The sequence below is a fragment of the Micromonospora sp. USAFONa4 genome (genome assembly GCF_057197825.1).
Genome location: NZ_CM170072.1, coordinates 3,016,120 through 3,071,698, shown reverse-complemented (window position 1 = coordinate 3,071,698; position 55,579 = coordinate 3,016,120). Strand labels below are relative to the sequence as shown.

Genomic DNA, 55,579 nt, shown 5'->3' with positions numbered 1-55,579 from the left:
GGAGCAGGGTCGCGGCCACCGCGCGGGCGGTGTCGGTCCACGGGGTCGGGCGCAGGGTCGCCGGGTCGAGCCGGACGATCGCCCGCGCGCCCTCCGCGTGCACCGTGCCGCCGTCCACCGACTGGAACCGGTAGGCGTACCGGGCGCTGCTGGTGCCGAAGTGGTCGAGCCAGAAGTGCACCGCCACGGGGCCGGTCCCGGTGACCGGGGCCCGGTAGGTGATGGTGAACTCGCGTACGGCGTGGAACACGTCCGGCGCGCTGTGCCGCCCGCCCTGGAACGAGACGCCGTGCTCCGCCCAGTATCCCGTCAGGGCCCGTTCGAGCAGCACCGCGTACCGGGCGTTGTGCAGCAGGCCGAACGCGTCGAGGTCGTCGAAGTGCACCGCGACGTGCGCGACGTGACCGAACTCGACTGCGGGCTGGTCGACGATGGCGTGGCTCATGAGATGCCTTCCGGTAGCAGGGTCGGATCGGGGCACAGTGCCCGCAGGCGGTTCAGCAGGCCCTGGCGGGCGTGCCGGTAGGCGGTGTCGGGGTCCAGCAGCCGGGAGCGCATCGCGGCGGTGACCCCAAGGGCGTCGATCTCGTACGCCAGTTGCGCGACGTCCACGTCGGCGGGCAGCTCGCCGGCGGCGACCGCCTCGCGGACGAGTTGTTCGAGGAACGCGGTCCAGCGGCCGAACACCTCGGCGAGCCGGTCCCGGACCGGGCCGGGACGCGCGTTGTACTCGAAGTCGGCGCTGGCGAAGAAGCAGCCGCCGGGGAGCACCCGGGCGGCGAAGAAGTCGATCCGGGCCTGGTGCAGCGCCCAGAGCCGCCGCACGCCCCGGGGGGCGCGCAGGGCCGGCTCGATGACCCGTTCCCGCTGCTGCTCGACCGCCCGGTCGACCGTGGCGAGCTGGAGCGCCTCCTTGGAACCCCAGTGCGCGAAGAGGCCGGACTTGCTGACGCCGAGCGCGTCGGCGAGCTGGGCGAGGGAGAGCCCGTGCAGCCCGACCTCGGTGGCGAGGACCACGGCGGCGTCCAGCGCGGCGGTGCGGGTCCGGTCGCCCCGCGCGACGCGTCCGTCGACTGTCATGGGCAGAGGCTAATGAAAAAGCACGACCGTTCGTATAGTTTCTCGGCGTGACCGTGGTCACGAAACAGCGACGCCGCCCGCCATCCGGGGGACGGACGGCGGGCGGCGTCGGGGCCGACGAGGATCAGGCGACGATCGTGTCCAGGGCGATCTCGACCATCTGGCTGAAGGTCTGCTCACGCTCCTCGGAGGTGGTCTTCTCGCCGGTCTTGATGTGGTCGCTGACGGTCAGCAGGGTCAGCGCGCGGGCCTTGAACCGGGCGGCGATCGTGTAGAGCGCCGCCGACTCCATCTCCACCGCCAGCACGCCGTAGTCGGCGAGGCTGTCGTAGAGGTCCGGGCGGTCGGTGTAGAAGGCGTCCGCCGCCAGGATCGGCCCGACCCGCATCGCGATGCCGCGCCGCTCGGCCACCTCGACCGACGTACGCAGCAGCCCGAAGTCGGCCACCGGGGCGTAGTCGATCAGCCCGTCGAAGCGCATCCGGTTCATGTTCGAGTCGGTGGACGAGCCGATCGCCGCGATCACGTCGCGCAGCCGCAGGTCCTCGGACAGGGCCCCACAGGAGCCGACCCGGATCAGGCTCTTCACGCCGTACTCGTTGACCAGCTCGTGGGCGTAGATCGAGGCGGAGGGCATGCCCATGCCGGAGCCCTGGACGGAGACCTCGACGCCGTTGTGGCGGCCGGTGAAGCCCAGCATGCCCCGGACCGTCGAGTAGCACTGCGCGCCCTCGAGGTAGGTCTCCGCGATCCACTTCGCCCGCAGCGGGTCGCCCGGCATCAGGACCCGCTCGGCGATCTCTCCCGGCTTCGCGCCGATGTGCGTACTCATGGCAAGGATCCTGCCAGGCCGCCCCCGGGCGTACCGGTTCGGCGTCCGAACCCGGGGTCATGTACCCTTCTCGGCGGTGGCGTGTCCGAGCGGCCTAAGGAGCACGCCTCGAAAGCGTGTGAGGGTTTACGCCCTCCGAGGGTTCAAATCCCTCCGCCACCGCTCGTGAATACCGAGGACGCCCGGACGATCCGTGAGGATCGACCGGGCGTTCTCGCATGCCCAGCCCCCCGCGCGCCTGCCTGCGTCGATCATGCAGTTGTGTGCCCCGCGAAAGGGGCGTATGGGTAGCTGTTGCCCACCACGAGTGCATGATCGGCGCCGTGATGGGTGGGGCGGGGGTGGGGGTGGGGGGTCAGCGGCGGGTTAGTTCCTTTTCCAGGCGGGTGATGAGGGTCTTGCGGGCCTTGCCGTCGCGCTCGCGGCGCAGGGCGGACTTCAGTTGGCCCTTGTCGAGGTCGCGGACGAGCTTGGCCGCCTCGGCGACCGGCAGCTCCGCCAACTGTTCGGCCGACGTGGCGTTGCGGCGGGCGCGTTTAGCCGGTCCGGTGTTGGCCACGTACTGCTTGCCGGACTTCGATTCCTCCCGCTTCTTGGCGTCGGTCGCCCGCCTCTCCTTCTCGGAGAGTTCCTTCCAGGCCTGTTCGGGCAGGTAGCGACTGGTCTCGTCGCCGTGCCGCGCCCGGGTGTCGCCCTCCTTGGTCTGCCAGTGCTCGCCGCCCCAACGCTGCAACGACTTCTGCCGCTCGTCCTTCGGGCCGACGAAGCCCCCGCCGCGCCTCTTGTACTCCTGGGTGACCAGCTGCGACTTGCGTGCCGACCACTGTCCCGGCCGGCCGCCCTTGTCGGAGGCCTTGATCTCTTCCTTGACCTGCTCCCTGAGTTCGGGTTTCGTGTACCGCGCCATGTCCGGCGGTTACCCCACCTCGCGGCCCCCATGCGTCGAGCCTGCGCGGGGCTCAGCAGGGGCTGTGGCCCTCGTCGAAGAGGCGCTGGGCCCAGTCGGCGTACCCGGCGATGATCTTCTTCACCGCCCGCCCGTCGTGCAGGAAGAGGTATGCCCGGTCGCCCTGCCGGGCGAGCAGCCCGTCGAGCCGGTACGTCCCCTGTGGAGCGTCCAGCTCCCGCAGGGACGGGTAGCGGGTGCGGACCTCGTCGACAGGCATGCCGGCGGTGACCCCCTGCGGGGTGCGCGTCGCCTCGCCGAGCCAGAGCAGCACCAGCCGGTCGTCGACGAAGATGGGACTGGTCGTGTCGTACCCGGCCAGCGCCGGGCCGCAGGCGTCGACGTCGGAGCGCAGGATGCCCCGCCGGGTCAGCTCGTCCTCGGTGTCGCCGAACTCGACGTCGCGCAGGCCGTTGAGGTCGACCACCTCGACGGCCCCGACGGGCCGGCCGTCCAACTCGCGCAGCGGCGGGTGCACGCCGCTGCCCGAAACCCAGGCAGCCGTCGTCAGCGCGGCTATAAAGCCAAATTGTCGCAATTTCATGGAATCCCCCAGTCCCCAACGGGACCGGGCCGTTCAGGTTGCTGCCCGCCCGCAGATTGCCGGTTTTCCCATTCCTCGGCCAGCTCGTCCCAGTAGTCGGCGCTCAGCCGTCGGCGCCCGTGCGCCAGCCAGCCGGCGGTGTTCCGCTCGACGTGCAGGCCCAGCTCGGCGAACGGGTCGATCCACGCGCCGGGCTCCGCCCCGAGCCGGGCGAGCGCCGCGTTGAGCGGCCACTCCGGGCGCGGCCCGTCGAAGAGACGGTCGAACCCCGGCCCCCAGCTCACCTGGCCGCCGAGCCACACCAGCGCCGACTGGTAGCCGGCGCCGCCGAGGAACTCCGCCTCCAGGTATGCCACCGGACCCGTCCGCGACCAGCGGGCGAGGGCCTCGGTGAGGGACGCCGGGAGCACCAGGTGGAACGGCTCCTCCGGGGACCGCTCCGCCGTCGAGTAGTCGGGCGGCGCCCCGGTCAGCTCCTCGACCAGTTGCGGGGTGACCGGCAGCAGCGCGAAGTCCTGGCGCAACTCGCCGAGGACCGCGTGGTCCAGGTCGGCGGTGTGCTCGCGGAGCAGCTCGGCGTCCGCGACGACCGCGCTGAGCTGGTAACCCATGGGAGCCCTCCGCCGTCCACAGCCTGTGGATGGAACATGTGTACGACGAGTCCCGCCTCCGCCGCCCTCCGCACCGTACCCAATCGTCCCCTTCCGGCACCGCCCCGCGACGCCGCGCTCCCGGCCCTCCTCCGGGCGTGACGCGGCCTCCGGCGAGGGTCGGTCGGGCAGGGCGGCGAGGCGGGGGGTGATCCCTGCCGCCGCAAGGGCGGGTGGAACGACACGGGTGCATCCCGTGTCGGGAGACACCCGTGGTGTTCCACCCGCGCCTCGTGCCGGGGGTGTCTCTGCCGTGGGCGGGCTCGGTTCAGGGGCGCTCGGCGATGGTGGCGACGAACGCGCGCCACGCTGCCGGGGCGAAGGCGAGCGCCGGGCCGGCCGGGTCCTTCGAGTCGCGCACCGCGACGACGCCGGGCAGGTTGTCGGCGACCTCGACGCAGTTGCCGCCGTTGCCGCTGCTGCGGCTGCTCTTGCGCCACCGCGCGCCGTTCAGCTCCATGTCTCCGCCACTTCCGAGATGAGATCGACCGACTGCCAGTGGGACAGCGCCTCGCCGCGCACGTTCTCCCACGCAGCCATCATGGCGGCGATGTCCGCGGGTTCGCTAACCAGTTGCCCCTGGAGTTGGTTGTCGAGGTAGCCGGCGATCCGGTGGTCGTGGCTGCTGGCGATCACGAACGGTCCGTTCAGGCCGGCGTAGGCGCCGACCGACGACGGCACGACGTGCACCCGCACGTGCGGCTCGGCGCAGGCGGTGACGACGGCTTGGAGCTGCTCGCGCATGGTGGCCCGCCCGCCGACCGGCCGGCGCAGCACCGCCTCGTCGATCACGGCTGTGAACTGCGGCGGCTCGTCCTGCCTCAGGATGCCCTGGCGGGCGAGCCGGGCCGCCAGGTGGCGCTCGACGTCGCCCCGGGGGAACAGGCCGCCGTCGGTCAGCACGGCCCGCGCGTACGCCTCGGTCTGGAGCAGGCCCGGCAGGACCACCGATTCGTACGACCGCAGCGACACCGCCTCGCGCTCGATCTCCTGCCACGGACGAAACCAGATCGGGTCACGACGTCTCGAAGTGTCCGGCCAGATGTCCGACACGTCCCGGCGGAGGGCCTCCGCCGCCCCCAGCCGGTGCCGGGCGTGCGGGATGCGGTCCTCGGTCAGCCATCGCCCGACCGTCTTCGGATCGACGCCGACGGTCTCGGCGAGGGATTCGATCGTGTGCCCGGTGTCGCTGAGCGCCACCCGGAGCGCGTCGTTCACGGGCTCCTCCCATCGGATGTCCCAAATATCTGGCGACCATAGCGCTACGGGCTGTATCTGTCTGCGCACACGCGGCAAGTTGGGGTGACGAAGACGGCGCGGCCGGTGGAGGCGAAGGAGCCCGGCGGTCGGCGTCAGTCGCGGGGCCGCCCCGACGGGGAGGGCGGGGCGGCCCCCTCCAGCCCCCACGTCCCTGCCAGCCCGGCCCTTTCAGCCTCGCGTCCCGCCAGGACGAGCCCCGCCGGGCCCGCCAAGGAGGTCCGCCCGTGCCAACCCGCCACGCTCCAGTCTCCGAGCATCGGGGCGAGCCCCGTCCCCCGGCCGACCGCGACGATCCGCCCCCACCGGCCGCCCCCGCCCGAAGCCGGCCGGTGGGGTGGCCCGCCGGTACGACCATCCGCGTTCCCGACGACGCCTACCGCTTCGGCGAGGGCCCCCTGACGCTGCGCGTCACCGAAGTGCTGAGCGTCGGCCCGTTCGAGGGTCGGCTCTGGGCCGAGGTACGCGGCCACCAGGTGAACGCCGACGGCACCCTCCGCCCCCGCGAGCGCTTCGCCTCGATCCGCGTCGACCGCGCCCGGGTGATCGCCACCGACACGCCCCGGGTCCGGGCTGCGGACAGGCTCGGGGCCGCTCACCAGCCCGGGACGGCTGATCGGCTCGGGACGGTGGACCGGCTCGGGACGGAGCAACCCGGGGCGGCGGACCGGGGCGGGCCTGCGGGACCGGCGGCGCGGTGAGCCGCCGCACCCGAGAGCACGTCCCGACCCGGCCCACGTGGCGGTGCCGGGCGTGCGGCATCGCCTGGCCCTGCTCGCCGGCGAAGCTGCGGCTGCTCGGCGAGTACCGCCACGACCGCGCCGCGCTCACCGTCCACCTGGCGACTCTCCAGGTCGAGGCCGCCGCACAGCTCGTCGCACTCGACCCCGGCGTGAGCCCGGCCCAGCTAGCCGACCGCTTCGTCTCCTGGGCCCGCCCACGCGGATGACCGCCGCCGAGCCGCGCCCACCCGTGGTCGTGCCCGGCCGGCGGGCGGGGGCGAGTGGAACACCACGGGTGCATCCCACGCCGGGAGACACCGTGGTGTTCCACTCGCCGGCCGCTTCCGCACCCCGAGACGCCCGCGTGGACGACCGGCCGGCAGCCGTCAGCGCAGCAGGTTGACCAGGGCGGCGAGGCCGACCAGCACGATGATGGCGCGCAACGCCACCGGCGGCAGCCGGCGTCCCCACCGGCCGCCGATCAGGCCGCCCGCCACGGAACCCGCCGCGATCAGCAGCGCCGGCTGCCACGCCACGTTTCCCACGATCACGAACAGGACCGCCGCGACCCCGTTCACGAGGCCGGCGAGCAGGTTCTTCACCCCGTTGACCCAGCGCAGGTCGGCCGAGAGCAGCACGCCAAGCAGCCCCAGCAGCAACACGCCCTGGGCGGCGCCGAAGTAGCCGCCGTACACCCCTGTGCCGAAGACGCCGAGCAGCAGCAACGGCCCCGCCCGCCGTACCGCCTGACCGCCCGCCGACGACGCGCCCGCGTCGGCCGCGACCGGCCGCCGGTGGGCCAACGCCCGCGCCAGTCGCGGCTGCACCACCACGAGCACCAACGCCAGGATGATCAGCGCCGGCACGATGGCCCGGAACGCACCGGGCGGCAGGAGCAGCAGCAGTACGCCGCCCGTGATCCCGCCGAGCACGGCGGCGAGACCCAGGCGGGCCAGCAGCCGGCTGTGCCCGGTCAACTCCTGGCGATAGGCGTACGCCGCGGTGAACGACCCCGGCACCAGCCCGACGGTGTTGGACACGTTCGCCACGACGGGCGGATAGCCGAGGGAGAGCAGGACCGGAAAGGTCACCAGCGTGCCCGAGCCCACCACCGCGTTGATGGCTCCCGCCGCGACCCCGGCGGCCAGCACAGCCAGCCCGTCGACGACGCTCAGTGTTGCGTTCACCTGTGTCCGCGCTCTCCCCGGGCCGGTCGACGCCCGCAGGTCGCCGCCGCCCGGTTGTCTCGCTGTCGGATGCGGCTGTCAGCGTAGGACGCGGGCGGTGCTTCCTGATCGACGTGCGGCAGGGATCACGCCGTGACCAGGAGCTTTGTCGGCGGCGTTCATCTCTGCGGTGGGCGCGGTCGCCAGGGCCCGGCGTGGCGGCGGCGCAGCCAGCGGGGCAGGCGATGCCGGGGCACGAACATGCCGATGTCGTCCGCCGCGTTGTCGGCGTAGCCGCGTAGCTGACAGCCGCCGAGCGGGGTGCGGTCGCGCAGCGCGCCCCGGAGCAGCGCCAGCGACTCGACGTCGACGTCGTGGTGCAGGCGCCCGAAGTGACCCAGCGACTGCAACGCGTTCGCCCTGGTCTGCTCGTCCCGCGACCGGAGCCCGCGCTTGATCCGGGGAAGGACGACGGCGGGCGGGTGGAACTCGTCCAGCACCAGCCAGAGAAGCGCTGTCCCGGCGCCGGGCTCCGTACGCTCCAGGGCCGCGTCGACCTTCTCCGGGCAGGCGCATTCGTCGAACTCCGGGTCGGTCGCCCGCTCGCTCACCCGGCATCGACGCCGGACATCGCGACCAGTTGCGTCCAGAGCAGCCAGCGCGGGATCCTGCCCAACCGGATCACCCCTTCCGGCGTCACCTGTCGAGAGGCGCAACCACCACCGACCGATCGTCGACGAGGCATCGATACCGGTCGGAGGAGCGTAACCAGGGGAGCCGCCGTGGCGCTCGACAGAAACGGTACGAGGGCCGTCCCCCGATGGGGTCGGCCCTCGCGTTCGTGCTGCTCAGCGAGCGGAGGATACGAGATTCGAACTCGTGAGGGTGTTAACCCAACACGCTTTCCAAGCGTGCGCCCTAGGCCTCTAGGCGAATCCTCCGCAGACGAGGATACAGGTCCCCGGCGGGTGGGCCACCCCACCACCCCCTGAAGATCGACGCGGCGTCGGGTAGGGTTGGCGGTACCTCCCGTGCGGCGGTATCTCGTGAACCTCCCCAGGGCCGGAAGGCAGCAAGGATAAGCGGGCTCTGCCGGGTGCACGGGAGGCCTTTTTGTCTCCGGGGCCCGGTAACGTCCCTGCGGGTCAGGTCACGGGGTGGTGGGTGGTCACCCGCGCCCGACCGGCGCAGAATGGCTCGGTCGAGAGGAGGCGGGACGAGTGGCACTGGCGCTCTACCGCAAGTACCGGCCGCGTACCTTCGCCGAGGTCATCGGGCAGGAGCACGTCACCGAGCCGCTGTCGCAGGCGCTGCGCAGCGGGCGGCTCAACCACGCCTATCTCTTCTCCGGCCCACGCGGCTGTGGCAAGACCTCCAGCGCCCGGATCCTGGCCCGCTCGCTGAACTGTGAGCAGGGCCCGACCCCGGAGCCGTGCGGGCAGTGCGACTCCTGCCGCGAGCTGGCCACCGACGGCGGCTCGATCGACGTACTGGAGATCGACGCGGCCAGCCACGGCGGCGTCGACGACGCCCGCGAGCTGCGCGAGAAGGCAATCTTCGCGCCGGCCAAGAGCCGCTTCAAGATCTACGTCATCGACGAGGCCCACATGGTCTCGTCGGCCGGCTTCAACGCCCTGCTCAAGCTGGTCGAGGAGCCGCCGGAGTACGTCAAGTTCATCTTCGCGACCACCGAGCCGGAGAAGGTCCTCGGCACGATCAAGTCGCGGACCCACCACTACCCGTTCCGGCTGATCCCGCCGAAGGTGCTCCGGCCCTACCTGGAGCAGCTCTGCGAAGCGGAGAACGTCGCCGTCGAGCCGGCGGTCTTCCCGCTGGTGGTGCGCGCCGGCGGCGGCAGCGCCCGGGACAGCCTCTCCGTGCTCGACCAGCTCATCGCCGGGGCCGGGCCGGAAGGGGTCACCTACGCCCGGGCCGCCGCCCTGCTCGGCGTGACCGACGCCGCCCTCATCGACGAGATGTGCGACGCGCTGGCGGCCGGCGACGGCGCGACGGCGTACGCGACCGTCGACCGGGTCGCCGAGGCCGGGCACGACGCGCGCCGGTTCGCCTCCGACCTGCTGGAGCGGCTGCGGGACCTGATCGTGCTCCAGCAGGTGCCCGACGCCGCCGCCAAGGGCCTCATCGACGGCCCGGCCGACCAGATCGAGCGGATGGCCGCCCAGGCCCAGCGGCTCGGCCCGGCCACGCTGTCCCGCTGCGCCGACATCGTGCACAACGGCCTGGTGGAGATGCGCGGCACCACCGCGCCCCGGCTGCTGCTGGAGCTGATCTGCGCCCGGATGCTGCTGCCCGGCGCCGACGACAGCACCGGCGGCCTGCTCCAGCGCCTCGAACGCATGGAGCGCCGGCTCACCCTCGCCGGCACCGACGCGCCGCTGGCCGCCGCCGGCCCCGCGCCGGTCGCCGCCCCTCCTCCCGTACGCCCCGAAGCTCCCGTCCCGACCGCGGCTGCCGCCGCGCCCGACCCGTCGCCCGCCGGCCCGCCGGCGGCTGCCGGCGCCCAGTCCGGCGCTGCGGCTGCCCGCGCGGCGGCTCAGGCCGCCACCGGTTCCCGTACGGCGCAGGCAGCCCCGGCCGCCACGGAGCCGGTGGGCGCGCCCGCCAGTGGGCCGCCCGCTGATGCTTCCGCCCGCCGTCAGGTGCCGGCGTCGGCGGTGCTGCCCGACCCGGCCACCCCCGCCCCGCCCCGCCCCGGCGCGGCTGCGGCGGGCCCCCTGGACGCCGTCGCGGTGCGCCGGGTCTGGCCGGACATCGTCGCGAAGGTCAACCGGATCAAGAAGCCGGCCGCCGCGCTGATGCGCGACGCGGTGGTCCGCGACGTGGATGGCGACACCCTGGTGCTGACCGTCAAGTCGCCGGTGCTCGCGCAGATGATGGGCAACCACACGTCGGTACTGGCCGACGTGCTCTACGAGGAGTTCGGTGGCCGCTGGCAGATCCGCTGCGAGGTGGCCGGCGAGCGGGGTGGCACGTCACTCGGTGGCTCGTCCCGTCCCGCCGCTGCGGCCCGCCCGGCATCCCCACCGTCGGCAGCCCTCGCCCACCAGGACCGGACCGGCACCGGCCCGTCCGGTGCTGGCCCGTCCGGTGGCGGCCCGTCTGGTGGCGGTGCGTCCGGTGGTGGCGCGGGCGGCGGCGGCATTTCCGGTGGCCCGACCGGTCCAGGCGGCCCGAGTGGCCCGACCGGTCCAGGCAGTGCGAGTGGCCCGGCCGGTCCAGGCGGCTCGAGCGGCCCAGGCAGTGCGAGTGGCCTGGACCGGCCAGGCGGCCCGAGTGGCCCGACCGGTCCAGGCAGTGCGAGTGGCCCGGCCGGTCCAGGCGGCCCGAATGGCCTGACCGGCGCGAGCGGCCCGGGCGGTCCGAGTGGGCTGGCCGGCGTGGGCGGCCCGAATGGACTCAGTGGTGCGGCCGGCGGGCCTGGTGGCGCGAGCGGCGCGGAGGGCGCTGCGGGCGGCCAGGGCGGAGCGGCCCGGTCCACCTCCGGCGCTGGCGCATCGGGCAGCGGCGGTGCCCCCGCCGCTGCCGACGTCGCCGAGGACTGGCCCGAGCCGGCCCGCCCGGGTGGCGCGGCCGGAGGCGGCGACGACTGGCCGGAACCGGCTCGGCCGGGTGGCGCGTCGGCCGCCACGTCGACCAGCGGCACGACAAGCGCTGCCCCGGCGGCGACCGGCCTGCCCGGTGCAGCGGCGACCACCCGGCCGGCGAGCGCCGCGACGGCGTCGGCGCCCGCCGCGCCCGCCGTACCGAAGCCCGCCGGTCCCTCGGGTGCGCCGCAGCAGGCTCCGCCCGCCAGCCCCCCGGTGAGCAGCGCGATCGCGGCGGCGCGGGCGGCTGCGGCGGGACGCGGTCCGCGTACCGGCCAGCCGGTGCGGAAGACCGCGGACGCCGACTGGGCTGGCGAGCCGCCGTACGACCCGGACTTCGACGGCCCGGTGCGCGGCGGCGGGGGACGCCCCGGCGGTGCCCGGCCGGCGGCCCCGAACTTCGAGGGCTTCGATCCGGGTGACGAGCCGCTGGACGAGGTCATCGACGAGCAGACCGCGCGGGAGTCCAGCGAGGAACAGGCGGTACGACTGCTCCGCGAGGCGTTCGGCGCAGAGAAGATCGACGAGGTCGACGCCCGATAACCCTCCCGACACCGACACGGAGGACAAGCCTCGCCGGCAACGGCGAGGCGACCCGCGGCAGATCTTGGCAGGAATCGGCCCCTCTGGGGGTGCTCCGGTACCAAGATCTCTGGCGATGACGTGGACGCGGCGGGCGCGGTGGGGGTCAGGCGGGGCGGGCGGGTCGGGCCGGGAGGCCGTGGGGGTGTGCCTCGGCCAGCAGGCGTTCCGGGCCGGTGCCGAGTCGGGCGCGGAGCTGGAAGTCGTTGCGGGCCTCCCGCGGGTGCGGCTCGAAGGAGACATGGGCGACCGGCGCGTCGGTGCCGCCGGCGGCGGCCAGCCGGTCCAGCTCGGCGGTGACCCGCGCCCACTCCTCGGCCGGGACGTACTGGCGCATCACCGAGTGCCACACCACGGTCAGCGTGCCGGGGCGCGGGGTGATCCCGGCGAGGAAGTCCGCCGCCCCCGCCGCGACGACCCGGGCGGGCAGTCGCGCGGCCAGCTCCAGCGCACCGGCCAGCCGGGCCGCGCGGGCGGTGTGCTCCGGCCAGAGGTACGCCCGCAGCGCGAGCGCGCCGTCGGAGTCGCCCGGGTCGAGCGGGCTGACGTCGCAGCCGAGCCGCTCCACCACGGTCAGCCCGGGGTACGCCTCGGCCGCCGCCCGCAGCCAGTCGGGCACCCCGCCCCGCCAGGCGCCCGGCAGGCGTACCGGGGAGTCGGCCGGTCCCCAGGCGAACCCGGCGGCCTCGACGCGGAACCGGTCGGCGCGCAGGTTCAGCCCGGCGCTCGCGCCCAGCTCGACGAGGCGCACCGGCAGCCGGCCCACCTCGTGGACGGCGTGCAGCAGGCCGGCCAGCAGCAGGTTGGCCCGGCCGACCTCGTTGGTCTGGGGCGGTCGGCGCAGCCAGCCGCGCAGCGTGTCGTGCTCGGCCTCGACGACCGCCCGGAACGCGGCCCAGCAGGCGGGGGCGTCCGCCGCCCGGTACGCCCCACCCGCGCTGGCGTAGAACCGGGCCAGCCCGGGTGCCCGGCCGGACAGCACCAGGGCGTGCACCCCGCCGAGCAGGCGTAGCGACACGAGGGCGTCGGCGTCGCTGTCCTCGTACCCCTTGATGACGGTGGCGCACGGGCCGCCGGCCCGCACGTCCCCGGCGGCGCGCGTCAGCAGGTGGGCGTAGAGGGCGGCGTCCATGTCGGCGCAGGCCCGGGCCTGTCGTTCCATGGCCGCCGCGGCCTGTTCCCGGGACATCCGCCACCTCCGTCGGGTCGGTTCCGTGATCGTGCGCCCGGACCCGGCGGGAGGGAAGCACCGGGCGGGGCGAGGCTGCTCACAGCCGATAGGCTGAGCGGCGGCCGAGCAGACGAGTGCGAGAAGGAGCCATCCGTGCGCCCAGGTGGACAGCCGAACATGCAGCAGATGCTGAAGCAGGCGCAGAAGATGCAGCAGCAGATCGCCAAGGCGCAGGCCGAGCTCGCCGAGGCGGAGCTGACCGGCACCGCCGGCGGGGGCCTGGTCACCGCGACCGTCGCCGGCACCGGCGAGCTGAAGTCGATCAAGATCGACCCGAAGGCGGTGGACCCGGAGGACGTGGAGACCCTGGAGGACCTCGTCGTCGCGGCCATGCACAACGCCGCCGAAGCGGCGCGGGAACTGACCGAGAAGAAGATGGGCCCGGTCACCGGCGGCATGGGCGGCCTCGGCCTGCCCGGTTTCTGAGCGGCAGATGTACGAGGGCGCCATCCAGGACCTGATCGACGAGTTGGGGCGGCTGCCGGGCGTGGGCCCGAAGAGCGCCCAGCGGATCGCCTTCCACGTCCTGTCCGCCGACCCGGCCGACGTCAACCGGCTGGCCGGGGCGTTGCGCAAGGTCAAGGAGCTGGTGCGGTTCTGCACCAGCTGCTACAACGTGGCCGAGTCCGACCGGTGCCGGATCTGCCGCGATCCGCGCCGCACGGACGAGGTGCTCTGCGTGGTCGAGGAGCCGAAGGACGTGGTCGCGATCGAGCGGACCGGCGAGTTCCGGGGCCGCTACCACGTGCTCGGCGGGGCGATCAATCCGCTGGAGGGGATCGGGCCGGACAATCTGCGCATCCGTGAGCTGATGGCCCGGCTCAGCGACGGCACCGTGCGGGAGCTGATCCTGGCCACCGACCCGAACACCGAGGGCGAGGCGACCGCGACGTACCTGGCGTTGATGGTCAAGCCGATGGGCATCTCGGTGACCCGGTTGGCGAGCGGCCTGCCGGTCGGCGGCGACCTGGAGTACGCCGACGAGATCACGCTCGGCCGCGCCTTCGAGGGCCGGCGCGCCGTCTGACGTTTCCGCGATGGTCGGCACCCGATCGGGGTGCCGACCATCGTCGTACGGGCACTGTCGGATCCACTGTGGGGTCTGACATCGCAGCGATGCGGGCGACGATCGATGTAACAAATCGGCATCGGTCAACCCGGACATAGCGCCCCTTTGTCGGCGGTCCGGAACGGCCGCTGAGGCGGTGCGCATCGGTTAAGACACGATCCGGTACCAACCGGTTCCACGACGGTTTCCCGCCGGTCCGAACGGCGGCTAATGTCACGGCGATCGGTGACCCCTGTCACCACGATTGTCCGTAACCCCAAGGACGAGGTGAAGCACCCATGCGTGCATCCAGGCCGAAGGTCGCCCTCGCGGCCGTCGCGGTCGCGGCCCTCGCGGTAGCAGGCTGCGCCGAGAGCGACCGCGATGACAGTTCCGGCGGTAGCAAGAAGGACACCCTCGTCTTCGGCGTAGCCGGAGATCCGAAGGTGCTCGACCCGAGCTTCGCCAGCGACGGTGAGTCGCTGCGCGTGGCGCGTCAGGTCTTCGAGACGCTGGTCCGTCCGGAGGAGGGTGGCACCAAGGTCACCCCCGGTCTGGCCGAGACCTGGACCCCGGACGCCGCCGGCACCACGTGGACCTTCAAGCTGCGCTCCGGCGTGAAGTTCCACGACGGCACCGAATTCAACGCCGAGGCGGTCTGCAAGAACTTCGACCGCTGGTACAACGCCAAGGGCCTCATGCAGAGCCCGGACGTGACCCCGTACTGGCAGGACGTCATGGGCGGCTTCGCCAAGAACGAGAGCGCGGACCTGCCGCCGAGCCTCTTCAAGTCCTGCACCGCCAAGGACGCCACGACCGTCGACCTGGCCTTCACCCGGGTCTCCAGCAAGATCCCGGCCGCGCTGATGCTGCCGTCGTTCTCGATGCACAGCCCGACCGCGCTGGAGAAGTACGACGCCAGCAACGTGGGCGGCACCGCCGAGGACATCAAGTACCCGGCCTACGCCACGGCGCACCCGACCGGCACCGGCCCGTTCAAGTTCAAGTCCTGGGACGTCGCCAACAAGACGCTCACCATCGAGCGCAACGAGGACTACGCCGGCACCAAGGCGAAGCTGAAGACCCTCATCTACAAGACGATCTCGGACGAGAACGCGCGCAAGCAGGCGCTGCGCTCCGGCGACATCCAGGGGTACGACCTGGTCGGCCCGGCCGACGTCGAGCCGCTGAAGGGTGAGGGCTTCAACGTCCTGACCCGCCCGGCGTTCAACATCCTCTACCTGGGCATCAACCAGAAGGGGAACCCGAAGCTCGCCGACGTGAAGGTCCGCCAGGCCATCGCCCACGCGCTGAACCGGCAGGCTCTCGTCGACTCGAAGCTGCCCCCGGGCGCCAAGGTCGCCGACAACTTCATGCCGGACACCGTCGAGGGTTGGAACGGCGACGTCACCAAGTACAACTACGACCCGGCGAAGGCGAAGGCGCTGCTGGCCGAGGCCGGCGCGACGAACCTGACCCTGCGGTTCCACTACCCGACCGAGGTCACCCGGCCGTACATGCCGAACCCGAAGGACATCTTCGAGCTGCTCTCGGCGGACCTCAAGGCGGTCGGCATCAACGTCCAGGCCATCCCGCTCAAGTGGAGCCCGGACTACCTGAACGCCACCACCTCGGGCAACAAGCACGACCTGCACTTCCTCGGCTGGACCGGTGACTACGGCGACGCGTACAACTTCATCGGCACCATGTTCGACCGGCCGAAGGCCGAGTGGGGCTTCACCAACAAGGCCCTGTTCGACCAGTTCCAGGACGCGGACACCACCGCCGACGCGGCGGCCCGGACCGAGAAGTACAAGGCCCTGAACAAGGCCATCATGGACTTCCTGCCCGGCGTCCCGGTGTCGCACTCGCCGCCGGCGATCGTGTTCGGCAAGGACGTGACCGGGGTCAAGGCGAGCCCGCTCACCGACGAGCGGTTCTCCACCGCCGAGTTCAAGTCCTGATCTGACGCTCCGAGTCGTGGGCGGGCGCTGTTTCGGCAGCGCCCGCCCACGACCCTCCGTACCCCTTTCGAGGCCGCCGTGTTCCGGTTCATCGTCAGACGCCTGCTTCAGCTGATACCCACGCTGTTCGGGCTCTCCCTCCTGCTGTTCATCTGGCTCCGCCGACTGCCCGGCGGTCCCGAGACCGCCATCCTCGGTGAGCGTGGGACGCCCGAGATGCGCGCCCAGATCCGACGCAACATGGGCCTCGACGAGCCGATCCTGGTGCAGTACGGCCGGTTCGTGCGGCGGCTGATCCGCCTCGACCTGGGCACCTCGACCTCCACCAAGCGGACCGTGGTCACCGAGTTCGTCGAGCGGTTCCCCGGCACGGTCGAGCTCTCCGTCACTGCGATGCTGATCGCGGTCGGCGTCGGCATCCCGCTGGGCTACCTGGCGGCCCGCCGCCGCGGCCGGATGCTGGACCACCTCTCGGTCGGCGGCTCCCTGATCGGCATCTGCATCCCCGTCTTCTTCCTCGCGTACGTGCTCAAGGCGATCTTCGCGGAGAACCTCGGCTGGTTCCCGGCGAGCGGCCGGCAGGACCCGACGCTCGGGGCGACGCGGATCACCAACTTCTTCGTCCTCGACGGGATCATGACCCGGGAGTGGGACGCCGCCGCCGACGCGCTCTGGCACCTGGTGCTGCCGGCCGTCGCGCTGGCCAGCATCCCGCTGGCGATCATCGTCCGGATCACCCGCGCCAGCGTGCTGGAAGTGCTCAACGAGGACTTCGTACGCACCGCCGAGGCGAAGGGCCTGACCGAGAGCACGGTCCGGCGCCGGCACGTGCTGCGCAACTCCATGCTGCCGGTGGTCACCTCGATCGGCCTGCTCACCGGCGGCCTGCTCTCCGGCGCGGTGCTGACCGAGACCGTCTTCGCCTTCAGCGGCATCGGAGCCTTCATCTACGAGGCGATCAGCCAACGTGACTATCCCGTGCTGATGGGCTTCATCCTGATCATCGCGGTGGTGTACGTGCTGGTGAACCTCCTGGTCGACCTCTCCTACAGCCTGATCGACCCGAGGGTGAGGGTCCGATGACGATCACCGGCGGCACCAAGAAGGAAAAGATCGACCGGCTCGCCGAGCTGGCGGCCCGGGAGGACGAGCGCGGCGTCAGCCTCTGGAAGGAGGCGTTCCGCCGGCTGCGGCGCAACCCGGCGGCGATCGTCGGCGCGGTGATCCTGAGCCTGTTCCTGCTGGTCGCCATCCTCGGGCCGTTCTTCGTCCCGTACGCCCCCGACGCCCAGCTCTGGAAGAGCGAGATCCGCCTCGGCGACTTCCCCGGCTTCCGGGGCGAGAACTGGTTCGGCGTCGACCACATCGGTCGCGACGAGTTCAGCCGCATGATCGTCGGCGCCCGGCAGACCCTGCTGGTCGGCGTGGTCTCCACCCTGATCGGCCTCGCGGTCGGCTCGCTGATCGGCGGGGTCGCCGGCGCCGCCGCCGGCCTCGGCGGCCGGTGGGGCCGGGCGGTCGACAACGTGCTGATGCGCTTCGTCGACATGCTGCTGGCCATGCCGAGCCTGCTGCTGGCGATCAGCATCGCCGCCCTGCTCGGCGCCGGTCTGACCACCGTCATGATCGCGGTCGGCGTGGTGTCGGTGCCGGTCTTCGCCCGGCTGCTGCGCGGCTCGATGATCTCCCAGGCCAACAGCGACTACGTCCTGGCCGCCGTCTCGCTGGGCGTGAAGAAGCCGAAGATCGCGCTGACCCACGTGGTGCCGAACTCGCTCGCCCCGGTCATCGTGCAGGCCACCCTCACCCTGGCCACCGCGATCATCGAGGCCGCGGCGCTCTCCTTCCTCGGGCTCGGCAACAACGACGCCTCCATCCCCGAGTGGGGTGTGATGCTAGCCGACGCGCAGCAGTACCTCGACTCCGCGCCCCGGCTGGCGATCCTGCCCGCCCTCGCCATCATCGTCACCGCGCTGGGCTTCACCCTGCTCGGCGAGGCGATGCGCGAGGCACTCGACCCGAAGCTGCGGAAGTAGGGCCGGTGAGCGCGAGGAGTGAGCTTGCGAGCCCCGCAGTCGCGAACGAAAAGGCCAGCACGGTGAGCGCGAGGAGTGCGCTGGCGAGCCCCGCAGTCGCGAACGAAAGGCGGGCCCGACATGGCTCTGCTTGATGTCGAAGATCTCTCCGTCACCTTCGCCCGGCGCGGTCAGCGCGCCGTGCACGCCGTCGACGGGGTCTCCTTCTCCGTCGACGCGGGCGAGGTGGTCGGCCTGGTCGGCGAGTCCGGCTGCGGCAAGAGCGTCACCTCGCTGGCGATCATGGGCCTGCTGCCCAAGCAGCCGGGCCTGCGCGTCGGCGGCAAGGCGGTCTTCGACGGCACGGACCTGCTCCAGCTCGACGACCGCTCCCGGCGGGACATCCGGGGCCGCGACGTCGCGATGATCTTCCAGGACCCGCTGTCGTCGCTGAACCCGGTGATCCCGATCGGGTTGCAGGTGACCGAGGTGCTCACCCGGCACCGGGGGATGAAGGGCGCGGCGGCCGAGAAGGAGGCCGCGTCGCTGCTCGACCGGGTCGGCATCCCCGACCCGAAGCGGCGGCTGAAGGAGTACCCGCACCAGCTCTCCGGCGGCATGCGCCAGCGCGCCCTGATCGCGATGGCGGTGGCCTGCCAGCCCCGGCTGCTGATCGCCGACGAGCCGACCACGGCGCTGGACGTCACCATCCAGGCGCAGATCCTGGAGCTGCTCAAGGAACTGGTCCGGGAGTCCGGCACCGCCCTCGTGATGATCACGCACGACCTGGGCGTGGTCGCCGGCATGTGCGACTCCATCAACGTGCTCTACGGCGGCCGGGTGGTGGAGACGGCCCGCCGTCGCCCGCTGTTCCGCGAGCCCCGGCACCCGTACACCGTGGGGCTGCTCGGCTCGGTGCCGCGCCTGGACGCCGGGCGCGGCGAGCGGCTGAACCCGATCCCGGGTTCGGTCCGCGACCTGCTGCCCTGGCCGGACGGCTGCGCCTTCGCGCCGCGCTGCACCCGGCGGGTCGACGAGTGCGTGGGGGAGCCGCCCGCGCTGGTGCTCGCCCACGACGGCCGCAGCTACCGATGCGTCAACCCGGCGCCGGTGCCCGGCACCGTGCCCCGGCCGGCCGCCAGCAGCACCGTGCCTGCGGCGGCGCCGGCCGCCGCCAGCGCCGCCCCGGCGGAGGCGCCGGCCGCCACCGCCCCGGCGGCGGAGGCGACCGCGGGCCCGGTGCCCGCCCCGCGCGAGGAGGAGAAGCCGTGACCGAGAGCGAATTCCTCGTCGAGGTCCGCGACCTGAAGGTGCACTTCCCGATCCGCCGGGGGGTGGTCTTCGACCGGACGGTCGGCCACGTGAAGGCCGTCGACGGCGTCGACCTCAGCATCCCGCGCGGCAAGACGTACGGCCTGGTCGGCGAGTCCGGCTGCGGCAAGTCGACGCTGGGGCGGGCGCTGCTCCAGCTCACCCCGCCCACCGGCGGCGAGGTCCGGTTCGACGGTGTCGAGCTGACGAAGCTGCCGGCGGGCAAGCTGCGGTCGATGCGCCGCCGGATGCAGATGATCTTCCAGGACCCGATGTCGAGCCTGGACCCCCGGCAGAACGTCGAGTCGATCCTCACCGAGGGCCTCCAGGCCCACGGCATCGGCGGCAACCGGGACGAGCGGCGCCGGGTCATCGGCGAGACCCTGGACAAGGTCGGCCTGCCCCGCTGGGCGCTCTCCCGCTATCCGCACGAGTTCTCCGGCGGCCAGCGACAGCGCATCGGCATCGCCCGGGCGCTGGTGCTCGGGCCCGACCTGATCGTCGCCGACGAGCCGGTCTCCGCGCTCGACGTGTCGATCCAGGCCCAGGTGGTGAACCTCCTCGACGACCTCCAGGACACCCTCGGCCTGACCTACCTGGTGATCGCGCACGACCTCGCGGTGGTCCGGCATATCTCCGACACCGTCGGCGTGATGTACCTGGGCGCGCTGGTCGAGGAGGCGCCGAGCGACCGGCTCTACACGGAGCCGATGCACCCGTACACGCGGGCGCTGATGTCGGCGGTGCCGGTGCCGGACCCGGACGTGGAGGACCGCCGCGAGCGCATCCTGCTCGCCGGCGACCTGCCCTCGCCGGCCAACCCGCCGGCGGGCTGCCGGTTCCACACCCGCTGCCCGTGGGCGCAGCCGACCCGCTGCGCCGACGAGCGGCCCGCGCTGCGGGATGTCGGCGGCAGCCGGGTCGCCTGCCACTTCGCCGAGCGGATCGCCAGCGGGGAGCTGCGCCCGCACAAGGTCAGCGTGCAGCTCACCCGCCCGGTCGGCGAGGGCGAGGAGCCGCACACCGTCTCCGCCCCCAACGAGCCCGGCTCGTACGTCTGATCCGCGTCGCGGACGCGGCCCCCGTCGAGGGGCCGCGTCCCGGCGGTCGGCGGGTCAGCCCTCCGGGCGGTGCAGGAGCGCGACCGCGATGCCGTGCACCGCGTCCAGCCCGGCCGGGTCGGCCAGCGCGACCGTGCCGCCGGTGACCCTGTACCACTCGTCGGCGTCCCGGTACTGCACCGTCAGCGTCACCTGGCCGTCGGCGTACGCGGTGCGCAGGGTCAGCTCGCCGGTGACCACCCCGACCTCGTCGGTCATCACCCCGCCCGGGCCGGGCACCACGTCGGCCGTACGTTCCCGCGCGGCGGTCGACGTGCCCTCGGCGTCGGCGGCCATCCCGGCCCCCGGCACGCCGGTGGTCGTGCCGGCCGCGCCGTCCGCCGTCATGCCGGCCGTGGTCGGCCCGGGCGACGCGCTGCCCGTGGCCGCCGCCGCGTCCTCCCCGGTGGCGTCCGGCCTCTGCTCCGGGGCGGGCGTCGCCCCGGCTCCGGTCACGGCTTGCTCGCCCATGTGCAGCCCTCCAGCATGTCGGTCAGGGCGGCCTTCTCGGCACTGGTCACCGTCAGCCGCCAGTGGTGCTTGACCGTCACCCAGTTGTCGGCGTACTGGCACCAGAACGACCGGTTCGCCGGCTTCCACTGGGACGGGTCCTGGTCACCCTTTGCCCGGTTGGAGGACGCGGAAACCGCGATGAGCTGCGGCCGGTCCAGGTCGTTGGCGAACTCGCCACGCTTCGCGTCGTCCCACTCGTCGGCGCCCGAGCGCCACGCGTTCGCCAGCGGCACGGTGTGGTCGATGTCCACGTCGGACGGGTCGGTGAACGCGCGGCCGTCGTAGACGCTCTCCCAGTGGCCGCCGACCACGTTGCAGCCGGAGAGCTTGATGTCCTCCCCGTCGCGTTTCAGCACGCTGTCGCGTACGTCGCAGTTCTTGCCGGTGTCCCGCCAGTGCGGGAAGCGGCTGCGGCTGTAGCCCTTCATCGACCCGGCGGTGGCCACGGTGAGCTGGGTCAGCTTCTGCGCGGCGTTGCCGCCGCTACCACCGCTGCTCGGCGCGACGTCCGGCTCGTCGACGGCGACACAACCGGCCGCGCCGAGCGCCAGCGCCGCGGCGAGCGCGGCCGTCACTGCGGCGCGCGGTCCTGATCTGGTACGCACAGACGACACCTCTCCAGCTTGCGGGCTCCCGGCGATCCCGCACAGTACCCGGGCCCGCTTTCGGCGATTCGTGGCGTCTCTCATATCGTGCGGGGCAGATTGGACGCCATGACCGAAACCACGCCCGCGCTCCGGCTGGGCACCGCGCACGGGCGGGGCACCCTGCTCGCCGCCGTCCTCGCCTCCGGCATGGTCTTCCTCGACACCACCGTGGTCAACGTGGCGCTGCCGCGCCTCGGCGCGGACCTGGACGCGACCGTCGCCGGCCTCCAGTGGACGGTCAACGGGTACCTGCTGATGCTGGCCGCCTTCGTCCTGCTCGGCGGCGCGCTCGGCGACCGCTTCGGGCGGCGGCGGGTCTTCCTGCTCGGGGTGGTCTGGTTCACCCTCGCGTCGCTGCTCTGCGGCCTGGCCCAGGGCACCGAGTGGCTGATCGCGGCCCGGTTCCTCCAGGGCGCCGGGGGCGCGCTGCTCACCCCCGGCTCGCTGTCGGTGCTCCAGGCCAGCTTCCACCCGGACGACCGGGGACGCGCCATCGGCGCCTGGTCGGGGCTCTCCGGCGTCTCCACCGCGCTCGGCCCCTTCCTCGGCGGCTGGCTGGTCGACGCGCTCTCCTGGCGGTGGATCTTCTTCCTCAACCTGCCGCTGGCCGTGCTCGTGGTGCTGGCGGCGCTGCGCTGGGTGCCGGAGAGCCGGGACGAGGCCACGTCCCGCACCGGGGGCCCGGGACGTCACCGCCGCCGGTTCGACGTGGCCGGCGCGCTGCTCGGCGCGCTCGCCCTGGCCGGCGTCACGTACGCGCTGATCGACGCCCCCGTCCGGGGCCTCGACTCGGTGCCGGTGCTCGTCGCCGTGCTGGCGGGCGTGGTCGGCGCGGTGGCCTTCGTGCTTGTCGAGCGGCGCCGGGGGGACGGTGCGATGCTGCCCACCGGCCTCTTCGGCAGCCGGCTCTTCTCGGTGCTGAACGTCTTCACCGTGCTCGTCTACGCGGCGCTCGGCGGCTTCACGTTCTTTCTCGCCGTCTACCTGCAGAACGTGGTCGGCTGGTCGGCGCTGCTCACCGGGGTCGCGCTGCTGCCGATGACGGTGCTGCTGCTGGTCGGCTCGGCGCGGGCGGGCGCGCTGTCGGCGCGGATCGGGCCGCGGCTGCCGCTGACCGTCGGGCCGGTGGTCGCCGCCGCGGGGCTGGTGCTGCTGCGCGGCGTCGGCCCCGACGCGTCGTACTGGCGGGACGTGCTGCCCGGCGTGGTGCTCTTCGGGATCGGGCTGACGCTGGTGGTGGCGCCGCTGACCGCCTCCGTACTGGCCGCTGTCGACGACCGGTTCGCCGGCGTGGCGAGCGGCTTCAACAACGCGGCGTCCCGGGCGGGCGGCCTGCTGGCGGTGGCCGCGCTCCCGCTGCTGGTCGGGCTCTCCGGCTCCGGCTACGCGCAGCCGGCCGCGCTGACCGGCGCGTACCGGGGCGCGATGCTCTGGTGCGCCGGCCTGCTGCTGGCCGGCGCGGCGATGGCCGCCCTCCTCATCCACCGTCCGCCGAAGCGGTAGGAAGGGCAACCTGCCTCAGCGGGCTGGCTGCCCTTCCTAACCCGCAAATCAGGCGCGGGCGCGGTTGACGGCGCTCGTCACGGCCTTCACGGAGGCGGTGACGATGTTGGCGTCGGTGCCGACGCCCCAGACCGTACGACCGTCGACCTCGCACTCCACGTACGCGGCGGCCTGGGCGTCCCCGCCGGAGGAGAGCGCGTGCTCGTGGTAGTCGAGCACCCGTACCGCCACGCCCACCGACTGGAGCGCGTTGACGTACGCGTCGATCGGGCCGTTGCCGACGGCGGTCAGCGAGCGGGGCTCCCCGCCCAGGCCGACGCGGGCCTCGATCTCGACCTTGCCGTCGGCGGTGCCGATGGCGTAGCCGTCCAGGGCGAGCGCCGGGTCGACCTGGTGGTCGATCAGGTAGTGCGTGGCGAAGATCTCCCACATGGTGCCCGGGTCGACCTCGCCGCCGTCGTGGTCGGTGACCTGCTGGACCACGCCGGAGAACTCGATCTGGAGCCGGCGCGGCAGGTCGAGCTGGTGCTCGGACTTCATGATGTACGCGACGCCGCCCTTGCCGGACTGCGAGTTGACCCGGATGACCGCCTCGTAGGTGCGGCCCAGGTCCTTCGGGTCGACCGGCAGGTAGGGCACCGCCCAGGTGTGCTTGTCGATCGGCACGCCGGCCGCCGCCGCGTCCTTGGCGAGCGCGTCGAAGCCCTTCTTGATCGCGTCCTGGTGGGAGCCGGAGAAGGCGGTGTAGACGAGGTCGCCCGCGTACGGGTGGCGCTCGTGCACCGGGAGCTGGTTGCAGTACTCGACGGCGCGCCGCACCTCGTCGATGTTCGAGAAGTCGATCATCGGGTCGACGCCCTGGGAGAAGAGGTTCAGCCCCAGCGTCACCAGGTCCACGTTGCCGGTGCGCTCGCCGTTGCCGAACAGGCAGCCCTCGACCCGGTCCGCGCCGGCCAGCAGCCCCAGCTCGGCGGCGGCGACGCCCGTGCCCCGGTCGTTGTGCGGGTGCAGGCTCAGCACCAGGCTGTCGCGGCGGGGCAGGTGCCGGTGCATCCACTCGATCGAGTCGGCGTAGACGTTCGGCATGGCCATCTCGACGGTGGCCGGCAGGTTGACGATCAGCTTGCGGTCCGGGGTCGGGTCGATGACCTCGATGACCTTGGCGCAGACCTCCAGCGCGTACTCCAGCTCCGTGCCCGTGTAGGACTCGGGCGAGTACTCGTAGTGGATGTCCGTGTCCGGGGTGTGGATCTCCGCGTACTTGCGGCAGAGCCGCGCGCCCTGCGTGGCGATGTCGGCGATGCCGTCGCGGTCCAGCCCGAAGACCACCCGCCGCTGGAGCGTGGAGGTCGAGTTGTAGAAGTGCACGATGGCCCGCCGCGCGCCGCGCAGCGACTCGAAGGTGCGGTCGATCAGGTGCTCCCGGCACTGGGTGAGCACCTGGATCGTGACGTCCTCCGGGATCAGGTCCTGTTCGATGAGCTGGCGGACGAAGTCGTAGTCCGTCTGGCTGGCCGAGGGGAAGCCGACCTCGATCTCCTTGTAGCCCATCTGCACGAGCAGCTGGAACATCCGGCGCTTGCGCTCCGGCGACATCGGGTCGATCAGCGCCTGGTTGCCGTCGCGCAGGTCCACCGCGCACCAGCGCGGCGCGGCCTCGACGTGCCGGGTCGGCCAGGTGCGGTCGGGCAGGTCGAGCCGGAACTGCTGGTGGTACGGCTGGTAGCGGTGGTACGGCATCCGGCTGGGGCGCTGCCGGGCGATCGGATCGGTCTCAGCGTCGGCGATGGGTTGAGCCATGACGGAGTGCTCCCTGGAACATGTGGCGTCAGCAATCGGAAGGTGTCGGCCAGGTGCCGGGCGACGGTGCCCGGGCGGTTGCCGATGGGAAGTTTCGGATGTGCTGGACGGCGCGGTTCGACTCCGCGACGAGGTGCCGGCCTTCAGGCCTCGTCGCGGCGACCAAGGAGAAGGTACGCCTGCCACATGACCAGGTAACCCTACGTGGCGGGCCGGGGTGCGGGAAGGCGGGTCCGGACTATGAGACGCACTTCGCAGCCTGGCTGGTCAGCAGGAGTTCGGCCAGGGGGAGCCGGCGGCGCAGGCCGGTCTCCGAGCGCAGCAGGTCGGCGGGGAGGCTGAGCGGGTCGCCGAGCTGCCCGACGGCCGCCACCACGTGCGGTCGTACGTCCGCCGGCAGGTCGAGGTCGGCGGCCAGGCCGGCGTGGTCGAGGTCGTGCAGTTGGCGTACGTGCAGGCCGAGCGCGGTGGCCTGCACGGTGAGGTGCGCGACGGCCTGGCCCAGGTCGTACGCGTGCCCGGCGGATCCGGTCCGGTGCGCGCCGAGCAGCAGGGCGGCGGCGCGCTGCGTCCACCGCTGGTCGGCCTCCGGCAGGTTGACCAGGATCCGCTTGAACGTCTCGTCGTCGCGGTGCCCGAGCGCGAACCGCCACGGTTGGGCGTTGCCGGCCGAGGGCGCCCAGCGGGCCGCCTCCAGCAGCGCGGACGCGTCCTCGCGGGACAGCTCCGCCACCGGGTCGAAGGACCGGGGGCTCCAGCGGAACGCGAGCAGCGGGGTGAGGTCGGCCATGGGGTAAGTGTCCCGTAAGGGCGATTCAGTGGTTAAGGGCGGGATGTCCGAATGTGGCGAACGGCACCCGTAACGTCGCGGGCGGTCACGGCGTTTCCGCGCTCGGGCTCGTGGTCGCCTCCGCGGTCGGGTCAGGAGCCGCCGTGCCGAGCGGCTCGGCGTCGACCACCGGCCCGGCCAGCTGCACGGTGGCCGGGGCGGGCGCGGGCGTCCCGGCGAGGATCAGCGTGCCGGACGCGGTGCGCACCGCCGTGGGCGTGCCGTCGGCGTCGTAGCAGTAGATCCCCACGTCCAGCGGCGCGTTTATCGACGCCGAGGTGGTCTCGACCGAGTAGCAGGCGCCGGACGCGCCGGGTGGCGGCTCGGCGGGGGAGACGGCGAGCGGGGCCCGCCGGTCGGTCAGCACGTCCAGCCAGTCGGTGAACGGGTGCTGCACCCGGGGGTCGAGCCGGCGGGGCACGGCCTCGTCCCGGTCGCCGAGGCGTACGCAGGCCGCCGGCTCGGGCCGGGCGGCGGACGGCAGGGCGCACTGGAACAGCCCGTCGGCGGTGGCGGCGAACGAGACGTCGGCGGTCCCGCCCAGCGCACCACCCGGCACGTCGACCCGCCAGCTCCCGTCGTTCGCGCTGGTCACCAGGATCGTCCGGTCCGGGGACTCCGGGGCGCGCAGCGTGTAGCTGGCGACCAGGTGCCGGTCCTGCGCGGCGGCCGCCAGCGCCGCCAGTTCGTCGCGGGCCGCGTCCACCCCCGCCGGCACCGGTGTCGAGGTGGGCGTGGGCCGGGTGGCCGGTTCGTCGGCGGTGCAGGCGACGAGGAGCGCGGGCAGGGCGAGCGCGAGCGGACCGGCCAGGCGTCGGGCCGGGCGCACCGGCGGGCGCGCGGGCTTCGCGGGAGGGCCGGCCGGGCGAAGGTGGGCGTGCACGGGGCCATTCTGCGGCCCGGAAACGACGCGTGGGGGCCCTGCCACGCGCGGCGCCCCGGCGTGTCGTGCACCACCCCGCCACGGGCCGCCGGGCCGGATCGTGGGATCACCTGACCCGGCCGAGTCGCCCGACCGATACCCTGGGTGCGTCTGACACGCGCCGCCGGCTGAGATCCGGCGGCGTCGGCACGCTCAGGGTCGTCGCTGGGAGGGAGCGCACCGTCGTGGCACTCGTGGTGCAGAAGTACGGCGGGTCCTCCGTCGCCAACGCGGAGCGGATCAAGCGGGTGGCCGAGCGCATCGTCGCCGCCCGCAAGGCCGGCGACGACGTCGTCGTGGTGGTCTCCGCCATGGGGGACACGACCGACGAGCTGCTCGACCTGGCCAACCAGGTCAGCCCGCTGCCGCCGGGCCGCGAGCTGGACATGCTGCTCACCGCCGGGGAGCGGATCTCCATGGCGCTGCTCGCCATGGCCATCCACAACCTGGGATACGAGGCCCGCTCGTTCACCGGCTCGCAGGCCGGCGTGATCACCACGTCGGTGCACGGCCGGGCACGGATCATCGACGTCACGCCGGGCCGGCTCAAGGGCGCGCTCGACGAGGGCGCGGTGGTCATCGTCGCCGGCTTCCAGGGCGTCTCGCAGGACACCAAGGACGTCACGACGCTGGGCCGGGGCGGCTCCGACACCACCGCCGTGGCGCTCGCCGCAGCGCTGCACGCGGACGTCTGCGAGATCTACACCGACGTGGACGGCGTCTTCACCGCCGACCCGCGGATCGTGCCGAACGCGCGGCACATCACCCAGATCACCTACGAGGAGATGCTGGAGCTGGCCGCCTGCGGCGCCAAGATCCTGCACCTGCGCAGCGTGGAGTACGCCCGCCGGGCGGGGTTGCCGATCCACGTCCGTTCGTCATACTCGACCAACACCGGCACGATGGTCACCGGATCGATGGAGGACCTTCCCGTGGAGCAGGCACTGATCACCGGGGTCGCGCACGACCGCAGCGAAGCCAAGATCACGATCGTTGGGGTGCCCGACGAGCCGGGCGCCGCCGCGCGGATCTTCGACACCGTGGCCGGCGCCGAGATCAACCTCGACATGATCGTGCAGAACGTCTCCACCGAGGGCACGGGCCGCACGGACATCTCCTTCACGCTGCCCAAGGCCGACGGCCCGACGGCCATGGCCGCCCTGAGCAAGATCCAGGAGTCGGTCAAGTTCAAGGGCCTGCTCTACGACGACCACGTCGGCAAGGTCTCGCTGATCGGGGCGGGCATGCGCTCGCACCCCGGCGTCGCGGCCGGCTTCTTCGCCGCCCTCGGCGCGGCCGGGGTGAACATCGAGATGATCTCCACCTCGGAGATCCGGGTCTCCGTGGTCTGCCGCGACACCGACCTGGACGCCGCCGTGCGCGCCATCCACGAGGCCTTCGACCTCGGCGGCGACACCGAGGCCGTCGTCTACGCGGGGACGGGACGGTAGCCACCGTGTCGCCGCTGCCCACCCTGGCCGTGGTCGGGGCGACCGGTGCCGTCGGCACGGTGATGTGCGAGCTGCTCAGCGGCCGCAAGAACGTCTGGGGCGAGATCCGGCTGCTCGCCTCCGCGCGCTCGGTCGGGCGGCGGGTGCGGTGCCGGGGCGAGGAGCTGACCGTCCAGGCGCTGACCCCGGAGGCGTTCGAGGGCGTCGACGTGGCCATGTTCGACGTCCCGGACGAGGTCTCCGCGCGGTGGGCCCCGATCGCGGTCGGCCACGGGGCCGTCGCGGTGGACAACTCCGGCGCCTTCCGGATGGACCGCGACGTCCCGCTGGTGGTGCCGGAGATCAACCCCGAGCAGGTACGCAACCGGCCGAAGGGGATCATCGCCAACGCCAACTGCACCACGCTGGCGATGATCATCGCGATCGCCCCGCTGCACCGCGAGTACGGGCTGCGCGAACTGGTGCTCGCCTCCTACCAGGCGGCCTCCGGCGCCGGCCAGAGCGGCGTGGACACCCTGCACGCCCAGCTCACCAAGATCGCGGGGGACCGGGTGCTCGGCTCCCGCCCCGGCGACGTACGCCAGGCGGTCGGCGACGACGTGGGCCCGTTCCCCGCGCCGCTGGCGCTCAACGTGGTGCCCTGGGCGGGTTCCCTGGCCGACGCGGGATGGTCGTCCGAGGAGATGAAGCTGCGCAACGAGTCGCGCAAGATCCTCGGGCTGCCCGACCTGAAGGTCTCCGCCACCTGCGTACGGGTGCCGGTGGTGACCGGCCACTCCGTCGCGGTGCACGCGGTCTTCGCCACCGAGGTGGACGCCGAGGGCGCCCGCGAGGTGCTGCGGAACGCGCCCGGGGTGATCCTGGTCGACGACCCGGCTTCGGGCGAGTTCCCGATGCCGATCGACGCGGTCGGCACCGACCCCTCCTGGGTGGGCCGGATCCGCCGCGCCGTCGACGACCCCCGCGCCCTGGACTTCTTCGTCACCGGCGACAACCTCCGCAAGGGCGCCGCCCTGAACACGGCCCAGATAGCCGAACTCCTGGCCAAGGAACTCACCCCCCGCTGAGCCGCCCCCGGACGTCGCACGGCGGCGTGCCGAGGCCCTGCCGGCGCGGTGCGACGAGGCCCTGCCCGCGTGGCGCTCCGAGGCCCTGCCGCGCGGTGCGAAGACGCTCTGCCCGCACGGCGTTCCAAGCTCCGCTCGCGCGGTGCGACGATGCTCTGCCGTGGGTGTGCCCGCGCCCCATCCGGAGCCGCCGTGTCCGACTGGAAAGAGCGCCGGGCGGCGCCGAGAATGGTTCGCCGGCAACTGCGATCTCGAAGTGTGCAATTTTCAATCGTGGAATTTCCACGGTCGGTCTGCCCGCCGCTCGGCGCCCGCGTCGTGATGCCGACAGTCGCGCGCGTTGCTGCCCGAATCGCCGCGCGGGCGCGCCTTGTCGCGCACTGTGGCAGCCGATGTTGCAGCGCCGACACGCCGGAGCGGGAGGATTTTTTGCCGGGCCGGGCCAGCCCGGGCCGTCGCAACCGATCGGTTGCCGTCGATGGGTCCCGTCGGTCGCCCTCGCCCGGCCGCCCGCCTCGGGGGCGTCGGTCGGCCCGCCGTTTGCGCTCAGAAAGCGGCATTCGCCGGTATCGATTGCAGATGCTCCAGGTGTCGCCAGTTCGGCATCGGCCGTTGCCCCGAGGTGGAGCTACCTGCCGGTAATGTCCTTTTGACTCCCGGTCGTCGACGCTCCTGGCGGGCTGTCAACTGACTGTCGAATAATCCTGGGCCGTATCCCCGTGAAACCTCACGTTCGGGGGATCCGGTTCGGGCTGTTCGGGCCATCCGAGTTGATGCGACCGAGTGCTGGCCGGACTCTCGGTCGCCGTGTGATCACGCTGGGATGAAACTTTCTCCGGACGGAGCTGGTGGATCAACCTTCAAAAGGCTCAAATGGTACGAAGAGCCGAAGGGGCGGGGCATCGCCTCATGTTCGTGCGTCGATGTGTTTCATCCCGTTGCAGGTCCGGCTCCGTGGGTTGAGGTATCCCGCCCGATCGGGAAACCTGTAGCCGACTCGGCCGCCACTGTCGGCCGATCAGCGCTACCGGTTTTCTCCATCGGGAAAACCTCCGAGTTGCTGCCTGCTGGTCCGGGCCGGATTTCGGGAGAAGCGCAAATGGAAACCCCTCGTTGCAGCGGGGGGTTTCTGTTTTTCGGCGGGGATCGACAATTCCGATCGCGTCACGGGTTCGCGTAGGACGTACGTACGGTTTTCCGCGCCGGTTCCGCGCATTGACGACGACGGTGTCCGGCGGCGGCCGTCCCGGCGTTTCAGCTTGGTTCACGCGCTTCAGTTGGGCCGGTTCCGTGCCCGATGATGGTCGGGTACCGCCGGACACTGGCTGCAACCAGGGGCGGTACGCGGGCCCGCGTCGCGGGCCCGCGCTGTGCGCAACAACCGACTCCCCCGGGAGGCCCGGACCAGCACCACCGGGGCGGAGGCGCTGCCTCCGCCCCACCCGCCGGGGTGGACGCCCGCCCCGGTCAACTCGGCGGCGGCCGCACGGCCGCCACGACCGAAGGAGTTCCGAGCCGGATGACCGAACAACCATCCCTCGACCCCCGCCCGGTGGCCGTTTCGTGCGGCCCCCCGGCAACCCGGCGACCGGCCCCCCAACCGGGAGCCTGGTGGCCCGGCGTCATCGTCATCGTGATCGTGATCGCCACGGCGGCGGCCCTGCAGCTGTCGGGGCGCGCCCTGGACGAGACCCTGCTGACGGCCGGTGCGGTCGTCCTGCTGGCCGGTGAGGTGGCCCGCCGGACCGTCGGCGTCCACGGGCCGCTGCCCACGGCACTCGTGACCGCGGCGGTCGCCGTTCTCGCCGGTGCGGTGCTGCTGACCGGTCGGCCACCGACCGAGGTCGCGCTGGCGGTCTGTCTGACCGGCGTCGTCGCCGGCCGGGTCTCCACCTGGCTGCTCGGGGCGCCTGGCCCTCGGTGGGGGGTGTAGCGCCGACGAAGCGCGCCGGTGCCGGACGCGCGTCCGGCACCGGCGACCACGGCGCGCCGCCGATGTCCACGAACACGAACAACGCCGGGCGTGAGGGCCCAGGCTCCGAGACCGGCAGCCCGCACCTCACCGAGCTCGTCCGTCAGCTGAAGCTGACCTACCGGCAGGCGGGGAACCCGTCCTACCGCACGATCATCCGGACCACCTCCATCGGCCTGTCGACCTCCACGATCAGCCGCATCTTCACCGCCAGGAAGCCGCCGAAGTGGGAGAACCTGACCGAGCTGCTGCTCGCGCTCGGCGTCTCCCGGGAGGACATCAAGACCACCTGGCACCGGCTCTGGATGCTCGCCGACAACGAGGCCAACCCGCTCACGGGGACCGACAACGCCGGCGGGGAACTGCTGCCCGCGGGGCGGCGGCCCAAGGACGTCGAGGTCTGCCACCGGTGCGGGGCGTGGATCGCGGACACCGCGCTGCACACCCGGTGGCATGCCGGCGTCGCCCGGGTCGAGATGCCCACGAACGAGCAGAAGCCGGTGAACGTCGCCCGCCGCCGACGGTGACCGGACGGGGTTGGTCAGGCGGGGGCCAGGCGTACGCCGTCGCGGCCGTGGCGTTTCACCGCGTAGAGCGCCTGGTCGGCGCGGCGCAGCGTGGCCTCGGGTGACTCGCCGGGGAGGGGAAGGGCCACCCCGACGCTGATCGTGCGGCCGATCTGCCGCGCCGCCTCGGCCAGGCGCTCGGCGATCCGGACCGCCTCCTCGGGGCGCCCCACCTCGATCACCGCCACGAACTCGTCGCCGCCGATCCGGTAGAGCTCGTCACCGTGCCGCAGCGCCCCCTCCAGGGCCCGGGCCAGCCGGACGAGCACCCGGTCGCCGGCCTGGTGGCCGTACGTGTCGTTGACGGCCTTGAAGCCGTCCACGTCGATCGCCAGCAGGGCCGTACGCCCGGGGGTGGCCACGGCGATCCGCTGGCCGAACGGCCCCGTGTGCCGCAGTCCGGTCAACGGGTCCGAGTTGGCCTGCTCGCGCAGGCGGGCCAGGGTACGCAGCCGGTCGAGGCAGCTCCACGCCTGGCCGGCGAGCAGCTCCAGCAGGTTGACCGTGGTCGGGTCGGGGCGCAGCAGCCGTTCGTCGGCCACCAGCAGCACCCCGCCGTCGTCGGGCCGGCCGACGGGCACGGCGACCAGCGTGCGCACCCCGGCCCGGGTCAGCGGCCGGTGGTCGGGCACGGGCGGGTGTCCCGCCTCGCCGAGCGTGTAGCCCACGCCGTGGCGGTGGGCGCGAGCCACGAGTCCGTCCAGCGCGGCGGGGTCCGCCTCGGTCAGCTCCGCCCGGATCCGGGCCTCCAGCTCGCCGGGGGTGGCCGGCGGCGTACCCAGGCGGGGCCCGTCCGGGCCGGCGAGCACCAGTACCGCCGCGGAGAGCGTGGACACGTCCCGGGCGGCGGCGATCGCCGCGGCGAACAGGTCCCACTCCGTCGACGCGGAGGTCAGCGCGGCGGCGTGCCGCAGGAGCTTCTCGCTGCGGCTCTCCGCCGGTGGCCCGCCGAGCGCCACGATCCGGGCCCCGAGGCGGGCTGCCAGCCGCTCGGCGGTGTCGCGCCACGGGCCGAGGTCGGCCGGGCCGCACCACTGGAGGTCCAGCACCCCGATGGGCCGGCCCGCCGGGTCCAGCACCGGTACGCACACTTCGGCGGTGACGTCGGGGCGTACCGGGATGTAGTCGGGGTCGGCGGCGACGTCGGGCACGACGGCGGTCTCGCCGGAGGCGTACACCCGGCCCACGATCCCGGTCTTCGGCGGCACGGTGGAGAAGACCTGCCAGGAGCCGGTGGCCGCGACGCAGCGGAGCCGGTCGTGGACGTGCAGCAGGACGGAGATGGTGGCCGGAGCGTGGCGGGCGAGCGCGGTGACGGTCCACCGGCACGCCTCGACGACGGTCGACGCCATGGGGAGGCGGACCGTGACGTCACGGATGACTCGCTCGTGATCCACTCGGCACGTCGTTCCAGGTAGGGAGGGCCGCGACCGGCGGGCGGGCCCGCGATCAAGCGTACTCAGGCAGGCACGGGACCAGCGGGAACCAAGATCGTCGACGCGTTCGTACACATGTGCCATCCACAGGCTGTGGACAGGGCCTGTGGGTACGGGCGGGCCGCGCGCCGAGGCCAGCGGCGATAGCGTGAGGGTCCCGGTCGAGTGGAGGCACCGATGCTCATCGCCCAGCTCAGTGATCCGCACCTGACCACCGGCGTGCTCGCCGCCGAGCCGGCCGCCGGCCTGCACCGCGCCCTGGGCCGGGTGCTGGCGCTGAACCCACGGCCCGACTGCGTGGTGATCACCGGCGACCTGGTCGACCGTGGCCGCCCCGACGAGTACGCGACCCTGCGCGAGGTCATCGGCCGGTTCCCGCTGCCGGTGCACCTGGTCGCCGGCAACCACGACGACCGGGAGTCGCTGCTGGACGCGTTCGGGGGCACGCCCTGGCTCGGCGGTGGCTTCTCGGCGCACTACCACGTGGACCACCCGGAGGCGACTGTCGTGGTGCTCGACTCCCTGATGCCGGGCGGGGGCGACGCCGGCTGCCTCGGTGAGGACCAGCTCGGCTGGCTGGACGGGGTGCTGGCCGGTCGACCCGAGGTGCCGGCCGTGGTCTGCCTGCACCACCCGCCGGCACCGGTCGGCATCCCGTTCCTCGACGACATCGGGCTGACCGACGGCGACGAGCTGGCCGAGGTGGTCGCCCGCCACCCGCACGTGGTCCGGGTGGTCGCCGGGCACGTCCACCGCCCGGTCACCGTGACCTTCGCCGGCACGGTGCTCACCACCGCGCCGAGCACCTGGCGGCAGAGCTCCCTCACCACCAGCGCCGACGACCAGTTCGGCTGGGTCGTCGAGCCGACCGGCTTCCTGCTGCACAAGGTCACCGGGAGCGGTTGCGCCACGCACCTGGTGCAGGCCAGCCACGCCGCCGGCATGACCTGCGGCTTCTGACCGCCGGGACGAGCGGTTGTGGTGGGCGAGGTCTGGTACGTGGCGTACGGGTCGAACATGCACGCCGCCCGGCTCGGCTTCTACCTGGCGGGAGGCTGCCCGCCCGGCGGGCGGCGGACGTATCCGGGCTGCCGGGACCCGCGACCCCCCAGGCGTACGGTGCCGGTGTCGCTGCCCGGCGGCGTCTACTTCGCCGGCGAGTCGCGGGCGTGGACCGGCGGGATGGCGTTCTACGACCCGGCGCTCCCCGGCGAGGCGGCGGCCCGGGCCTACCTGCTCGACGTCGGGCAGTTCGCCGACGTGGCCGCCCAGGAGATGTACCGGGAACCCGGCGCCGGCGCCGGCCTGATCGTCGAGGCCGTCGCCACCGGGAGGGCCACCCTCGGCCCCGGCCGGTACGAGACCCTGCTCTGCCCCGGCCGGCTCGACGGGCTCCCGCTGCTGACCTTCACCGCGCCGTGGGCGGCGTCCGAGGTGCCGTGGCGGGCCCCGGCCCCGGCCTACCTCGACATGATCGCCCGTGGCCTGCGCGAGTCGCACGGCTGGGACGCCGACCGGATCGCCCGCTACCTGCTGGCCCGGCCGGGGGTCGCCGGGGCATGGGACGCCGCGGCCGTCGCGGCGCTGCTCGCCGGACCGGACCGGCGCGAGGTGCCGGGCTGACCACGGACCGGCGCGAGGTGCCTGGCTGACCACGGGCCGGCGCGAGGTGCCGGGCTGACCGACGCACCGGACGGCCTCCGACGCCGAACGCCGGGCGGGGGCGGGACGCTCGGTGGCCGTCGTCGCGCCGCACGGTGACCCCGGCGGTCGGTCGGACGAGCGGTGCACGTCCCGCCGGCCGGCAGCGGATCAACCGGGCGGACGCAATCGCCCGTGACGGCCGTTTCACCGTCCACATTCCACACCGGAGATCGATAACCTCGGCCGGCCGTGCGCGCTGCACGGCTCATCCGCCGGCTCCACGACCGGCCGTCTGTGTGTGGGGGAATCGCATGAGGAGAAGGCTGATCGGTCTCGCGGTGGCGCTCGCCGTCACGGTGGGCGTGTCGCTGACCACCGCCGGCCCGGCTCAGGCCGCCACCCCGGCCGTCCAGATCACCAAGGCGTACTACAACTCGCCGGGTGCCGACAACCGCTCGAACTCCAGCCTGAACGCCGAGTACGTCCGGCTGACCAACCGGCGCTCCACCACCGTCAACCTGAATTACTGGACGCTGCGCGACCAGTCCAACCACGTCTACAAGTTCTCCGGCGACTTCCGGCTGGCCCCGGGCGCCAGCGTCTTCGTGCACACCGGAAAGGGCACCAACAGCTCGACCCACCGCTACTGGGGCTCGGGCGCCTACATCTGGAACAACACCGGGGACAAGGCGTCCCTGCGCAACTCGTCCGGCACGCTGATCGACTCCTGCTCGTGGGGGAACAAGGGCAGCTACACGTACTGCTGAGGCGGGCGGCCGGCCCCGGGCACCCGGGGCCGGCGGCACCCCTCCGCCAGCCGGCGCCCACGCTGCCGGGCATGTCGGAAACGCCCGTCCGGATGGTCGCCGGCCGCGAGTTTACGCAGGTCTGCGCCCCCGCCCCGGTCGACCGGGGCGGGCGACGATGAGAGGCTGTCCGCGACGCGGCGGCGCTCGGCCACCGTCGCCACCGCGACCGAACCTGTCGACGGCGCGGCCCACCCCCGGGGTGGACCGTCACCCGGGTGCCCGCGCCGGCTTCCCACGAGGAGTTCCATGTCCATCCCCGGGATGCGCCGGGCCGCCATCGGCCTGACCGCGCTCGCCGTGACCGCCTTCGGCGCGGTCACGACCACCCCCGACCAGGCGGACGCCGGCCCGAAGCCGGTCGCCGTCAAGCTGCTGGCCCTCAACGACTTCCACGGCAACCTCGAACCGCCGTCCGGCACCACCAACGGCACCATCGCCGGGCAGCCCGCCGGCGGGGCCGAATACCTCGCCACCCAGCTCGCCGAGCTGCGCAAGCACGCCAAGAAGCAGAACACCATCACCGTGGCGGCCGGCGACCTGATCGGCGCCTCCCCGCTGCTCTCCGCCGCGTTCCACGACGAGCCGACCATCGAGGCGCTCTCGCTGGCCGGGCTCGACTACGCCAGCGTCGGCAACCACGAGTTCGACGAGGGGGCCGACGAGCTGCTGCGCATCCAGAACGGCGGCTGCCACCCGGTCGACGGCTGCGTCGACGGCACCCCGTACGAGGGCGCCGGCTTCCAGTACCTCTCCGCGAACGCGTTCAAGACCGCGACCGGCCAGCCGCTGCTGGCCCCGTACGCCATCCACAAGGTGCAGGGCGTCAAGGTCGGCTTCATCGGCATGACGCTGGAGGGCACCCCGCGGATCGTCAGCCAGCAGGGCGTCGCCGGCCTGACCTTCGCCGACGAGGCGCAGACCGCCAACCGGTACGCCCGCGAGCTGCGCCGCCAGGGCGTCGAGACCATCGTCGTGCTGCTGCACGAGGGCGGCACCCAGGACGCGACCGGCGGCATCAACGACTGCAAGGGCATCTCCGGCCCCATCGTGGACATCGCCAACCGGATGGACCCGTCCATCGACGTGGTCGTCAGCGGCCACACCCACCAGGCGTACAACTGCGACATCGCCGGCAAGCTGGTCACCAGCGCCAGCTCCTTCGGTCGCCTGGTCACGGACATCGACCTCTCCATCGACCGGCGTACCGGCGACGTGATCAGCGCCAAGGCCGAGAACGTGGTGGTCACCCGGGACGTCGCCCCGGACCGGGCGCAGACCGACCTGATCAACCGCTACAAGACCGTGCTCGGCCCGGTGGCCGGCCGCGAGGTCGGCCGGACCACCACGGAGATCAAGAAGACCCAGGAGACCCTCTTCGGTACGACCCTGGGCGAGTCCCCGCTGGGCAACGTGATCGCCGACGCGCAGCTCGCCGCCACCGACGACGAGCAGGGCGCCGTCGCGGCCTTCATGAACCCCGGTGGCGTACGCGCCGACCTCGACGCCGGCCCGGTCACCTACGAGGAGGCGTTCACGGTGCAGCCGTTCGGCAACAACCTCGTGACGCTCGACCTCACCGGCGCGCAGCTCTACTGCATGCTGGAGCAGCAGTTCGTCACGGGCCGGACGCTCTACCCGTCGTCGACCGTCCGCTACGTCGTCGACCCGGCCGGCACCACCGGCACCGTCGCCGACGCCTGCTCCGGCACCCGGGTCGTCCGGGGCAGCCTGACCCTCGGCGGGGTGGCGGTCACCGCCGACGCCACGTACCGGGTCACGGTGAACAACTTCCTCTCCGGCGGCGGCGACGGCTTCACCGTCCTCACCGGCGGCACCAACGCGGTCACCGGCATGATCGACCTGGACGCGTTCGTGGCCTACCTGACCGCCGAGTCCCCGGTCTCGGCGCCGGCCCTGGACCGCATCCGCACCACCGCGGAGGTCCCCACCGCCTGACGGCAGCGCTACGCACCCGACGGGCCCCGGAGCATCCCTTGCGGATTCCGGGGCCCGTCGCCGTCAGCAGCGTCGGGGGCCGGACACTCGGTGCCGCGGCCCGCGTGCCCGGCGGGGCGGTCAGGCCTTGGCCGTAGCCGGTTCGGTGGCTGGCGGGGCGGCCGGCGTGCGGCCGTCCTGGGCGGGCGTGAGCAGCCGGCGCAGGGAGAGCGCGATGAGCGAGGCCACAAGGCAGCCGCTGACGACCACCCCGACCCAGATCCGGCCGTCGGCCGCACCGAGCAGCGGGCCCGCCGTGACGGGGCCGATCACGCCGCTGATGCCGAAGATCATCGAACTCATGGCGTTGTACCGGCCGCGCAGCGCGTCCGTGGCGAGCGCGTTCGTCAGCGCCGGCATCACCGGCGACAACAGCGTCTCGCCGAAGCCGAAGATCGCCGAGCAGGCCACGACGCAGAGGGCGGCGATCAGCGCGTTGCTCGGTCCGACCACGCCCCCGGCCCCCAGGACCAGCCAGGCGATCGCGAAGACCGCGCCCACGACCGCCAGCCCGCCCGTGCGGCTGCGCCCCTCCATCCGCCGCAGGACCAGCAGCTGGGAGAGCACGATCATCACCGTGTTGCCGGCCAGCGCCCAGGCGACCACGCGCGGCGTCACCTCGGCCACCCGTACGGCGTAGGCGGTGAAGCCGACCTCGATCTGCGCGTAGCCGCAGGTGGTCAGGACGAGGCCGAAGATGACGAGCCGCCGGAACGGACGGTCGCGCAGCACGGTGAGGTAGCCGCCGGCCGACGCCCGCTCCCCGGCCGGTCCGGCAGCGAGCCGGTGGCCCACGTGCGGCAGGGTCAGCAGGATCAGCGCGGGCATCAGGTAGCTGATCGCGTCGAGCACGTAGATCGCCTGGAAGGTGACCTCGCGGGCGGTGTCGACGATCGCGCCGGAGGTCAGGCCGCCGACGCCGATGCCGAGGTTGAGCAGGGCGAAGTTCAGCCCGAAGACCCGCTGCCGCTCGTCGGCGTCGGTGAGCGAGGCGAGGATCGTGTTCTGCCCGGGCCAGATGACCGAGCTGCCCATCGCCACCAGCGTCATCACCCCGAACGCCGAGGCGCTCGAGTCGACCAGGGCCAGCGACCCGGTGCCGACCGCCTCGATCAGCAGGCCCGACAGCAGGATCCGGCGCGCGCCGAACCGGTCGATGAGCGCGCCGCCGATCGGTGAGAGCGCCAGGGTGATCACGCCGTACCAGCCGATCACCAGGCCGGCGCGGGTGTCGGTGAGGCCCCGGACGTCGGTCAGGTAGATGAACAGGAACGGCAGGGTGAGGCCGCGCCCGATCGCCGACAACAGCGTGCCGATGAGCATCCGCCGAGCTTCGGAACGGCGGGGCAGGGCGCGACTGAGCATCCCCCGATTCTGTGTGCTGGGTGTGACACAGCGCGAGAGCTTTTCGCGCCGAGTTTTCCGCTCGTCGTGTGCGTGGTGTCACAAAGGAGGCGCGTCGGCGAGGCGTCGTACCCCTCTGCGATCCTGGTCGGGATGACCACAGCCTGGCGACACCTGCCCGCACCAGCCCGCGAGATCGCCGCCGCCACCACCGACGCGGTCGCCGCCGCCCGCGAGCGCGCCCCCGAGGCGTACGACGTCGCGGTGGCCCGGCTCGCGGCGGCCGAACGGTCCGGCCTGGTGCTCGGCGCGGTGGTCCGGCTGCTGCTGGAGGAGACCCACCCCGACGGCCTCGACGGCGACGACGTCCGCCAGGTGCTCGAAGGCTGCGTCCGCGACGCCGCGCAGTGGCGGCCCGACGTCGACCCGCACGTGGTCCTCGTCCTGTTGGCGGGCGCCCTCGGCGTCTACGACCCCGACGGCGACGAGTCGCCGCCGGACCCGCCCGCCGTAGCCCGACACGCGCCGCTGCTCGTCGCCGACCTGCTCGCCGTCACCGGCCGGCCCGTCGAGGGCTACCTGACCGCCGCGTTCGCCGAGATCGCCCGCACCGAACAGCAGGACTGACCGGCGCCGCCGTACGTGACGGAGGGCCCGGCAGGTGCCAGGCCCTCCGTCACTCACGAGCAGAACTCAGGAGCTGGCCGCCACCTCGAACGAGTACCAGTTGCCGTACTCGCTCCAGGTGCCGTCGGGCTTGACGGCGTACACGGTCAACAGCACCCAACCGCTCGTCGTCGGCGTCCAGGTGACCGTTGCGCGACCATCGGCGTCAGCCGCGATCTCGGTCAGCTCCTCGCCGTCGACGAAGGAGTACCGGTAGGCCGCGGTGTCCGTCCAGCCCGGCGGCGGGGAGAAGGTGAAGGTGCCTGCGACTCCCACCCCGCCGACCGGCGAACCGTCCGGCGGCTGGACGTAGACGTCCGACTTGACGCCCGGGCCGGGGTAGAAGTGGGTCGACCAACTGGCCTCGGTGGAGACGAAGCCGTTGTCGCTGATGCTGCGTACCCGCACCGAGTGCCCATGCGGGTTGCCGGCGATGAAGCTGAAGTGCGCGGTGCCGTCCTCGGCGGCCTGCCTCGTCTCGCGATCGCCGTTGTCCAGGACGATCTCGTATTCGCGGACACCGGTGACGCCGGCCGCCGGAACGAACTTCAGCACCACCTCCTGCCCCCACTGCGGGTCTCCGTTCTCGACCCGGACATCCGGCGCGGACCAGGGGATGAACGTCCTGTAGACGGTCTCGGCCGAGATGTTGCCGGCGAGGTCGAGCGAACGCACGGTCAACTGCTGCGGCCCGGCCCCGGTCGGGTTCAGCGTCACGGTCGCCGAGCCGCCAGGGACGTCTGCCCTGACCGTGTTCGGCAGGCTGAACGGATCGCGGCAGACCAACTGGCCCAGGTCGCCCGAGGCCGCGCACGTGTTCACCCCGAGGCCGTTCCACGAGTACTGGAAGCCCGCCACGTCCTTGTTGCCGCCGCCGGAGAAGGTGAAAACGCCCGGCACACCCGCTGGGGCCTGCCCGCCGGTGCCGTCGGCCGGGTAGTTCGCGGAGGCAACCGTCGGTGCCGTGGGGCTGGTGCCGTCGTACGTGAAGAAGCACTTCTTCGACCAGGCCGAGAAGTCCGCCCCGTCACCCACCCGGGCCTGCCAGGCGTACGACTTGCCGTCGACGAGCGTGCCCGCCGGCAGGTTGGCCGTGTGCACCCGACCCGAGATGGCGTGCTGGCTGGTGAAGACCTGTCGGGCCGCCGCATCGCCTGTCGGCCAGATCGCGAACTCGCTGGTCAGGCGGTACTCGTCATCAGGGTCCGCGTCGGTGCCGAGGGCCTGGAGCACGTTGGCGAAGCCGGCCAGCCGTGGGTACGGACGGAACTGGGTGCACGGGAACCCGCCGTTGTAGAGGTGGGCGTTGTCGCCCTTCGGCACCGAGTTGTACTGCGTGGTCAGGCCGACGCTGCGGTACCAGTTGAGCCGACGACCGTAGGCCGGGTCGCTCTCGTTGGCTTCCGGGACGCGGATCTCGAACGTGATCCGGCGCTGCTTGCGCGCCACAGCGTCCTGTACAGCGGCACCGACGTCGAACGACAGGGTCGCCTTCGGGCACCATTCCGGGGTGAGGACCTCGTCCAGCTTGGTCAGCGGCTCAGGAGCGCTGTTCCAGGTGGGCGTGGTGCTCACCGGCTTGGTGCGCCAGATCTCGATCGCCCGCTTTCCGCAGTCGGCGGCGCTGTACTCCTCGATGAAGACCGTACCACCGTAGATCTTCCGGCCCTCGTAGGCGGACAGATCGAAGGTGGCGTAGACCCGGGAGGTGTGGCTGACACCCGCGTCGTCGACGGACGTGCCGAGCGGCATGTGTGTCTCGTCGTTCCACCCGTACGCCTTGCGCGGCGTGGCGGAGTCGGTCCAGCCGATCTGGATCGACGGAGTGCTTTCGTAGTGTGGTGCCGCGACGGCGGGACTGCCGGTCGCGACGAGGGCGAGCCCGCTGACGCCCAGCGTCAGCGCGAGCGCGCCGATGAGGCCACGACGTGGCCGAGTAACTATCACAGTGGATGGCCCTCCCCGAATCCAGCCGGGATCGTCCGGCCGGAAAGCTGCGGACATCAAATCGTGCAGGCTCGATATGCGGCAACAGCCTTTCGGGCGCTGCTGCACGTCCCAGACGTCTTGGTCATGGTCGATCCGGTGGGGTCATGGCGGTGCGGAGGACGTTGCGGGCGGCGGTCGCCACCGGGCACCCCGCAGTCCGGCAGATTGGGCAGCGGCCGTCGGGTCCGGGTCGGTGGGCGCGGAGAATCCAGCGGGCGGTGAAGGTCAGCCGGTTGCGGATCTGCGCCAGGGACAGGAACGGCGCGGTCATCCTCAACCCACCCCAAGGGTGGCGGCGAGCTGGATGAGCGTGGCCGGGGCGGCGGGCTCGCTGGCGACCTGGGCGAGGATGTCTCGGCCTGCGGGTCTGTGGCGGATCTCGGCCGGCGCAGTCCGGTCGGCCTCCATCAGGACTCGGCCGGCGCTGACCGGATCGTCAGCGTGGAGGTAAGCGCGGGCGGCGTCGATCAGGTACGCGGCCCGGTGTTCGGCGGGCAGCCACCGCCAGCCGTCCTGCGAGATCGCCTTCTCGTGCCGGGCCGCGGCATCCTCTGCGTCGCCCAGTTCCAACACTGCGGATATCCGGGCAAGCTCCACCGCCGTCGGCCCAAACCCGGTGCGGTAGTGGTCGTGGCCTTCCCCCACTCGCGCCGCCATCTCGGCGGCCTCGTCGATCAGCTCGACGGCGGTGCGGTCATCCCCGGCGCAGGCGGCGGCCAGGGCGGCCTGAATCAGCAGGCTGCCGCAAAGAGACAGCTCGGGCGGGGTGCCGTACTCGATCACGGGTGGGGCGATCCGGTAGGCGGCGGCCAGCATCACCGACTTCGCCACCCGCGTCCGTCCCGAGGCGCGCAACACCTGCCCGAGCTGCACCGCAGCGGCAGCCACCAACACCCGGTCACCGGTAGCGGCGATCATCGCCCGGTCGACCGCCAACCACGCCACATCGGGAGCACCAAGCTTCACCAGCAGCGACGCGGTCACCCGGTACGCCTCCACCAGCGGCACCCGACCCGCGCGGGGATCGTGGGCATGGGTGCGCTGCGCCTCGGCCAACAATTGCGGCACCAGGCCGACGACCTGGGGGTAGCGGGCATGCTGGAAGGTAATCCACACGTGCGCGACCTCCCGTGCCAGCCCGTCGGCTGGCAGCGCCGGTCGGCGGGCGACCGGGCGTTCCAAGGCGATCTCGTACGTCGACAGAGCTGCGCGGATCCGTTCCACGCCCTCCACACGTTCGATCACGTCGGCCGGCTGGACGTCCCGGCCGAGCAGCACCGCCGTGTCGATCCGCAGGACGGCGGCGATGTCCTGAAGCGTCGACATCTTGTCCAGCGAGCGAACGCCCCGCTCGACCTTGTCCACCCAGCTCTTCGACTTGCCCAGCCGATCGGCGAACACCTGCTGCGACAGTTTCCGCCGCCCCCGCCAGTACGCCACCCGACGGCCGATCGGCAACGCCTCACTGTCGCCCACGGCGCCACCGCCGGTCTGGCACGGTCCGGGTCGTCTCCCCGGCCGGTATTCGATCCGCCTCGGCCTGCGCGAGCAGCCGTTGCTTTGCCGCTTCCCGTTCCGCCTGCTGGATCTGCTCGCCTCGGCCCTCGAATGGAACAGCGTCGCTCATCCCTACCTCCGCTGGTGAGGGCGCGGCGGCACGCTTTGGGAAGGACCGACACCGCCGCACCCGGCTGGCGGGCGGGTCGCGTCTTCGCTGCTGGTCTGTTGGCGATCCACCCTCGATCACAGCATCGAGTGATCGGGCGGTTACCTGAAGATGATGGGTGTCCGCTGGCCGGGTCGACTGTCCGCTGTCAGGCTGCGGGCTGGTACGCCTCGTACACCTCGCGCAGCGCTGATGCCTCTGCCGCGTCGGTCTGCTCTACCCGCCGGAGCACCTCACGGGCCCGCCACCAGTTCGACGACGCCACCCGCCCGGAGCGAATCGCCTCGGCAGCGACCGCGCTGGCCTCGTCGGGCTGGTCGGCCGCGACCAACGCCAAGGCCAGGTCGAGGCGCGCGGAAGCGGAGCGTCGGGGCCGGTCGCCGCCGTCCCCGCGCGGATCCAGTTCCGCCAATGCGACCCGGGCGACCTGCTCCGCAGCCGGGTCTCCGGCCCAGGACAACGTCGTCGCCGTGTACGCCAACGCCTTCGTCGGGTCGTACCGGTAGTGATGTTCGGCCCGCTCCGGCACGGGCAGGTTCGCGGTCAGCCGCTCCAGGCGGTCAAGCGCATCGCGAGTCCGCCGGACGTCACCCACGCGCGCCCACACCCGCGCCTCCTGGGCCGTCGCCTGGATATGCGCCGAACTACCCCGGGGTGCCACCCGCTGGGCCTGCTGAGACAGGTCGATCGATCGTGGGTATTCGCCCCGGGTGAGCCGGTCCCACGCCTGGGTCTCCAGGCACCACGCCTGAATCTCCGAATGCTCGCTGTGCTCGGCGAGCTTGGTGGCGGCGGCCAGGTGCGCGGCGGCCGCGGAACGTTGCTGAAGGTCGAGGTGCACCGTCGCCCGCAGTACGGTCAGCCAGCCGCCGGCAACGATCAGACGCCGCCGCTGCGCAAGGGTGCCCCGGCCATCGAGGAGTCGGCCCACGTACGCCAGATGCTGTCGCACCATCGGAAGCAGGTCCACCGGCCGCGTCGTCGCGTACGCGCTCGCCAGGTCGTCGACGCCCGCCTCGATCCGGGTCAGCGTCTCGGCGCTCACATCGCTGGCACGTACCCGAGCCAGCAGCTCATCGGCCTCCGCGTCGTGGTCGACAGGCTGACCGACGAGCCGCGCGAGCGCACCGCCGGCCTCAAGAACGTCATCAAGATGCCGGGCCGTCTCGGGCGTCGGAGCCTTGGCACCGGTCTCCAGGTCGTGCAAGTGACTCTTACCCCGATGCGCGAGCTGCCCGAGCGCCCGCAAGGACAGACCCCGGCCGGCACGCAGAGCCCGCAACTGAGCCCCGAAACGCGGATCGACGTGCGACACAACCACGCTCCCGGCGTAGGAAGGAGGAACGCGTCCCAGCTCTCGTCGGCGGACAACCACTACGGACGGTACAACGCCCCGCCATGTCTACGTAACGGCACCGGCTGCCGAGACAGCACCGGACATCCCCAGGGAGGACTGGAACCCCGTCGGGGATGCCGTCTCAAGATGTCGGCTGCTGCCAACTGGTGGCGGTCCGCGTCGACGAGCAGGTGCCGGGTGTCGTCGGTTCATGTTCGGGGTCGACCCGCGTCGACGCTCGCGCTGCCTTCTTGCTACCTCGCCGCTGCCTGACGTCGCGCTTACAAGTTCTGGGCGCTCCGTCCGGGGGCGTCCAGCCACGTCTCTGACGTCGGGCGTTGATCCGCCGCCGGGTGGCTTCGGATTTCACCGTCCAGCCTGGTTGCTGTCATCGTTGCTGTCGACAGCAATTGGGCTACCGGCGCTCCTGGAACTGACGCCAACCGACTACCGTCGACCCGTGCTCGATCCCGCAACTGTCTTCGACGGATCTGCCCCGCTGGAGGCGTGTGTGCCCCGCACCGCCGGGAACAGCCACCGCCCGAACGCCTGGCAGACTGCCGCTATGCCGTCTAAACCGGAGTCGTGGACCATCGAGCACTTCTCACAGGCCAACCCAGTAGGCCCCGGCCAAGACAGCGTCCCCGCACTGCTGCGCCGCATCGCCGACAGCATCGAACAACGGCCCTGCATCGAGGTCCAGGACGTCATTTTGCACAACGAGGTCAACGCCGACGGTGACTGGTGGTCGGCCACGGTCTACTTCCACGAACCGTCGGTCTAGCGAAATCCGGCGTACAGGTCGGCAAGTGTTCGGCGATGATCGCATCTAGCATCACCTCGTGGTTCCAACTAGCGCGAACTCAACTGGCGGCCTGCCGCCTCGACGGCTCCCGCTGGGAGTCAACATCGCAAGCGCATTGTTGGCTCTTCAGGCGTCGTTGCTAATATTCGCGGCGATTTCCGCCATATACGCCCAAGAGGGCATCAACGCTGCCGTAAACGACGCGGCGGATCGTTCCAGTGCCCCCGTAGACAGCGGTTCGGTCGCACTTAAAGCGTCCTACTTCCATTTCGAAGCTCGGCTTACCCTGTGGTATGCACTCCTCTTTGCGCCTGCATTGGTTGGCGTCGCGTTGTGGGCCAGGACGGGTCAACAGAGTGCGAGAGCAGTCGCCCTCGCAACGAGCCTGCTTAGCGTGCTTTGCTGTTGCGGTTCCGGGGGGTGGCTATGGCTATCTGACGAACCAACAGAGATTGATGAAGCGCTTCCGGCGGCATTCGGTCGAATGTATCCAGAATGGGTCGAACTGGGTAAGATCGGATTAGTAGTTTCCTTTGTGCCCGCATTTATCGCGGCAGCCGCACTGGTCTTCAGTGGGCGCACCGTTGCCCGCACCTCCCCAGGATCGAACCCGTGACCTCTTCGGTGTGCAGAAACCATCGCTGGCTAATGAGCTGCGCGGCCGAGAGGTGACCTGCTCGAACGGTCCGCCAGAGTCCGCAGGCGTCCGTCTTCGCTCACCTCGGTCGTCACCCGGTTAGTCACTCAGTCCACGGGCGGGCTTCCTTGGCCGCGTGCGTTCTAATGGCCTCGTGCCGAAACCCTCGATCCCCACACTTCTCTACCACCTGCGGTTCCCCTTGTGGCTCTTCATGTTGCCCGTGCTGCTGTTCGCTGGCCTCCCTGCCCTGATGTTGGCCGGTCACGGCGAGTTTGGCGCAGCTGCGCTGGTTTTGATCGGCAACGTCTACGCGATCATCCTCGGCCGCCTGCTCCTCGCTAGAAACCTTCTCGGGAAGGGGAGGGTGAAGCCCGAGGACTTAGCCTGAACGATGCCCAACTCGTCCCCGTCTGCGCTCGCTAGCCATCCCTGTCTGTCGCCGACCCGGCCCTCTGGGAAGCCGGCCGCCGCCCGGTCCGCCACGTCAAGACGGCCTTGACGCACGTCCGGGCGCTGCCGGAACAGCCTGAGTCGGTGTCGGCTCTCGTGTCACGGACCGCGCCCCCGGCGGACACCGCCACAGTGGCGCAGTTGGCCCAACCTCGCCCGGCACGGACCCGGCTCCCGGGGTCGAAGCTGGCCACCGGCGGCCACCCCTCCCCCTCCCAGATGAGCGGTTGACCTGACCCTGAGCGGCTGCGGAGCCGGCCTCTGGGCGACCGGCATGCCGCCGCGCGGACGCCGCCCCCATGCTTGGGGCTTGCCGCGCGGACCCGGCGCGCCCTCCGTGCGCTGCGCTGCTCGGGCGCGGCGCGGCCGGCTGCCGGCGACGGACCTCCACCCACTCTCAACTACCCCGTCTGCGGCGGCCCCTCCGGGCTTTCCGCTCTCCGTGCCAGCCGCCGGGTGTGTTGCGTGGCCGGAGTCGGAGCGCCAGCGGAGCGACGGACGCGCGCCCAGGCGGCGGCGCGTGCGGCCCGTTCAGGGCCGCCTTGATAGATGTACAGAAAGTCCTCCCACACAAGGCCGGCAGTCGGTGTCCTCCGTCGGCTGATGTGGACAGCCGCCCGCCAACTGGTTTGCGACGCCTCAGCGCGCTGGTTGCGGCACATCCAGTCAAGCGAGCGGTCGAGGGCCTGCCCGTCGTGCTGTGCTGTCTCCCCGGCAGACTGACAGCCATGGGCACGGCGTGCGCGAGGCCGCTGAGGTCGTGAAACTACGTCAACCGTGGTGGGGCTGAATGATGAACAGCTGGTGGAGCGGCTCCACTGGCCAGCTCGCGGTCTGCTCGCGCAAAGCCCTGGTGGAGCTCGCTGCGGTGCTACCGGCAACGGGAAGGTTCGTCGTTGCCCGGCTTGACGGAACGAGGATGACGGATGCGGATCACGCCCTCTACGAGTTCTCCGACGCGCTCCTCTTTCCTGGCTACTTTGGCTGGAACTGGGACGCGTTGTCCGACTGCCTCCGTGATCTGAACTGGTTACCGGCGGACGGGTACCTGATCGTGGTCGAGAACGCCCCCCGGCTGCTGTCGAGCAGTGCAGAGGATCAGCACACGTTGTTCCGAATCCTGTATCAAGCCGTTCGTCACTGGGCGCGCCCGCTCGGCCAGCCGGACGGCAGGGGCAGCCCGTTCAAGGTGCTGCTGCTGTGCGACCGCGACGAGGAGGTGGCGCTGTTGCGGCAGGAGATCGCCTGCGCGGTCCACAAGATGCGGTGAACCGTCGATGCGCGCGACCGCCACCTACCACCCGCTTATCGAGGGAGCGGACGTCCCGCCGACGGTCAACCTGCCGCATTTAGACCGCCGGCCCTTGTCGTAGATCACCTGACAGGCGCGACGCGCAGATTGGCCCAAGGCTGGCTGGCAGCGCGGATCTTGGTGGGCATGTCGTAGCGTCGATGGCATGACAGCTGTGGTGGCGTCTCTCGCTGTGTCCGTGGTGTTGCTAGTCGCGGCGTTCATCTTTGTTGGCTGGCGAGACCGCAAGCGGCTCTCCTCAGATGAGGATTCGGCTGCGGCGCGCGATGCCGCATCTGCCCAGGCGCGATACGCGGCCGAGCGCCATGGCGCGCAGGGTGAGGTATGGCGAAGCGGGCAAATCCCTAACTAATGTCACGTAAGCGGCAGCTTGCTGGGACCGCAGCGGCTCGGACGCGCCCACGTGGTTACCTGATCCGCCAACCGACGGTTGACTCGCATCGGTCACCCTGTGGCGTGACTAATTCCCAACCTCTTCGTCACGTCCGGTCATCCCTTGCTCGTGACGTCAACCACCTTGGACCGCTACACGCACTCGACTCGTGACCGGGATCGCAGTGTGCTCGCGTCGTTTGCTGCCTCCGGGAGACCGGAAACGAATCAAGGCCCCTCGTTGGAGGGGCCTTGACCTGCTCTTACCTCTGGTCGGGGTGGCCGGATTCGAACCGACGACCTCTTCGTCCCGAACGAAGCGCGCTACCAAGCTGCGCCACACCCCGAGGCGTGCCGACAAATAGTAGCCCACCCCCGTCGGTGGTCCAACTCGGTACCCCCACCGCCCTGCGGGTCCTCCCGGACCGTGCGGTACCCGCCGGGCGCCGACCCCACCTGGCGCCTGATGTCGTATACGACTCAGCTCGACAGGGCGAACACAGCCAGGTTCCCCGGGCGGATCCGACGATCACCCTGCACGGCTGCCAGCCGGCAGCCGGTTCCCGCCTCGCTCGCCAATCGGCCGAGCCGCCAACCGGCCGAGCCGCCGAGCCGCCGAGCCGCCGGACCGTAGGCGGCGGCTCGGCGGATCACCGGCGCGTGGGTCAGCGGGGGATCAGCGTGAGCACGCTCGCCTCCGGCGGGCAGGCGAACCGGACCGGCGCGGTCGGATGCGTCCCGAGGCCGGCGGAGACGTGCAGCCACGAGTCGGAGCCGGGCCAGCGGTGCAGGCCGCGTGCCATGGAGCGGGGCAGGCCGCAGTTGGTCACCAGCGCGCCGAACCCCGGTACGCAGACCTGACCGCCGTGGGTGTGCCCGGCGAGCATCAGCCCGAAGCCGTCGGCGGCCATCCGGTCGAGGACGGCCGGCTCGGGGGAGTGGGTGAGCGCGATCGACAGGTCGGCGGTGGGCGACACCGGCCCGGCGACCGAGTCGTAGTCGTCCCGTTCGACGTGCGGGTCGTCCACGCCGAGCAGCTCGACGACCCGGCCGCCGGCCTTGACGGTAGTGCGGGCGTTGTTCAGGTCCGCCCAGCCCGCGCCGACGAAGACGTCCCGCAGCTCCTCGTGCGGCAGTTCGACGCCCTCGGTGTACTCCCGGTCGGGCAGGAAGTAGGTGAACGGGTTCTTCCAGACCGGCCCGGTGTAGTCGTTGGAGCCGAAGACGAAGGCCCCCGGGAAGTCGAGCAGCGGCTGGAGGGCGTGCAGCACGCCGGGCACGGCGCCGGGGTGCGCCATGTTGTCCCCGGTGACCACGACCAGGTCGGGGTCGAGGGCGGCCAGCGACGCCACCCAGCGCTGCTTACGCCCCTGGTCGGGCATCATGTGCAGGTCCGACAGGTGCAGGACCCGCAGGGGCTCCGCGTCGGCCGGCAGCACCGGCACGTCGTACCGCCGCAGGGTGAACATGTTGCGCTCGACGAGTGACGCGTAGGCCAGGGTCGCCGCGCCGAGTGCGGCGGTCCCGGTCGCGAGCCGGAATAGTGTGCGCTTTCGCATGCCGTTCAGGGTAGTTTCACCGACCATGAGCACGCTGAAGGACCGTCTGACCGCCGACATGCGCGCCGCCCTGAAGGCGCGCGACGAGCTGACCACCTCCACGCTGCGGATGGCGCTTGCCGCCGTCGGCACCGCCGAGGTCGCCGGCAAGGCCAAGCGCGAGCTCACCGACGACGAGGTGCTCGCGGTGCTGACCAAGGAGGCGAAGAAGCGCCGGGAGGCCGCCACCGCCTTCGGTGACGCCGGCCGCACCGAGCAGGCCACGAAGGAGATCGCCGAGGGCGAGGTGCTGGAGCGCTACCTGCCGAAGCAGCTCCCCGACGCCGAGCTGACCGAGCTGGTCGCGGGGGCGCTCGCCGCGGGCGGCTTCACCGGCAAGTCGCAGATGGGCCCGGCCATGAAGGCGGCCCAGGCGGCGGTGGCCGGCCGGGCCGAGGGCGGTCGCGTCGCCGCCGAGGTACGCCGCCAGCTCGGCCTCTGACCCCGGCCGCACCGACCCGCGTACGCGAAACGGGCGGGCACCCCGCGAAGGGTGCCCGCCCGTGGCGTTCGTCCGGCCGGCTCAGCCGCCGGAGCGGCCCGGCGGCCGGCCGGGGGTGTTCGGCGGCCGGTTGTTGTTGTCGGGCGTCGTGCCCGGGGCGGTGCCGCCGCCGGAGCTGATCTGGATGGTGACCACGCCGCCCTTGATGGTCCGGCCGTCGGGGCTGGTGCCGGCGGCCTTGCCGGCCGGGCAGCTCGACGGGACCTTGATGTCGGAGATGACCGCGTCGAAGCCCTCAGCCTTGATCCGGGACCTCGCCTGCTCCGGGTCGAGGCACTTCACGTCGGGGATCCGGCGCTGGTCGCCCTCGGAGATCTTCTTGCCCGGGGGCTCGAAGTTCTTCCGGTCCTTGCCCTTCATGGCGTCGCGCAGCGTCTCGTAGACCGGCGGGTTGATGCCGTCCTTCTGCTTGTGCTTCATCTTGACGTTGGTCTGCGGCCAGTCCGGGTCGGCCATGATGCCGGCCACCGCGTACTGCTTGGTCATCGCGACCAGGGCCGCGCTCTTCTCCGAGTCGGTGGTGCCGGACTTGCCGGCCACCGGCGCGTCGACGACCTGCTTGACCTCGGCCGCCGTACGGCTGCCGCCGCACTTGGTGGTGGAGGAGTTGTCACCGACCGGGCAGCGGGCGGCGTCGACGGCGGCGCGGGCCACCTCGGTGCTGACCCGCTTCTCGCAGCGCGGGTTGGCGATGTCGAGCTTCTTGCCCTCCGGGTCCTTGATCATCTGGACCGGGATGGGCTCGCAGTACTTGCCGTCCGCCGCGAGGGTGGCGTAGGCGTTGGCCAGCTCGAGCGGGGTGGTGCTCGAGACGCCCAGGGTGAACGCGCCCCAGTCGTGCGCGGCCGCCTTGTTGTTGGCCCAGTCGTTCTCCCTGGTGACCCGGAACTGGATGCCGAGCCGCTTGGCCACGTCGACCACGTTCTCCGCGCCGACCTGCTGCTGGAGCGGCACGAAGTACGTGTTGATGGAGGAGGCGAAGGCGCTCCACATGTTCTGGACGCCGCCGGCCTTCTTGCCGGAGTTGGTCGGGCAGTACTTGTTGGTGCCCGGGCAGGCGGCCTGGCTGCCCGCCTCGACGATGTATTCCGACTTGAAGGCCTGCGGGGCGTTGATCGTGTAGCCGAGCGGGATGCCCTTCTCCAGCGCCGCCACGATGGTGAAGATCTTGAAGGTCGAGCCGGCCTGGTAGCCCGTGATGCCGTCGCCGCCGGTGAGCAGCGGGTTGACGGTGTTCGGGTAGTTGCCGAGCTTGCCCTTCTTGCGCTGCTTGGGGTCGCTGTGCGCCTTGTTGGCGGGCTTCTTCGGGTCGTCGAGCTTGAAGTTGCGGTTCACCGCGAGCGCCCGCACCCGACCGGTGCCCGGCTCGACCACCGCCACCATGGCGGCTTCCTTGCTCTTCTCCGGCTTGGCCTTGCGGACGGCCTTGTCGGCGCCCCGCTGGGCCTGCGGGTCCAGGGTGGTGATGACGGTGTAGCCGCCGCTCTTCAGCCGCCGCTCCCGGTCGTACGAGGTCGAGCCGAACGTCTCCTGCTGCATCCACCAGCGGTAGAAGTAGTCGCAGAAGAAGCCCCAGCCCTTCTCGTTGGTCGAGACGCAACCGTTGGGGGCCCGCTTGCCGGTGACCACGAGCTTGGTGGCCTTGGCCGCGTCCGCCTCCTGCTGGGTGATGGCGGTGGTCTCGACCATGTTCTGGATGACGTAGTTGCGCCGGGCGAGGGCCGCCGCGTGGCCGCTCTTGGTGGTCGGGTCGTTGGTGCTCGGCGCCTTCACCATGCCGGCGAGCATGGCCGCTTCCTCGAGCTTCAGCTTGCTCGGCGGCTTGTTGAAGTAGACCTGGCTGGCGGCGTAGATGCCGTACGCGCCGTTGCCGAACGCGGCGATGTTGAGGTAGCGCTCCAGGATCTCGTCCTTGGAGAGCTCCTTGTCGATCTGGATCGCGTAGCGCATCTCGCGCAGCTTCCGCGCGCTGGTGTCCTCGGTGGCCGCGACCACGTCCGCCGGGTGACTCGCCGAGTAGGCGATGGCGAGGCGGACGTACTGCATGGTCAGCGTCGAGGCGCCCTGCTGGCTTGACGCGTTGGACTGGTTGTTGACGAAGGCCCGGGCGATGCCGTTCAGGTCGACGCCGTTGTGCTTGTAGAAGTCGTGGTCCTCGGCGGCGATGATCGCCTTCTGCATGACGGGCGCGATGTCGGCCAGCTTCACGTCGCGACGGTTCTCGTCGTACATGGTCGCCAGCGGTGTCTTGCCGTCGGAGGCGAGAAGGTAGCTGATCTGCGGCGCGCGGGCCACGGTCAGCTCCTTGGGCAGTGCGCCGAAGGTCTCGGCGCCGGCCTTCGCGGCCAGTCCGGACATCGCCACTGCGGGGAAGGCCGCCGCCGCGACCACCACGCCGGCCAACAGGCCACAGATGAGTAGCGATGCGGCGTTGGTCAGCACATTGTGGTCACGTTTCCGCATCCAGGTCACCTCGACAGGGTACGCGAGTAGGGAACGAGGGGCGCCGGGGCGTTCTTTCCCCATTTCCTGCGCGCGCCGACCTCGTTGTGCTAAACGCACGACCCCCGGTGGGTGGTTGCGTGAATCCGCCGCCGAGTCTCCCTCCTGACGGAGGGGGCCCGCAGCGTTTTCACGGACCCCGACGGGGTAACCGGCGGTCGCGAAGCCCGGGAAGCCGGGAGTGTCCGGAATGATGGATTTCGCCGACAACGTTGCGTAATCAGGCGACTACAGAGCATGATGGTGGCGGCGACAGCGCCACATGTCGTCCGTGCCGCCTTGGGGAAGGCGCGCAGGGCGATCGGGGGGATTGCCGGCTGGTCCGCGACGGGGTCGGTAGGTACTGCAAGGGGGGACGTGTACAGATGGGCATGATCACTGACTGGCCGTCGCTGGCGGCGTGTCAGAACGGGGACCCGGACGCGTTGTTCGTACAGGGCGCCGAACAGAACGTGGCGAAGCGGATCTGCCGGAGCTGCCCAGTTCGGTACGAGTGCCTGGCCGACGCGCTGGACAACCGGATCGAGTTCGGAGTGTGGGGCGGCATGACCGAACGCGAACGCCGCGCGCTGTTGCGCCGTCACCCACAGGTGGCAAGCTGGCGCAAGATGTTCGAGGCCGCGATGAAGAAGAACGCCAAGGACAAGACCGGCAAGGACAAGATCCTCGTCACCACCGCCGGCTGAGCACCGTCACGGCCGGCTGATCGCCGCGCCGATCGTCCGCAGCCCGTCGACGTCGTGCACGTCGGCGGGCTGCGCCGTCACCGACACCGCCGGCACCGCCGGGAACGCCTCGGTGAAGCGGGCCGCCACCTGCCGCTCGCGTACCGCCTGCTGGGCCAGCGCCGCGTGGGCCCGCAGCACGTCGACGGTGCCCTCGTGCCCGCCGAGGCCGGCCAGCCGCTCCGCGGCGGCCAGGCTCTCCGCCGCGTCGAGCCCGGGCACCGCCGAGCGGTGCACCCGGTTGAGCACCAGGCCCGCCAGCGGCATCTTCTCCTCGCGCAGCCGGCCCGCGAAGTAGGCGGCCTCCCGGACCGCGTCCGGCTCCGGCGCCGCGACCAGCAGGAACGCCGTCTCCCGCGCCTGGAGGATGCGGTACGTCTGCTCGGCGCGCTGCCGGAAGCCGCCGAACATCGAATCCAACGCGGCGACGAAACCGGAGAGGTCGGTCAGCAACTGGGCCCCGAGCACCTTCTGCACGACCTTGGAGAACATCCCGAACGAGGCCGTGACCAGGCTGAACATGCTCCGCCCGCCGGTCCGCGCCGGGGCCAGCAGCAGCCGCAGCATCCGCCCGTCGAGGAAGCGGGACAGGCGGGCCGGTGCGTCCAGGAAGTCGAGCGCCGAGCGGGACGGCGGGGTGTCCACCACGATCAGGTCCCACTCGCCCCGGGCGTGCAACTGGCCCAGCTTCTCCATCGCCATGTATTCCTGCGTGCCGGCGAAGGTCGAGCTCATGGCCTGGTAGAAGGGGTTGGCGAAGATCTCCGCCGCCTTCGCCGGGTCGGTGTGCTGGAGCACCACGTCGTCGAAGGTGCGCTTCATGTCGAGCATCATGGCGTGCAGCTCGCCGCCGCTGGCCTCGACGTCGATCCCCTTGACCTGGCGGGGGGTGTTGTCCAGCTCGGTCAGCCCGAGCGACTGGGCCAGCCGGCGGGCCGGGTCGATGGTGAGCACCACCGTGCGCCGGCCGTGGCGCTCCGCGGCGCGCAGCGCGAGCGCGGCGGCCGTGGTCGTCTTCCCCACCCCGCCCGCCCCGCAGCACACCACGATCCGGACGCCCGGATCGGCGAGGATCTGGTCGACGTCCAGCTGCGGCGCCGCGTCTTCGGAAGGCACCAATCGAGCGTATCGGGCCGGGTCGGTCCGTGCGCCCGGGCCGGTCGCAGGTGTGAGTCAATCCGCCCGGACGAGGGTCGCGGCGAGCTGGTCCAGGCCGGCCCGGTCCACCCCGTCGGGCAGCAGCGGCAGCTCGGTCATCGGCAGCCCCAGCTCCACCAGGTCGGCGCGCAGCGAATCCTCCAGCTCGCGGCGGATGGCCTGGTCGCGCGCCTCGGCGACGAGCCCGGCCACGGTGTCCCGGTCGGTCGGCAGCCCGGCGGCGCGCAGCCCCCGCTCCAGCTCGGTGGCGGCCACCACCTGCCCGGCGGGCAGCGGGGGCCGGGCGCCGTTGACGATCACCCGTCCCACCGGGAAGCCGAGCTGGGTCAGCTCGGCGATCGCGTCGACCGTCTCCTGGACCGGCATCTCCTCCAGCAGGGTGACGACGTGCACGGCGGTGATCGGGGAGCGCAGCAGCGCCGCGACCCCCTCGCTCTGGGTCTTGATCGGGCCCACCTTGGCCAGCCGGGCCGTCTCGGCGGTGACGTTGAGGAACCGGCCGATCCGCCCGGTGGGCGGCGCGTCCAGCACCACCGCGTCGTACGCGCGCCGCTGGCCTGCGGTGCGGGTGGTCGCCTCCTTCACCTTGCCGGTGAGCAGGACGTCCCGCAGGCCCGGGGCGATGGTGGTGGCGAAGTCGATCGCCCCGAGCTTGCGCAGCGCCCGGCCGGCCGCGCCGAGCTTGTAGAACATGTCGAGGTACTCCAGCAGGGCCTCCTCGGCGTCCACCGCCAGGGCCCGCACCTCCCCGCCGCCCGGCGCGTCGGTCAGGTGCCGCTCCTCGTACGGCAGCGGATCGGTGCCGAAGAGCTGGGCGATGCCCTGCCGCCCCTCGACCTCGACCAGCAGGGTGCGCCGGCCGCCGGCGGCCAGCCCGAGGGCCAGCGCCGCCGCGACGCTGGTCTTGCCGGTGCCCCCCTTGCCGGTCACGACGTGGAGGCGGGCCGGCCACTGGGTGCCGGCCGGGTCGGCCGGCGGCTCTGCTGCTCGCACCCGTCGAGCCTATCCAGGCCGTGGGCTCAGGCGACCTCGCAGACCCACCAACCCGTCTTCTTCACCACGGTGAACCGCAGGTCCTGGTCGGCCACCTTCTCGTCCGCGGTGGTCATGGTGACCTTGGTGGTGACCGTGGCGCGGTCGCCGGTCTGGTTGTCCACCTTCGGGGTGCTCCACCGGAACCGGGGGTTCTGGTGGGCCGAGACGTGCTTCTCGACCTCGGCCACCTTGGCGGCGATCTTCTTCTTGTCCCGCGACGAGGAGCAGACCAGGCCGGCCGCCCGGTCCGCGTCGCGCTCCTGGTAGACGGC

The 55,579-nt window shown here is 72.0% G+C and carries 50 protein-coding genes, 3 tRNA genes, 1 other RNA gene and 1 pseudogene (2 of these 55 running past the window's edge); 27 read left to right on the top strand and 28 right to left on the bottom strand.

All coding sequences use genetic code 11. The features are described from left to right. The 3 genes from AC0OO9_RS13375 to deoD all read right to left on the bottom strand — a co-directional run. Window positions 1-445 carry the 5' portion of an acyl-CoA thioesterase gene (locus AC0OO9_RS13375; RefSeq protein WP_484517476.1) on the bottom strand. It extends 23 nt beyond the left edge of the window, so 445 of the gene's 468 nt are visible here — the first part of the coding sequence; it begins with the start codon at window positions 443-445; the stop codon falls past the left edge of the window. Beyond that, window positions 442-1,080 carry a TetR/AcrR family transcriptional regulator gene (locus tag AC0OO9_RS13370; RefSeq protein WP_484517475.1) on the bottom strand — a complete coding sequence of 213 codons (639 nt, stop codon included), beginning with the start codon at window positions 1,078-1,080 and terminating at the stop codon, window positions 442-444. The genes AC0OO9_RS13375 and AC0OO9_RS13370 overlap by 4 nt, the downstream gene beginning before the upstream one ends. A 124-nt stretch (window positions 1,081-1,204) precedes the next feature. Next, window positions 1,205-1,912, bottom strand: a complete 708-nt coding sequence (gene deoD / locus AC0OO9_RS13365) for a purine-nucleoside phosphorylase (RefSeq protein ID WP_132238437.1) — start codon at window positions 1,910-1,912, stop codon at window positions 1,205-1,207. Window positions 1,913-1,987: 75 nt separating this feature from the next. Here deoD and AC0OO9_RS13360 point away from each other — a divergent pair. Then, window positions 1,988-2,074, top strand: a tRNA-Ser gene (locus tag AC0OO9_RS13360). Between the two features lie 193 nt (window positions 2,075-2,267). Here AC0OO9_RS13360 and AC0OO9_RS13355 read toward each other — a convergent pair. The 5 genes from AC0OO9_RS13355 to AC0OO9_RS13335 all read right to left on the bottom strand — a co-directional run bounded on the left by AC0OO9_RS13355 (window position 2,268) and on the right by AC0OO9_RS13335 (window position 5,270). Next, entirely contained in the window at window positions 2,268-2,819 is a 552-nt protein-coding gene (locus tag AC0OO9_RS13355; protein WP_484517474.1) for a DUF5872 domain-containing protein, read from the bottom strand. A gap of 52 nt (window positions 2,820-2,871) precedes the next feature. Continuing rightward, window positions 2,872-3,402, bottom strand: a complete 531-nt coding sequence (locus AC0OO9_RS13350; RefSeq protein WP_484517473.1) for a hypothetical protein — start codon at window positions 3,400-3,402, stop codon at window positions 2,872-2,874. Beyond that, entirely contained in the window at window positions 3,399-4,013 is a 615-nt protein-coding gene (locus AC0OO9_RS13345) for a hypothetical protein (protein ID WP_484517472.1), read from the bottom strand. Before AC0OO9_RS13345 ends, AC0OO9_RS13350 begins: the two co-directional genes overlap by 4 nt. 307 nt (window positions 4,014-4,320) lie before the next feature. Next, the gene (locus AC0OO9_RS13340; RefSeq protein ID WP_421455728.1) at window positions 4,321-4,512 is read right to left on the bottom strand and encodes a DUF397 domain-containing protein; all 192 of its coding nucleotides are present in this window, start codon (window positions 4,510-4,512) and stop codon (window positions 4,321-4,323) included. After that, window positions 4,503-5,270, bottom strand: a complete 768-nt coding sequence (locus tag AC0OO9_RS13335; RefSeq protein ID WP_484517471.1) for a Scr1 family TA system antitoxin-like transcriptional regulator — start codon at window positions 5,268-5,270, stop codon at window positions 4,503-4,505. The genes AC0OO9_RS13340 and AC0OO9_RS13335 overlap by 10 nt, the downstream gene beginning before the upstream one ends. A gap of 371 nt (window positions 5,271-5,641) precedes the next feature. Between AC0OO9_RS13335 and AC0OO9_RS13330 the strand changes: the two genes are divergently transcribed. Both AC0OO9_RS13330 and AC0OO9_RS13325 read left to right on the top strand, forming a co-directional pair. After that, window positions 5,642-6,010 (top strand): hypothetical protein, encoded by a 369-nt coding sequence (locus AC0OO9_RS13330; protein WP_484517470.1) that lies wholly within the window; start codon window positions 5,642-5,644, stop codon window positions 6,008-6,010. Beyond that, complete coding sequence (locus AC0OO9_RS13325; RefSeq protein WP_151457621.1) at window positions 6,007-6,258, top strand: flavin reductase; 252 nt, start codon at window positions 6,007-6,009, stop codon at window positions 6,256-6,258. The genes AC0OO9_RS13330 and AC0OO9_RS13325 overlap by 4 nt, the downstream gene beginning before the upstream one ends. A 159-nt stretch (window positions 6,259-6,417) precedes the next feature. On the opposite strand, the gene AC0OO9_RS13320 is transcribed toward AC0OO9_RS13325, so the two are convergent. From AC0OO9_RS13320 to AC0OO9_RS13310, 3 genes are all read right to left on the bottom strand, one after another. Then, window positions 6,418-7,218, bottom strand: a complete 801-nt coding sequence (locus tag AC0OO9_RS13320; protein WP_484517469.1) for a sulfite exporter TauE/SafE family protein — start codon at window positions 7,216-7,218, stop codon at window positions 6,418-6,420. A gap of 158 nt (window positions 7,219-7,376) precedes the next feature. Next, window positions 7,377-7,808: a hypothetical protein gene (locus tag AC0OO9_RS13315; protein WP_484517468.1), complete on the bottom strand. Its 432-nt coding sequence runs from the start codon at window positions 7,806-7,808 to the stop codon at window positions 7,377-7,379. A 245-nt stretch (window positions 7,809-8,053) separates the two neighbouring features. Then, window positions 8,054-8,138 (bottom strand) — tRNA-Ser (locus AC0OO9_RS13310). Window positions 8,139-8,220: 82 nt separating this feature from the next. Here AC0OO9_RS13310 and ffs point away from each other — a divergent pair. Next, window positions 8,221-8,310, top strand: an RNA gene (gene ffs, locus AC0OO9_RS13305) — signal recognition particle sRNA small type. Between the two features lie 107 nt (window positions 8,311-8,417). After that, window positions 8,418-11,345, top strand: a complete 2,928-nt coding sequence (locus AC0OO9_RS13300; protein ID WP_484517467.1) for a DNA polymerase III subunit gamma and tau — start codon at window positions 8,418-8,420, stop codon at window positions 11,343-11,345. Between the two features lie 145 nt (window positions 11,346-11,490). Here the strand turns inward: AC0OO9_RS13300 and AC0OO9_RS13295 are convergent, their stop codons facing one another. Next, the gene (locus AC0OO9_RS13295) at window positions 11,491-12,573 is read right to left on the bottom strand and encodes a DUF2332 domain-containing protein (RefSeq protein ID WP_484517466.1); all 1,083 of its coding nucleotides are present in this window, start codon (window positions 12,571-12,573) and stop codon (window positions 11,491-11,493) included. Window positions 12,574-12,732: 159 nt separating this feature from the next. Between AC0OO9_RS13295 and AC0OO9_RS13290 the strand changes: the two genes are divergently transcribed. The 7 genes from AC0OO9_RS13290 to AC0OO9_RS13260 all read left to right on the top strand — a co-directional run bounded on the left by AC0OO9_RS13290 (window position 12,733) and on the right by AC0OO9_RS13260 (window position 20,014). Next, entirely contained in the window at window positions 12,733-13,041 is a 309-nt protein-coding gene (locus AC0OO9_RS13290; protein ID WP_233600326.1) for a YbaB/EbfC family nucleoid-associated protein, read from the top strand. Window positions 13,042-13,048: 7 nt separating this feature from the next. Continuing rightward, the gene (gene recR / locus AC0OO9_RS13285; RefSeq protein WP_089003014.1) at window positions 13,049-13,642 is read left to right on the top strand and encodes a recombination mediator RecR; all 594 of its coding nucleotides are present in this window, start codon (window positions 13,049-13,051) and stop codon (window positions 13,640-13,642) included. Window positions 13,643-13,962: 320 nt separating this feature from the next. Beyond that, window positions 13,963-15,627: an ABC transporter substrate-binding protein gene (locus AC0OO9_RS13280; protein ID WP_484517465.1), complete on the top strand. Its 1,665-nt coding sequence runs from the start codon at window positions 13,963-13,965 to the stop codon at window positions 15,625-15,627. Between the two features lie 78 nt (window positions 15,628-15,705). Further along, window positions 15,706-16,710: an ABC transporter permease gene (locus tag AC0OO9_RS13275; protein ID WP_357580190.1), complete on the top strand. Its 1,005-nt coding sequence runs from the start codon at window positions 15,706-15,708 to the stop codon at window positions 16,708-16,710. Further along, window positions 16,707-17,663 (top strand): ABC transporter permease, encoded by a 957-nt coding sequence (locus tag AC0OO9_RS13270; RefSeq protein ID WP_151453561.1) that lies wholly within the window; start codon window positions 16,707-16,709, stop codon window positions 17,661-17,663. Before AC0OO9_RS13275 ends, AC0OO9_RS13270 begins: the two co-directional genes overlap by 4 nt. Window positions 17,664-17,783: 120 nt before the next feature. Further along, on the top strand, window positions 17,784-18,914 hold the full coding sequence (locus AC0OO9_RS13265; RefSeq protein ID WP_484517464.1) for an ABC transporter ATP-binding protein: 1,131 nt from the start codon (window positions 17,784-17,786) through the stop codon (window positions 18,912-18,914). Then, window positions 18,911-20,014 carry an ABC transporter ATP-binding protein gene (locus AC0OO9_RS13260; protein ID WP_421455700.1) on the top strand — a complete coding sequence of 368 codons (1,104 nt, stop codon included), beginning with the start codon at window positions 18,911-18,913 and terminating at the stop codon, window positions 20,012-20,014. Before AC0OO9_RS13265 ends, AC0OO9_RS13260 begins: the two co-directional genes overlap by 4 nt. A 54-nt stretch (window positions 20,015-20,068) precedes the next feature. On the opposite strand, the gene AC0OO9_RS13255 is transcribed toward AC0OO9_RS13260, so the two are convergent. Together AC0OO9_RS13255 and AC0OO9_RS13250 are read right to left on the bottom strand one after the other, a co-directional pair. Then, entirely contained in the window at window positions 20,069-20,524 is a 456-nt protein-coding gene (locus tag AC0OO9_RS13255; RefSeq protein ID WP_484517463.1) for a hypothetical protein, read from the bottom strand. Then, window positions 20,506-21,171: an HNH endonuclease family protein gene (locus AC0OO9_RS13250; protein ID WP_132238465.1), complete on the bottom strand. Its 666-nt coding sequence runs from the start codon at window positions 21,169-21,171 to the stop codon at window positions 20,506-20,508. The genes AC0OO9_RS13255 and AC0OO9_RS13250 overlap by 19 nt, the downstream gene beginning before the upstream one ends. Window positions 21,172-21,279: 108 nt before the next feature. Here AC0OO9_RS13250 and AC0OO9_RS13245 point away from each other — a divergent pair, with 108 nt between their 5' ends. Further along, on the top strand, window positions 21,280-22,716 hold the full coding sequence (locus tag AC0OO9_RS13245; RefSeq protein WP_484517462.1) for an MFS transporter: 1,437 nt from the start codon (window positions 21,280-21,282) through the stop codon (window positions 22,714-22,716). Window positions 22,717-22,764: 48 nt separating this feature from the next. Here AC0OO9_RS13245 and leuA read toward each other — a convergent pair whose 3' ends face one another. The 3 genes from leuA to AC0OO9_RS13230 form a co-directional block, all read right to left on the bottom strand. Further along, on the bottom strand, window positions 22,765-24,516 hold the full coding sequence (gene leuA / locus AC0OO9_RS13240; RefSeq protein ID WP_484517461.1) for a 2-isopropylmalate synthase: 1,752 nt from the start codon (window positions 24,514-24,516) through the stop codon (window positions 22,765-22,767). A gap of 238 nt (window positions 24,517-24,754) precedes the next feature. After that, the gene (locus tag AC0OO9_RS13235) at window positions 24,755-25,306 is read right to left on the bottom strand and encodes a nitroreductase family protein (RefSeq protein WP_484517460.1); all 552 of its coding nucleotides are present in this window, start codon (window positions 25,304-25,306) and stop codon (window positions 24,755-24,757) included. A gap of 85 nt (window positions 25,307-25,391) precedes the next feature. Beyond that, the gene (locus AC0OO9_RS13230; protein ID WP_484517459.1) at window positions 25,392-26,228 is read right to left on the bottom strand and encodes a hypothetical protein; all 837 of its coding nucleotides are present in this window, start codon (window positions 26,226-26,228) and stop codon (window positions 25,392-25,394) included. A 224-nt stretch (window positions 26,229-26,452) separates the two neighbouring features. Here AC0OO9_RS13230 and AC0OO9_RS13225 point away from each other — a divergent pair, with 224 nt between their 5' ends. The 4 genes from AC0OO9_RS13225 to AC0OO9_RS13210 all read left to right on the top strand — a co-directional run bounded on the left by AC0OO9_RS13225 (window position 26,453) and on the right by AC0OO9_RS13210 (window position 31,284). Beyond that, a complete protein-coding gene (locus tag AC0OO9_RS13225; protein ID WP_121401692.1) occupies window positions 26,453-27,718 on the top strand; it encodes an aspartate kinase in 1,266 nt (421 codons plus the stop codon). Window positions 27,719-27,723: 5 nt separating this feature from the next. Further along, window positions 27,724-28,785, top strand: a complete 1,062-nt coding sequence (locus tag AC0OO9_RS13220; RefSeq protein ID WP_484517458.1) for an aspartate-semialdehyde dehydrogenase — start codon at window positions 27,724-27,726, stop codon at window positions 28,783-28,785. A 1,633-nt stretch (window positions 28,786-30,418) separates the two neighbouring features. Next, complete coding sequence (locus AC0OO9_RS13215) at window positions 30,419-30,718, top strand: hypothetical protein (protein ID WP_484517457.1); 300 nt, start codon at window positions 30,419-30,421, stop codon at window positions 30,716-30,718. A gap of 62 nt (window positions 30,719-30,780) precedes the next feature. Next, a complete protein-coding gene (locus AC0OO9_RS13210) occupies window positions 30,781-31,284 on the top strand; it encodes a helix-turn-helix domain-containing protein (protein WP_484517456.1) in 504 nt (167 codons plus the stop codon). Between the two features lie 14 nt (window positions 31,285-31,298). Here AC0OO9_RS13210 and AC0OO9_RS13205 read toward each other — a convergent pair whose 3' ends face one another. Next, a complete protein-coding gene (locus AC0OO9_RS13205; RefSeq protein ID WP_484517455.1) occupies window positions 31,299-32,720 on the bottom strand; it encodes a GGDEF domain-containing protein in 1,422 nt (473 codons plus the stop codon). 216 nt (window positions 32,721-32,936) lie between these two features. Between AC0OO9_RS13205 and AC0OO9_RS13200 the strand changes: the two genes are divergently transcribed. The 4 genes from AC0OO9_RS13200 (at window position 32,937) to AC0OO9_RS13185 (ending at window position 37,168) form a co-directional block, all read left to right on the top strand. After that, the gene (locus tag AC0OO9_RS13200; RefSeq protein WP_311413239.1) at window positions 32,937-33,719 is read left to right on the top strand and encodes a phosphodiesterase; all 783 of its coding nucleotides are present in this window, start codon (window positions 32,937-32,939) and stop codon (window positions 33,717-33,719) included. A gap of 21 nt (window positions 33,720-33,740) precedes the next feature. Beyond that, complete coding sequence (locus tag AC0OO9_RS13195) at window positions 33,741-34,382, top strand: histone deacetylase (RefSeq protein WP_484517454.1); 642 nt, start codon at window positions 33,741-33,743, stop codon at window positions 34,380-34,382. A gap of 332 nt (window positions 34,383-34,714) precedes the next feature. After that, on the top strand, window positions 34,715-35,170 hold the full coding sequence (locus AC0OO9_RS13190) for a lamin tail domain-containing protein (RefSeq protein ID WP_484517453.1): 456 nt from the start codon (window positions 34,715-34,717) through the stop codon (window positions 35,168-35,170). Between the two features lie 288 nt (window positions 35,171-35,458). Further along, window positions 35,459-37,168 carry a bifunctional metallophosphatase/5'-nucleotidase gene (locus AC0OO9_RS13185; protein ID WP_484517452.1) on the top strand — a complete coding sequence of 570 codons (1,710 nt, stop codon included), beginning with the start codon at window positions 35,459-35,461 and terminating at the stop codon, window positions 37,166-37,168. A 120-nt stretch (window positions 37,169-37,288) separates the two neighbouring features. Here the strand turns inward: AC0OO9_RS13185 and AC0OO9_RS13180 are convergent, their stop codons facing one another. Continuing rightward, the gene (locus AC0OO9_RS13180) at window positions 37,289-38,572 is read right to left on the bottom strand and encodes an MFS transporter (RefSeq protein WP_484517451.1); all 1,284 of its coding nucleotides are present in this window, start codon (window positions 38,570-38,572) and stop codon (window positions 37,289-37,291) included. 132 nt (window positions 38,573-38,704) lie between these two features. On the opposite strand from AC0OO9_RS13180, the gene AC0OO9_RS13175 reads away from it, so the two are divergent. After that, window positions 38,705-39,178, top strand: a complete 474-nt coding sequence (locus tag AC0OO9_RS13175) for a hypothetical protein (protein ID WP_484517450.1) — start codon at window positions 38,705-38,707, stop codon at window positions 39,176-39,178. Between the two features lie 66 nt (window positions 39,179-39,244). Here AC0OO9_RS13175 and AC0OO9_RS13170 read toward each other — a convergent pair whose 3' ends face one another. From AC0OO9_RS13170 to AC0OO9_RS13160, 3 genes are all read right to left on the bottom strand, one after another. Then, window positions 39,245-41,272, bottom strand: a complete 2,028-nt coding sequence (locus tag AC0OO9_RS13170) for a hypothetical protein (protein WP_484517449.1) — start codon at window positions 41,270-41,272, stop codon at window positions 39,245-39,247. A 207-nt stretch (window positions 41,273-41,479) separates the two neighbouring features. Continuing rightward, complete coding sequence (locus AC0OO9_RS13165; protein WP_484517448.1) at window positions 41,480-42,682, bottom strand: helix-turn-helix domain-containing protein; 1,203 nt, start codon at window positions 42,680-42,682, stop codon at window positions 41,480-41,482. A gap of 338 nt (window positions 42,683-43,020) precedes the next feature. Then, the gene (locus tag AC0OO9_RS13160; RefSeq protein WP_484517938.1) at window positions 43,021-44,226 is read right to left on the bottom strand and encodes a helix-turn-helix domain-containing protein; all 1,206 of its coding nucleotides are present in this window, start codon (window positions 44,224-44,226) and stop codon (window positions 43,021-43,023) included. A gap of 376 nt (window positions 44,227-44,602) precedes the next feature. Here AC0OO9_RS13160 and AC0OO9_RS13155 point away from each other — a divergent pair. The 3 genes and pseudogenes from AC0OO9_RS13155 to AC0OO9_RS13145 form a co-directional block, all read left to right on the top strand. Continuing rightward, window positions 44,603-44,713 (top strand): annotated as a pseudogene (locus AC0OO9_RS13155) (SMI1/KNR4 family protein); the annotation flags it as partial. Between the two features lie 1,091 nt (window positions 44,714-45,804). Beyond that, the gene (locus AC0OO9_RS13150) at window positions 45,805-46,041 is read left to right on the top strand and encodes a hypothetical protein (RefSeq protein ID WP_484517447.1); all 237 of its coding nucleotides are present in this window, start codon (window positions 45,805-45,807) and stop codon (window positions 46,039-46,041) included. Between the two features lie 852 nt (window positions 46,042-46,893). Next, window positions 46,894-47,373, top strand: a complete 480-nt coding sequence (locus AC0OO9_RS13145; RefSeq protein WP_484517446.1) for a barstar family protein — start codon at window positions 46,894-46,896, stop codon at window positions 47,371-47,373. Between the two features lie 684 nt (window positions 47,374-48,057). Here AC0OO9_RS13145 and AC0OO9_RS13140 read toward each other — a convergent pair. Both AC0OO9_RS13140 and AC0OO9_RS13135 read right to left on the bottom strand, forming a co-directional pair. After that, a tRNA-Pro gene (locus AC0OO9_RS13140) sits at window positions 48,058-48,134 on the bottom strand. Window positions 48,135-48,452: 318 nt separating this feature from the next. Next, window positions 48,453-49,346, bottom strand: a complete 894-nt coding sequence (locus tag AC0OO9_RS13135; RefSeq protein ID WP_357577963.1) for a metallophosphoesterase — start codon at window positions 49,344-49,346, stop codon at window positions 48,453-48,455. Between the two features lie 25 nt (window positions 49,347-49,371). On the opposite strand from AC0OO9_RS13135, the gene AC0OO9_RS13130 reads away from it, so the two are divergent. Continuing rightward, window positions 49,372-49,827 carry a GatB/YqeY domain-containing protein gene (locus tag AC0OO9_RS13130; protein ID WP_132238537.1) on the top strand — a complete coding sequence of 152 codons (456 nt, stop codon included), beginning with the start codon at window positions 49,372-49,374 and terminating at the stop codon, window positions 49,825-49,827. 81 nt (window positions 49,828-49,908) lie between these two features. On the opposite strand, the gene AC0OO9_RS13125 is transcribed toward AC0OO9_RS13130, so the two are convergent. Beyond that, on the bottom strand, window positions 49,909-52,350 hold the full coding sequence (locus AC0OO9_RS13125) for a penicillin-binding protein (protein WP_484517445.1): 2,442 nt from the start codon (window positions 52,348-52,350) through the stop codon (window positions 49,909-49,911). A gap of 404 nt (window positions 52,351-52,754) precedes the next feature. On the opposite strand from AC0OO9_RS13125, the gene AC0OO9_RS13120 reads away from it, so the two are divergent. Continuing rightward, window positions 52,755-53,075 carry a WhiB family transcriptional regulator gene (locus tag AC0OO9_RS13120; protein WP_132238543.1) on the top strand — a complete coding sequence of 107 codons (321 nt, stop codon included), beginning with the start codon at window positions 52,755-52,757 and terminating at the stop codon, window positions 53,073-53,075. 6 nt (window positions 53,076-53,081) lie between these two features. Here AC0OO9_RS13120 and bagB read toward each other — a convergent pair whose 3' ends face one another. The 3 genes in view from bagB to AC0OO9_RS13105 are tightly spaced (at most 54 nt apart) and all read right to left on the bottom strand, a layout consistent with a single transcriptional unit that may run on beyond the window. Then, window positions 53,082-54,233 (bottom strand): ArsA family ATPase, encoded by a 1,152-nt coding sequence (gene bagB / locus AC0OO9_RS13115; protein ID WP_311413228.1) that lies wholly within the window; start codon window positions 54,231-54,233, stop codon window positions 53,082-53,084. A 54-nt stretch (window positions 54,234-54,287) separates the two neighbouring features. Beyond that, complete coding sequence (gene bagA, locus AC0OO9_RS13110) at window positions 54,288-55,265, bottom strand: ATPase BagA (protein WP_484517444.1); 978 nt, start codon at window positions 55,263-55,265, stop codon at window positions 54,288-54,290. A 26-nt stretch (window positions 55,266-55,291) separates the two neighbouring features. After that, a protein-coding gene (locus tag AC0OO9_RS13105) for an Rv0361 family membrane protein (RefSeq protein WP_484517443.1) crosses the window boundary here: on the bottom strand, window positions 55,292-55,579 show its 3' end. The gene runs 459 nt beyond the window's last position; the window shows 288 of its 747 coding nt (coding positions 460-747); its start codon lies beyond the right edge, outside the window; the stop codon is at window positions 55,292-55,294.

What these genes read in the sequence shown, in the direction of transcription:
- AC0OO9_RS13370 (WP_484517475.1), bottom strand. Translation starts at nt 1,080, where the DNA reads ATGACAGTCGACGGACGCGTCGCGCGGGGCGACCGGACCCGCACCGCC.
- AC0OO9_RS13175 (WP_484517450.1), top strand. Translation starts at nt 38,705, where the DNA reads ATGACCACAGCCTGGCGACACCTGCCCGCACCAGCCCGCGAGATCGCC.
- AC0OO9_RS13345 (WP_484517472.1), bottom strand. Translation starts at nt 4,013, where the DNA reads ATGGGTTACCAGCTCAGCGCGGTCGTCGCGGACGCCGAGCTGCTCCGC.
- AC0OO9_RS13290 (WP_233600326.1), top strand. Translation starts at nt 12,733, where the DNA reads ATGCAGCAGATGCTGAAGCAGGCGCAGAAGATGCAGCAGCAGATCGCC.
- AC0OO9_RS13255 (WP_484517463.1), bottom strand. Translation starts at nt 20,524, where the DNA reads ATGGGCGAGCAAGCCGTGACCGGAGCCGGGGCGACGCCCGCCCCGGAG.
- AC0OO9_RS13350 (WP_484517473.1), bottom strand. Translation starts at nt 3,402, where the DNA reads ATGAAATTGCGACAATTTGGCTTTATAGCCGCGCTGACGACGGCTGCC.
- AC0OO9_RS13200 (WP_311413239.1), top strand. Translation starts at nt 32,937, where the DNA reads ATGCTCATCGCCCAGCTCAGTGATCCGCACCTGACCACCGGCGTGCTC.
- AC0OO9_RS13185 (WP_484517452.1), top strand. Translation starts at nt 35,459, where the DNA reads ATGTCCATCCCCGGGATGCGCCGGGCCGCCATCGGCCTGACCGCGCTC.
- deoD (WP_132238437.1), bottom strand. Translation starts at nt 1,912, where the DNA reads ATGAGTACGCACATCGGCGCGAAGCCGGGAGAGATCGCCGAGCGGGTC.
- AC0OO9_RS13265 (WP_484517464.1), top strand. Translation starts at nt 17,784, where the DNA reads ATGGCTCTGCTTGATGTCGAAGATCTCTCCGTCACCTTCGCCCGGCGC.
- AC0OO9_RS13280 (WP_484517465.1), top strand. Translation starts at nt 13,963, where the DNA reads ATGCGTGCATCCAGGCCGAAGGTCGCCCTCGCGGCCGTCGCGGTCGCG.
- AC0OO9_RS13210 (WP_484517456.1), top strand. Translation starts at nt 30,781, where the DNA reads ATGTCCACGAACACGAACAACGCCGGGCGTGAGGGCCCAGGCTCCGAG.
- AC0OO9_RS13130 (WP_132238537.1), top strand. Translation starts at nt 49,372, where the DNA reads ATGAGCACGCTGAAGGACCGTCTGACCGCCGACATGCGCGCCGCCCTG.
- AC0OO9_RS13235 (WP_484517460.1), bottom strand. Translation starts at nt 25,306, where the DNA reads ATGGCCGACCTCACCCCGCTGCTCGCGTTCCGCTGGAGCCCCCGGTCC.
- leuA (WP_484517461.1), bottom strand. Translation starts at nt 24,516, where the DNA reads ATGGCTCAACCCATCGCCGACGCTGAGACCGATCCGATCGCCCGGCAG.
- AC0OO9_RS13125 (WP_484517445.1), bottom strand. Translation starts at nt 52,350, where the DNA reads ATGCGGAAACGTGACCACAATGTGCTGACCAACGCCGCATCGCTACTC.
- AC0OO9_RS13245 (WP_484517462.1), top strand. Translation starts at nt 21,280, where the DNA reads ATGACCGAAACCACGCCCGCGCTCCGGCTGGGCACCGCGCACGGGCGG.
- AC0OO9_RS13180 (WP_484517451.1), bottom strand. Translation starts at nt 38,572, where the DNA reads ATGCTCAGTCGCGCCCTGCCCCGCCGTTCCGAAGCTCGGCGGATGCTC.
- recR (WP_089003014.1), top strand. Translation starts at nt 13,049, where the DNA reads ATGTACGAGGGCGCCATCCAGGACCTGATCGACGAGTTGGGGCGGCTG.
- AC0OO9_RS13145 (WP_484517446.1), top strand. Translation starts at nt 46,894, where the DNA reads ATGATGAACAGCTGGTGGAGCGGCTCCACTGGCCAGCTCGCGGTCTGC.
- AC0OO9_RS13135 (WP_357577963.1), bottom strand. Translation starts at nt 49,346, where the DNA reads ATGCGAAAGCGCACACTATTCCGGCTCGCGACCGGGACCGCCGCACTC.
- AC0OO9_RS13120 (WP_132238543.1), top strand. Translation starts at nt 52,755, where the DNA reads ATGGGCATGATCACTGACTGGCCGTCGCTGGCGGCGTGTCAGAACGGG.
- AC0OO9_RS13190 (WP_484517453.1), top strand. Translation starts at nt 34,715, where the DNA reads ATGAGGAGAAGGCTGATCGGTCTCGCGGTGGCGCTCGCCGTCACGGTG.
- AC0OO9_RS13340 (WP_421455728.1), bottom strand. Translation starts at nt 4,512, where the DNA reads ATGGAGCTGAACGGCGCGCGGTGGCGCAAGAGCAGCCGCAGCAGCGGC.
- AC0OO9_RS13270 (WP_151453561.1), top strand. Translation starts at nt 16,707, where the DNA reads ATGACGATCACCGGCGGCACCAAGAAGGAAAAGATCGACCGGCTCGCC.
- AC0OO9_RS13355 (WP_484517474.1), bottom strand. Translation starts at nt 2,819, where the DNA reads ATGGCGCGGTACACGAAACCCGAACTCAGGGAGCAGGTCAAGGAAGAG.
- AC0OO9_RS13295 (WP_484517466.1), bottom strand. Translation starts at nt 12,573, where the DNA reads ATGTCCCGGGAACAGGCCGCGGCGGCCATGGAACGACAGGCCCGGGCC.